Annotated in this window: 37 protein-coding genes and 1 pseudogene (1 of these 38 running past the window's edge); 24 read left to right on the forward strand and 14 right to left on the reverse strand. The window is 68.1% G+C overall.

The window, feature by feature from the left end:
* Positions 1 to 470: 470 nt before the first annotated feature.
* From AC3ET4_RS15335 to AC3ET4_RS15380, 10 genes are all read right to left on the reverse strand, one after another.
* Entirely contained in the window at positions 471 to 1,724 is a 1,254-nt protein-coding gene (locus AC3ET4_RS15335) for a tyrosine-type recombinase/integrase (protein WP_431949463.1), read from the reverse strand.
* A 127-nt stretch (positions 1,725 to 1,851) separates the two neighbouring features.
* Complete coding sequence (locus AC3ET4_RS15340) at positions 1,852 to 2,091, reverse strand: helix-turn-helix domain-containing protein (protein ID WP_431949465.1); 240 nt, start codon at positions 2,089 to 2,091, stop codon at positions 1,852 to 1,854.
* Positions 2,092 to 2,695: 604 nt separating this feature from the next.
* Positions 2,696 to 5,362: an RNaseH domain-containing protein gene (locus AC3ET4_RS15345; protein ID WP_431949467.1), complete on the reverse strand. Its 2,667-nt coding sequence runs from the start codon at positions 5,360 to 5,362 to the stop codon at positions 2,696 to 2,698.
* The gene (locus AC3ET4_RS15350; protein ID WP_431949469.1) at positions 5,356 to 8,706 is read right to left on the reverse strand and encodes a hypothetical protein; all 3,351 of its coding nucleotides are present in this window, start codon (positions 8,704 to 8,706) and stop codon (positions 5,356 to 5,358) included. The genes AC3ET4_RS15345 and AC3ET4_RS15350 overlap by 7 nt, the downstream gene beginning before the upstream one ends.
* Positions 8,703 to 9,860, reverse strand: coding sequence for a restriction endonuclease-related protein (locus AC3ET4_RS15355; RefSeq protein ID WP_431949471.1), 1,158 nt, complete (start codon positions 9,858 to 9,860; stop codon positions 8,703 to 8,705). Before AC3ET4_RS15355 ends, AC3ET4_RS15350 begins: the two co-directional genes overlap by 4 nt.
* Before the next feature lie 316 nt (positions 9,861 to 10,176).
* Positions 10,177 to 12,327 (reverse strand): UvrD-helicase domain-containing protein, encoded by a 2,151-nt coding sequence (locus AC3ET4_RS15360; RefSeq protein ID WP_431949473.1) that lies wholly within the window; start codon positions 12,325 to 12,327, stop codon positions 10,177 to 10,179.
* On the reverse strand, positions 12,327 to 18,932 hold the full coding sequence (locus AC3ET4_RS15365; RefSeq protein ID WP_431949475.1) for a DEAD/DEAH box helicase: 6,606 nt from the start codon (positions 18,930 to 18,932) through the stop codon (positions 12,327 to 12,329). Before AC3ET4_RS15365 ends, AC3ET4_RS15360 begins: the two co-directional genes overlap by 1 nt.
* Before the next feature lie 9 nt (positions 18,933 to 18,941).
* On the reverse strand, positions 18,942 to 23,861 hold the full coding sequence (locus AC3ET4_RS15370) for an Eco57I restriction-modification methylase domain-containing protein (RefSeq protein ID WP_431949477.1): 4,920 nt from the start codon (positions 23,859 to 23,861) through the stop codon (positions 18,942 to 18,944).
* Positions 23,862 to 23,866: 5 nt separating this feature from the next.
* Positions 23,867 to 26,806 carry a DEAD/DEAH box helicase gene (locus tag AC3ET4_RS15375; RefSeq protein WP_431949479.1) on the reverse strand — a complete coding sequence of 980 codons (2,940 nt, stop codon included), beginning with the start codon at positions 26,804 to 26,806 and terminating at the stop codon, positions 23,867 to 23,869.
* Positions 26,807 to 26,869: 63 nt separating this feature from the next.
* Complete coding sequence (locus AC3ET4_RS15380; protein WP_431949481.1) at positions 26,870 to 27,937, reverse strand: serine/threonine-protein kinase; 1,068 nt, start codon at positions 27,935 to 27,937, stop codon at positions 26,870 to 26,872.
* 214 nt (positions 27,938 to 28,151) lie between these two features.
* Here AC3ET4_RS15380 and AC3ET4_RS15385 point away from each other — a divergent pair, with 214 nt between their 5' ends.
* Entirely contained in the window at positions 28,152 to 29,066 is a 915-nt protein-coding gene (locus AC3ET4_RS15385; protein ID WP_431949483.1) for a DUF5655 domain-containing protein, read from the forward strand.
* Between the two features lie 92 nt (positions 29,067 to 29,158).
* On the opposite strand, the gene AC3ET4_RS15390 is transcribed toward AC3ET4_RS15385, so the two are convergent.
* A complete protein-coding gene (locus AC3ET4_RS15390) occupies positions 29,159 to 29,908 on the reverse strand; it encodes a DNA-methyltransferase (RefSeq protein ID WP_431949484.1) in 750 nt (249 codons plus the stop codon).
* A gap of 641 nt (positions 29,909 to 30,549) precedes the next feature.
* Between AC3ET4_RS15390 and AC3ET4_RS15395 the strand changes: the two genes are divergently transcribed.
* The 23 genes and pseudogenes from AC3ET4_RS15395 (at position 30,550) to AC3ET4_RS15505 (ending at position 49,856) form a co-directional block, all read left to right on the forward strand.
* Positions 30,550 to 31,677: a C40 family peptidase gene (locus AC3ET4_RS15395; protein WP_431949486.1), complete on the forward strand. Its 1,128-nt coding sequence runs from the start codon at positions 30,550 to 30,552 to the stop codon at positions 31,675 to 31,677.
* A 73-nt stretch (positions 31,678 to 31,750) separates the two neighbouring features.
* Positions 31,751 to 32,059, forward strand: coding sequence for a DUF6112 family protein (locus tag AC3ET4_RS15400; RefSeq protein WP_132850668.1), 309 nt, complete (start codon positions 31,751 to 31,753; stop codon positions 32,057 to 32,059).
* Positions 32,059 to 32,745 carry a hypothetical protein gene (locus AC3ET4_RS15405; protein ID WP_431949489.1) on the forward strand — a complete coding sequence of 229 codons (687 nt, stop codon included), beginning with the start codon at positions 32,059 to 32,061 and terminating at the stop codon, positions 32,743 to 32,745. The genes AC3ET4_RS15400 and AC3ET4_RS15405 overlap by 1 nt, the downstream gene beginning before the upstream one ends.
* Before the next feature lie 31 nt (positions 32,746 to 32,776).
* Positions 32,777 to 34,147 carry an SCO6881 family protein gene (locus AC3ET4_RS15410; RefSeq protein WP_431949491.1) on the forward strand — a complete coding sequence of 457 codons (1,371 nt, stop codon included), beginning with the start codon at positions 32,777 to 32,779 and terminating at the stop codon, positions 34,145 to 34,147.
* A gap of 90 nt (positions 34,148 to 34,237) precedes the next feature.
* Positions 34,238 to 35,707 carry an SCO6880 family protein gene (locus AC3ET4_RS15415; RefSeq protein ID WP_431949493.1) on the forward strand — a complete coding sequence of 490 codons (1,470 nt, stop codon included), beginning with the start codon at positions 34,238 to 34,240 and terminating at the stop codon, positions 35,705 to 35,707.
* A gap of 44 nt (positions 35,708 to 35,751) precedes the next feature.
* Positions 35,752 to 36,207: a DUF6238 family protein gene (locus AC3ET4_RS15420; protein ID WP_431949495.1), complete on the forward strand. Its 456-nt coding sequence runs from the start codon at positions 35,752 to 35,754 to the stop codon at positions 36,205 to 36,207.
* A gap of 19 nt (positions 36,208 to 36,226) precedes the next feature.
* Entirely contained in the window at positions 36,227 to 37,732 is a 1,506-nt protein-coding gene (locus AC3ET4_RS15425) for an ATP-binding protein (RefSeq protein WP_431949497.1), read from the forward strand.
* 100 nt (positions 37,733 to 37,832) lie between these two features.
* Entirely contained in the window at positions 37,833 to 38,024 is a 192-nt protein-coding gene (locus AC3ET4_RS15430) for a hypothetical protein (RefSeq protein ID WP_431949499.1), read from the forward strand.
* A complete protein-coding gene (locus AC3ET4_RS15435; protein ID WP_431949501.1) occupies positions 38,017 to 39,372 on the forward strand; it encodes a hypothetical protein in 1,356 nt (451 codons plus the stop codon). Before AC3ET4_RS15430 ends, AC3ET4_RS15435 begins: the two co-directional genes overlap by 8 nt.
* Before the next feature lie 88 nt (positions 39,373 to 39,460).
* Positions 39,461 to 40,177 (forward strand): hypothetical protein, encoded by a 717-nt coding sequence (locus AC3ET4_RS15440; protein ID WP_431949503.1) that lies wholly within the window; start codon positions 39,461 to 39,463, stop codon positions 40,175 to 40,177.
* A 79-nt stretch (positions 40,178 to 40,256) separates the two neighbouring features.
* Positions 40,257 to 40,976 (forward strand): hypothetical protein, encoded by a 720-nt coding sequence (locus AC3ET4_RS15445; RefSeq protein ID WP_431949505.1) that lies wholly within the window; start codon positions 40,257 to 40,259, stop codon positions 40,974 to 40,976.
* Positions 40,977 to 41,016: 40 nt separating this feature from the next.
* Positions 41,017 to 41,514 (forward strand): annotated as a pseudogene (locus AC3ET4_RS15450) (hypothetical protein).
* Between the two features lie 14 nt (positions 41,515 to 41,528).
* The gene (locus tag AC3ET4_RS15455; RefSeq protein WP_431949507.1) at positions 41,529 to 42,236 is read left to right on the forward strand and encodes a hypothetical protein; all 708 of its coding nucleotides are present in this window, start codon (positions 41,529 to 41,531) and stop codon (positions 42,234 to 42,236) included.
* Positions 42,237 to 42,401: 165 nt separating this feature from the next.
* A complete protein-coding gene (locus AC3ET4_RS15460) occupies positions 42,402 to 44,195 on the forward strand; it encodes a type IV secretory system conjugative DNA transfer family protein (RefSeq protein WP_431949509.1) in 1,794 nt (597 codons plus the stop codon).
* A gap of 100 nt (positions 44,196 to 44,295) precedes the next feature.
* Positions 44,296 to 44,532, forward strand: a complete 237-nt coding sequence (locus tag AC3ET4_RS15465) for a hypothetical protein (RefSeq protein WP_431949511.1) — start codon at positions 44,296 to 44,298, stop codon at positions 44,530 to 44,532.
* On the forward strand, positions 44,529 to 45,707 hold the full coding sequence (locus AC3ET4_RS15470) for a DnaB-like helicase N-terminal domain-containing protein (RefSeq protein WP_431949513.1): 1,179 nt from the start codon (positions 44,529 to 44,531) through the stop codon (positions 45,705 to 45,707). Before AC3ET4_RS15465 ends, AC3ET4_RS15470 begins: the two co-directional genes overlap by 4 nt.
* Complete coding sequence (locus tag AC3ET4_RS15475; RefSeq protein ID WP_431949515.1) at positions 45,704 to 46,306, forward strand: hypothetical protein; 603 nt, start codon at positions 45,704 to 45,706, stop codon at positions 46,304 to 46,306. The genes AC3ET4_RS15470 and AC3ET4_RS15475 overlap by 4 nt, the downstream gene beginning before the upstream one ends.
* 37 nt (positions 46,307 to 46,343) lie before the next feature.
* Entirely contained in the window at positions 46,344 to 46,586 is a 243-nt protein-coding gene (locus AC3ET4_RS15480; protein ID WP_431949531.1) for a DNA cytosine methyltransferase, read from the forward strand.
* Positions 46,579 to 47,334: a DNA cytosine methyltransferase gene (locus tag AC3ET4_RS15485; RefSeq protein ID WP_431949533.1), complete on the forward strand. Its 756-nt coding sequence runs from the start codon at positions 46,579 to 46,581 to the stop codon at positions 47,332 to 47,334. The genes AC3ET4_RS15480 and AC3ET4_RS15485 overlap by 8 nt, the downstream gene beginning before the upstream one ends.
* Positions 47,335 to 47,591: 257 nt before the next feature.
* On the forward strand, positions 47,592 to 48,197 hold the full coding sequence (locus AC3ET4_RS15490) for a DUF4913 domain-containing protein (protein ID WP_431949517.1): 606 nt from the start codon (positions 47,592 to 47,594) through the stop codon (positions 48,195 to 48,197).
* Between the two features lies 1 nt (position 48,198).
* Complete coding sequence (locus AC3ET4_RS15495; protein WP_431949519.1) at positions 48,199 to 49,008, forward strand: hypothetical protein; 810 nt, start codon at positions 48,199 to 48,201, stop codon at positions 49,006 to 49,008.
* A complete protein-coding gene (locus tag AC3ET4_RS15500) occupies positions 49,005 to 49,478 on the forward strand; it encodes a hypothetical protein (RefSeq protein WP_431949521.1) in 474 nt (157 codons plus the stop codon). The genes AC3ET4_RS15495 and AC3ET4_RS15500 overlap by 4 nt, the downstream gene beginning before the upstream one ends.
* Positions 49,479 to 49,703: 225 nt before the next feature.
* Positions 49,704 to 49,856 (forward strand): integrase core domain-containing protein, encoded by a 153-nt coding sequence (locus AC3ET4_RS15505; protein ID WP_431949523.1) that lies wholly within the window; start codon positions 49,704 to 49,706, stop codon positions 49,854 to 49,856.
* Positions 49,857 to 50,105: 249 nt separating this feature from the next.
* On the opposite strand, the gene AC3ET4_RS15510 is transcribed toward AC3ET4_RS15505, so the two are convergent.
* The 3 genes from AC3ET4_RS15510 to AC3ET4_RS15520 all read right to left on the reverse strand — a co-directional run.
* The gene (locus AC3ET4_RS15510; protein WP_431949525.1) at positions 50,106 to 51,482 is read right to left on the reverse strand and encodes an IS1380 family transposase; all 1,377 of its coding nucleotides are present in this window, start codon (positions 51,480 to 51,482) and stop codon (positions 50,106 to 50,108) included.
* A 436-nt stretch (positions 51,483 to 51,918) separates the two neighbouring features.
* Positions 51,919 to 52,440 carry an SMI1/KNR4 family protein gene (locus AC3ET4_RS15515; RefSeq protein WP_431949527.1) on the reverse strand — a complete coding sequence of 174 codons (522 nt, stop codon included), beginning with the start codon at positions 52,438 to 52,440 and terminating at the stop codon, positions 51,919 to 51,921.
* 11 nt (positions 52,441 to 52,451) lie between these two features.
* Positions 52,452 to 57,671, reverse strand: partial view of a LamG-like jellyroll fold domain-containing protein gene (locus tag AC3ET4_RS15520; RefSeq protein WP_431949529.1) — the end only. 5,283 nt of this gene lie beyond the right edge of the window; 5,220 of the gene's 10,503 nt are visible here — the last part of the coding sequence; its start codon lies beyond the right edge, outside the window; the stop codon is at positions 52,452 to 52,454.

The raw sequence follows: 57,671 nt of genomic DNA on the forward strand, positions 1-57,671 counted from the left end.
GTTGCACAGCGTCCCGGATCCGAGCGGCAACGGGCCGGTCCGTGGCGTGTTGCACCCGGAGTATCGAAGCCCGAGTCCCCACGAGGGCCGTGTTTCCCCTGGCGCCGCGTGTCACATACTGAGGCGGCTGGCAGGTGAACGCACGTCATAGAAGCGTCAGTAGGAAGTTGCGCCGCATCAACGCGCCGACAAATAAATGGTTTCCGTGCCATGAGACATGCCAGTCTGCAAGGCCGCACATCGCGTGCACAATGGCGCAGGAAGTGCCGGGAAACCGCGGGTAGGAGCGGGCACACCGGCTGAACGCCTTGTGGCCCCGACCGAGGCGACTGCCCTGGTCAGGGCCCCGGTGGCAGACGAGTCGAGCTGTACGCCGGGTTCTGTTCCGCTCGGGGAGCGATCACGCTCTGACCTGCATGTTTATGGGAGTCCGGCGGCTGTTCCGGCCCTCTGGGACTTCTCAGGGACTTTCAGTCGAGATCCGTGAGCCACGCCTCGATCGCGGACAGTCCCCGCGCGCCGGCCTGCGGCATGAAGTGAGTGTACGTCCGGAGCGTGAACGCCGGATCGGAGTGCCCCAGCCACTTCGCGAGCGAGACGATCGACTCACCGGCTTCGAGCATCACCGAGGCGTACGTGTGACGCAAGACGTGGAAGCCGTGCTCGCGACTCGGCTCCCAAACCCGCGACGGCTTCTCGCCCGGCTGCCGCTCGGGCAGCGGCGGGATGACTCCCACTGCGGCGAGCGCGGGCTTCCATGCCTTGGTGTTCCAGGTGGTGCGGTTGATCGCGCCGCGCCGCCCGGTGTAGACGAGCAGCGGGACAGTCACCTTGCGTCGGTCCTCGCGTGTGAGGTCGGGTTCCTCGGGGTCCAGCCACGGCAGGGTGACGTCGATCGGTTCGAAGCGTTCCTGGTGGGTGAGGAGCCGCTTCGCGAGCACCTTCGGCAAAGGCACGTCGCGCTCCTTGCCGCCTTTGGGCGGGCCGAAGTACAGCTGCGACTTATACATGAGGATCTGCCGCTCTATGTGCACGAAGTCGCCATGGATGTCACCCGGGCTGAAGCCGAACACCTCACCCTGCCGAAGGCCGCATCCGACGCCGAGGTCGAGCATGATCCGGTAGCGGTCGGCCAGTGCCCCCCGTACGGCGTCGACGCGATCCTGTTCCCAGGCGCGAGCCTTGCGCTCCGGCTTCTTCGGCGGCTTGATCGAGCTGTTGCCCTTGCACGGGTTGCGGTACAACCGCTTGTCCTCGACCGCGGCCTGCATGATCGCCTTGAGGTACACCCAGGCGACATAGGCCGTGCTCGACGCGACCGCCCTCTGTACGTCGGCCGACCACTTGCGCAGCTCCGCGACGCCGATGTCCCTGAGCGCCAGGTCTCCGAGCTGCGGCAGCACCTGCCCCCAGATCCGGTGCCTCATGCTTTCCAGCGTCTGAGCAGGGTGCACCTGGGAGGGCCACCAGTGCTTCTCAACGTACTCACGAAGGCTGATCGCACCGTCCCGCGCGTCGACGAAATCCCCTCGACGTGTGTCGGTCTGTGCCTCGGCCAGCCACGCCTTGGCGTCCGCGACCGTGTCGAATGAACGGTCACGGACGCCCGGTATCCCCTTCACGCGGTAGCGCGTGCACTTGCCCCATAGGGCGGTGCGCTCGCGCTTGCCCGTCTCCTTGTTCGGCCGCTTCTTGAGCCACCGGTCTTCGATGTAACCCGCCATACTCGTCTTACCCTCGGCCTCGCCTTGCTTCTCTCGGCGCGATCTGCGTCGCGATCAGACACACAGACGATCTCCGCGTGCATGAAATTCCGAGTGCTGCTGAACTCCTCAGACCCGTTTTCCCAGGTCAGGCAGCCCGGCGACGCTCACGCTGCCGCGGGGCCTTGTTCAGCGGGTTGAGGGCTGGGTTCGAACGCGAGTCCGCCTGCTGCTGTTCACTGAGCCACGCATCGAGCAGATCCCTGCGGTACATGACCCTCCCGCCGGGCCCCATCCGGAAGCTGGGCGGCCCTTGCCGGCGGTGGCGCCAGACGTAGAGGGTGTTCACCGAGATGCCCATGTACTTTGCGGCGTTCTGAACGTTCAAGAAGGCAGCCTCGATGGCGGGCTTTGGCTGGTTACGCATCGCGTCTCTCCGGGTAGGGCCGCCGAAGCAGCAGACGTTCCGTGCTCACGCCCATCTGCAGGCGAAGTTGAACGGATCGCCGCTGACGAGCAGCATCAGAATCCGGAGAACCAGCGGTTTGGTGTGGCTGCCCCAGTCGTGATAATGCAAAGCCCTGCGGTGTTGTCAGCTTTGGGCAGCACCAACAAGGGCGTGGCCACTGCGAACGACGGCGATATTCCCCGGCTGCGGCGCCGGAAAATTCCCCATGGGGATCCCGGCGCTGCGCCTGCGCGACCAAGGGGGCGTCGCTCGTCCCCGGCTCGCATGACAGCTGCCGGATCTTGCGGGTCGTGGTGGACTATCAAGGATGAGCGCAGCTCACCGCGGCAGCGGCTCCGAAGGCGTTCTTGACGGACCGCCGGACACGAGACACTGCCCAGGCAGGCGGGCCGCCCTCAGCCTCGCCACGCGTTCGACCACTTGCCTGGGGACAGTGGCGCCGCAGCTGGGGAATTACTCGGTCGTCGACAGCATCACCTACAACGCCCTGCTGGAAGCGTCTGAGCAGCGCACTCCTGAAGCATCAGGAGACGTCATCACCAGGCTGGTCGGTCTCGGTCTCGAAGCTGGGGCCGCGGTACTCCGGATGGTTTCGATCAACGGCACCGGCCACATGGAGCGGTACGGGATGGCGAGTGCGCGCGTCCCAAGCGAGCGACTGATGACACAGCGCCGCAGCCAGGGCAGCGAGATCCTTTGCCCTGTGCTCGCCCGGCTGGGGCACGGTGATCTGAGTCGCGGTAAAGCTGTGCCAATCCTTGCGCAGCAGCTTGTCCCTCAGGTCTTCAGGGATCGTGAAGCGGGTGTAAGTGCTGCCGTTGATGCCGGTCTGTCCGAAGCCGTCGTAGCTACGCGACTTCTGGGCGAAGTACCAGCTGGTCAGCCCTGTGGCTGTTGTCCGTTCGTGCAGCCAGTCGTCGGGGGCCTGTGGCCGCGCCGGGTCCCGCCGCCCCCGGGCGTCGGCGCGGTCGACCGGGGTCGGGACTTCGCCATACGACGTGTTGATGCTGACGACGGCTACCGAGCGGCCGTTGTCGTCAAGACCTTCACTGGGGAGTGTCGCTTCGCCGAACCGCGCATGCTGCAGTCCCGGCCAGATGGTTCGGCATGCTTCCGTGTCCACGAAGATGACGAGCGGTGTCTGTCCGGGCAGGATCCGCAGTGCGGCCTTGATGTGCTCACGGACCAACGCAGCGCCTTCCTTGTGACGGGCGTGCTGATCCACTCCGATCGGGCCTGTCCCGAAGGCAGCCTCCCCTTGGGGAAGGGGCAGCCAGGCGTGGTCGCGGCGGCTGTACATCTCCAGGCGCCAGGGCCAGCGCGGATCCGGATCGGTGTGAAGGGCCGTGAGGACTTCCACCATCTGTGTCCTGTCGGCAGAACCGATCTTCGAGCTGATCCGCTGCTGACGCAGGTGCAGACCGACGAGGATCGTGGGACGGTCCAGTGCGACCCCCTCGGCGAGGCGTCCGTCGACCGCCCCCATGCGAAACATCAGATCCCGCAACCCGTTGATGGCCGGGTAGTCCAGACGCGGCCGGCTCCGCTTCGGCTTCTTCGGCGTCTCGTCTTCCGAAGGCTCCGGGGCACCGTCAGCCCCAAGGATCTCAAGATCAGCGTCGGTCCCCGGCTCCGGTGGCAGACCTTCCTCGTCTTCAGGCTTGGGGGGCCTCGGCCGGGGGCGCTGGGCGATGAACTGGGAAACCGTTCCACGTCGGTGGAAGTGCCTGCGGAGATCGCGCTTCGGGTCGTAGACGTCGGCCTGCTGTCCCCTTCGGGTGGTGCGCTTCTTGGGGTTCCAGATCGTCTCTACCCACACACCAGTGAGCGCGGTACTCACAAGTGGGGCAAGAAAGGCAAGTTCACGGTCCCAGTCGATTGGCGTCGGGGAGACCAGAGCAGGCACCCGCCTCAGCTGAACACACAACCTCTCTGTGAGCTGGTGATCGCGGTTGTCGTTCCAGTCCGCGGCCTGTTCCGGGTCCTCAAGGTACGGAGTAAGCGCCGTGATCATCCGCTCGCGCGTGTATTCATCGTCGTACAAAGCGAGGACCCGCACCCGGTCCTGTCCCGTGCCGCTGAGCGCGTGGTCGACGTCCTCCCGTACGACCGGTCCCGTCGTGTGACGGATTACCTCGACGTCGGTTCGCCCGTACGTGACCTGCTCGATCTTCAGCTTCGCCGCAGCCGTCTTCACATGGTTGGCGAGGTAGAGGTTGAAGCGAGTGCCTGTGCCTTTTCCCAGCGGATGCTCGGTGGGCCCGGGCACCAAGGCGCGCACCGAGCCGCTCATGTCAGCCAGGGTCTCGTTGGTGCCCAGCTTGATTGCCTCCAGGTTGCAGGCCGAGACGACTTGGGCGGCGAAGTTTCGTGCGTACGGCTCCCATCCCTCGTCCGTGCGGCGGTGGCCGACGGGGAGACGAAGTACGGTGTTGTTCTTGCCACGTTCGACGAATGCGGTGCGGGTGCCGGCCCAGTGCGTGGCCAGCCTGCTGAAGGTCGGCAGAACGTGGATGCCGATCCTCGGTTCGCCGGGCAGGGTGATGACACGGAAGTCGAGTTTGTGCATCCCGTAGCCGATCCTCGCCGGTCGTTCTGTCTGCCCTTTCAGAACGTGGTCCCAGGCGAGCAGACTGCCTCTTGTGTCCATGAGCCATTCGAGGCGCTTGCCTGCGTCAGCCGTGCCTGCGGGCAGGTGGAGCGGCGTGCGAGCGAGTGTGGCGGCGAAGTTCCATGCGGCGACTCGGTAGAACCACTGTGGCGCGCGCGGTCGACCGGAGGCCGCGTTCTCGATGAAGAATCCGAGTTTGGGCTTGACCATCTCGCTCTGTGCTAGGAGCGGGGCGAGGGTGTTGTCGTCCGCACCGCCTCGAATGAGCTGCTCCCAGCTGCGGACTGCCCGTGTCAGCAAGCGGGGTGCGATGGGCTTGGTGGTGGCGAGGACTGCGGGGACTGCGAAGTCATCCTCGGGTGGAGTGATGGCGTCCGGCATGATCACGATGGGCTGGCTGGTCACGGCGGACAGTGCTGTGGCGAGTCCGGCGTAAGCGGGCCGTACCGGCTTAGAGGTGTCGTTGTCGCGGTAGCGAGGCAGCTGGCGCCATGCCTCGGAAAAGTCCTTGGTCAGTCGGTAAAGCACCACTCTGCCCAGACGCTCAGGTTCGAGGAGGTAGGCGAGGGACGTCAGCATGCGGTATCCAATGAGTCAGCGGTGACGTGGTGGTTCTCTGCGAAGGTGAAGAAGGCCTTGAGTGCCTCGCCGTTGGTGGTAAGCAGGGTGTCGAGTTCACCGGTGCGAGCCCAGTCAGCTCGGAGCTGCCGGATGAGGCTGGGCAGGTCGGAGTTGCCCTTGGGGTCCAGGAAGGCGTAGTCGACGAGGCGGATCCGGCCTGGTGTGCCGCCGCGGCGTGCACGGCCGACCAGCTGGATGATGGAGGCGATGAGCTCAGCGGCGATGGCCTTCTTGGCCCGGCGCGGCAGGGCGCTGAAGTAGCGCTCCCTGCTCAGCAGTTCGTCGAAGTACTGGCCGGCGGTCTTCTTGGATCGCGCGAGTTCGAGCCATGGCTTGTCGTGGACGCGGTGATCGTCTAGGGCTCTGGCGCCCACGTGAGCGAGCAGTTCGTCGGGGTCATCGACGATCGACATGGGGCGTACCGCGAGCCAGATGGAGCCGATCCGGGATCGGCGCTCGCCGGGCGTGAGGATGTTGAGGCTGCGTTCGGCGCGCTTGAGGGGGGCGATGAGGATACGGGCGTGGGCCAGTGCGCCGAAGTCCTCCAGTTGGTCCCCCGGAATCTCGATCCAGGGCCGGTCTTCGACGCCCAGCTCGGCTGCGGTTTCGGCATCCGCGTCAGGCCTCACTGCGGCAGCGATGAGGCCGGGTGGTGCGCCGGCGAGACGCATGCCTTCGGCCAGGTCTCGGCAGCTCTGGTAGGAGGTGGTGGCGAGGAGAATCGCGTCCTGAATACCCGGGAGGTCTGGTGCAGCGAGCGTTTCGAGTTCGCGCGAGAGCTCACTCCACAGCCTCATGCCCAGCTGTCTCGTGGCCTCCCGCCTCTTCTTGCCGGAGAGACCAGAGATCCGGATCAGCTCTCCCTCCAGGTCTGGGATGGGACGGGCGTCGATGACCACTGACGATCCTTCGTCCGGCACGACGAACTGGGGGCGGATGTGGATGTGGTGCCGATGTGCCCCAGGCATGTAAGCCGTTGCCGACAGTCCGAGGACGGCTCGGGGGTGCCCCGAATGCGCGAGCGCCGTGATCTGTCCCAGTGAAGTGATGTAGCGGTGCGGGTCGCCGCCGAACGCGGCGGCGCTGAGCTTGGTCTCGTGGGGTGACTTGGGGTTGTGGTCCTCGGTGAAGGCGAACACCAGTCGTCCGAGTGGCCCGTGCGGGATCGCCCTCCACTTCTCGTAGCCGCCCAGGGCTTGGGCGATTTCCTCTGCCGCCGGGACACCGGCAAGTTTGAGCTGTGGGGCGTCGTGAACGAAGCTGTACAGCATCTCCCTCAGCGGAACCAGGAACATCCTGCGAGCCAGGCGGTCGATCACCGCCGCTCGGGTCTTCCCCGAGGGAATCCAGGAGGCCAGCAGCTCGAACAGCTCACCGCGGGCGTGCTCCAGAACTCCTGCGGCGTCCATGGGAGCGGTGATCGAGCGCACCAGCCGTGCGAACTCTCGGACGTGCGGAGGTAGAACGTACGTCGCGATCTTTCTGTCATACACGGCTTCCAGCAGCACGGCCGCTGTCGAAGCCTCCCGCGTTTCGGGGGCGGTGGGCACGATGGCCAGGTCGTCCGAGAGGAAGGCTGCCAGGTGTCTGGACAGCCATCCATCCCAGCGTTGGGGGACGATCCACCGACGGCCGCCCCGCCTCCTGCCCGGCTTCTGCTGGTGCTTGTCGGAGAGTTGATCTCTAAGGGCTAGGTCACCTCGCGCCAGATGCATGGTGTAGGTCTCAGCCAGACGTCTGCATTCCGACACATTGGAGCGTGTCCGCTCTTCCAAGGCACCTGGCAACCGATAGAAGGCACTGACGAGCTGAGTGTCCACCTCCAGCAGCGGACGATCGTGCCCCCGGTCACCCCATGCCAGCGCGAGCCCACGCCCGGAACGGTCCATCACCGTCGACTGGAAAGCATCGAGCTCATCGATGAGGATGACCTGGGCGCGAGTCATGAGGAACTTCTCCACGCTGACCTTTTCGTCCACCGTCCCGTCATCCGCTTCGAGCGGGATGTGCATGCGCCCCTCATAGAGGTTGGCGTGCGTGGTCACGATGATGCGTGCCGAGGTCGCTTGGCGGGCCAGCCGGAACTTGCCGCAGCCCTGTCGGAAGGGGCAGACCTTCGGCGCCGGCATACTCCGGTAAGGCTCCCCGCGCGCTGGGCGTACGGGGGTCAGCTTCGTACAGGGCTCGCCGCCAGGCACCCATGTGTCCACCGCTTCGTCCACAGAGGCGCATGAGGGCAACTGGCAGGAGTAACCGATCCGGGCGAAGACCCAGTCGACGTATTCCGGGTCATGCGAGCCGTGAACCGCTCGGTCCAGTTCCCGCATCAGGCTGTTGGGGGACATCAGCGGGACGACCACGGTCGAGGCATCCGCACCCAGCCGTTCTCGGACGCCCCATTCCTCAAGATCTTGCTCGATCGAGTGGGCGAGCTTCAGGGCGTTCGCGTTGGTGCCCACGACCAGGGCGACGGTGTGCCCCTCCTGTACCGCCCAGGTCGCATAGCTTCGGAGCAAGACGCTCTTTCCGGAGCCTGTGGGTGCGCTCAGCACATTCGTCGGGCCCGCTTGCAGTCTCAGGACGTCTTTGACCGCCTCCCCCCGTGCGGTCCGCATCTTCCTGAAGAACGGGGCGAGGGTCTCCGCCCGGAACGCTTTCCCCGTCCCTTGGTCGAGCTCTGCGTTCAGTTGCAGAAAGTCCCGGATCTTGAGTGCTGGCTCCAGAAGCTCTGGAGCCGTGTGCATCCGTGCCGGCTGCGGCTGGTGCGGCGGTGCGTGGTGCTCTTCGAAAGTGTAGTAGGCGAGTACGGGTGCGCTCTGGCGGCCTGCCATAGGCACACGCAGCGTGTGGGTGTACTCGCCCGGCTTCGCGATCGCGCTGGCCACCAGCTGCGAGGCCCGGATGCCGTCCATCTCCGCCAACAGCTGGTCAGCGCAGGTACGAGGGTCCAGGCCATGGTGCGCGCCTACTCGCTCTCGGTCGTCGTGCAACCGGAAGCCTGGAACGCGACGCTCGAAGAAGTTGGTGTTGGCATAATCGCGGAACGCTGTGTCGTTCGCCAGCGGGTTCGCTCTGTGGGCGAGCAGTCGGCTGAGACGACGTTGATCATCCTGCGGGAGCGAGGCGAAGGACGCCCAGGCGTCGTACTTCCCCGTCAGAAGGTACTGAGCGGCCGTAAGCGTGGTGCCCGTCCTGCCGTCGGGGAAGTACGCCTGCGCGCAAGCACAGGCACAGGCAATGAGGCGGGACACGAGCTGGGACTGACGCCGCCCGAGGTCACCGTGATCGCGTGCGTCGATCACCGGTCTTTCCTCGCCTCGCCGAGCTTCTTCTTCAGGATCCGGTTCACGTCCTCGACCATGAGGACGGTGTAGTCCGGCAACAGATCCTGCAGCTCCTCGCGCTGCGCGGTGCCGCGGTGGTCCGGAAGGACGATGGTCTTCGCGACCAGCGGCTTCTTGGCGACCTCGTCGGCCAGTGCGGAGGCACTGGCCACGTCCTTGAGATCGATCGCCCATGCCCAGTCCAGCTCGTTGATGGCGAACCTCAAGTCGTAGGCGTCCTGATGAGGCCAAAGATCGACAGACATGGGCAGCTTGCCGTCCCACCTCTTGTAGAGCTTGATCTCCTCGACGCCGGGAACAACGATGTAGCGCCACACGGGGAACTCAACGCACACTGTCTGGCGATCACCGTCGTGGTGCACGATCTTTGCCGCAGGCTGCCGGCGCACCGTGTCGTCGCGTGGGCGGAGCTTGGGAGGCTGGCCTTCTGGCAGGCTGCGGATGGCGTATGCAGCGTTGTGGGGTTGGTAGCTGCAGCGCACCGATGCCCCGTTGACCCGCATGGGCCAGTGGCACACGGGGCACGGCCACCAGTAACGTCCTTCATGGGAACGATCCGGCGGCAGGGGAACGTAGCGGACTGGGGGCAGAATCCCGGCGTCGCTGCACAGGTCAGCGATGGTCCCTCGTTCACCGGCCGGGTGCTCGATCGAGAAGCGTCGGCGAATCACGTAATCCGCGTCGCTCGCACCCGCCTTGAGCCCCAGGAACGCGTCTTGCTCGACAAGCTCGTGCTGCATCCACGTCCACGTGGGCATCCAGCCGCGTCCGCGATCCCCTCGCTCCAGCAGCTCGACGATCGCCGAGCATCCGTCGGAGTAGACGTCGTCGCTGATCTCGCCCCACTCCAAAACCGTGACCCGCCCAAGGGGGTCATCCTCAAAGACTTCGGGAGCGAGCTGACGAAGCGGATGCCGCGAAAGCTGGTCGACGAGTTCAGCCGGCGTCAGGGCCTCACGGCCAGCACCGAGGATCGAGTTGACCACTCCAGTCATACTCATGACTTCGCGCCACGCCCGCGGTTCTTCGCGCCGGATCGTCCAGGCGTAACCGAGGCGGACGGTGGCGCTGACCATCATCGTCCGGCGCCGACTCATTACGGCATCAAGCACCGTCACTCCTCCATCCCACTTTACTGAGTGTTCTTGACAGAGAGCACTGCGTGACGGAAGTGATGATGCCGAACCCCTGAAGGTTCGGTGGCAAGCATCCGAGCGCGCGTGTCGCGCGCCCAGGGGCTTCCACCCGGCTGACCAGGGCGTTTCCATTCAGCCAGGGGTGGGTGGGTGAATCAGGGATTCACTCGCTCGGGTGACCTCGGTCCATACGGGACGCCCTGGCCGCATCAGTGATGGGCGCAGGACAAGGGGCGAGCAGCGTGATCGCCTGGGTCGACGTGAGCCAGGTGATGGCGCTGCTCACTGTCATCTACTGCGTACCGGCTGGCTCCAAGAACCGACTGGGTCGGCCCGACCATGTAATCGACAGCTGCTCCCGGGCACGCGTCGCGGAGACGAACAACAGCGACTGCTCGCGCCGCAGGTCAGCAGCGTGCTGCAGGTTGTCTTCGGTCTCCGGGGTGAGGGCGGTGGGCAGCGGCATGTTCTGTGCACCGGCCCCGACAACCGCGACGGCTCGGTACTCAAGGCCCTTGATGCGGTGCATGGTCATGATCTGGACGCCCTGGTCAGGTTCGGGGACGCGGGAGTCCTCGACCTTCACGGCCGCGAGTCCGGCGTCACGCAGGGCTTGAAGGACGGCGTCAGCAATCGCGTGGGTTCGGGCCACGACCGCGATCTCATGCGGCTTGATGCCTTCCCGCTGCCATCCGTCGACGCGCTTCGCCAGCGCCTTCATCTCCGCGGCGGGGGTCCGGTACTCCTGTGTCTCGGGGGTGGCTCCGGAGAGGACGGAGCGGTATCCGCGCAGCTGCTCGGGGTTCCCGTCGAGGTCGTCGAAGTCCGTGTTTCCGAGCAGGTTCAGAGAGGCGGCGAGGATCTGCCGGGTGGTCCGGTAGTTGAGGGTGAGCCGCCGGGATCGGCCACGGATGTTGATCCCGTGAGCGCTGAGGGATGTCCGGTTGTCGTAGATCCTCTGGTGTGCGTCACCCACGATGAAGAGGTCGTCGTCGCCTTCGGGGACCAGGGCGCGCAGCAGCTTCCAGTGCGCCGCGTGCAGGTCCTGCGCCTCATCCACGACGATGTGCCGGTATGGCCGCTCCTCGTCGGACCAGCCGGAGGCGATCCGGGCCGCCTGGGCGGCGAGCTGGGTGACGCCAGCGGCCTTCTCGCGGTCGAGCCTGCGCTCGAATTCCTCAATGAGGGACCAGACTTGGGCGCGCTCGGGCCGGTTCAGCCGTCTGCCGCGGCCGGCCCGTCGAGCGGCGAAGTACTCGTCTCGGCTGCGGATGTCCTGGGCAAGGACGACCTGCTTCCATTCGGCGTCGAGGAAGCGGCCGTCAAAGTGCGGTTCGGCCTGTTCCTGAGCGAGTTCGATCCAGCGGTTGAGGACGTCGCTGTCCTTGAGTCGGCTGGGGGCCTCCGGGCCGAAGGTCTCCTTCACCGTGCCGTAGGCGACCTTGTCGATGTTCCGGACATCGACCTTGGCCAGCAGTTGGGCTCCGCCAAGGTCCTTGAGCTGGGACTTGAGGAGGTTGGCGAGGTTGGTGGTGAAGGTGGTCAGAAGGATGGCTTGGCCAGGCGGCAGGCGCTCGGCGAGGGCCTTGACCCTGTGCAGTGCCACTACGGTCTTGCCGGTGCCGGGGCCTCCGGTGACGCGTGCAGGGCCCTTGTACGGGGTCTTCCGTTCGGCCAGGCTCCGCTGCGCAGGGTGAAGGAAGATCCGCCAGGCCGAGAGCGGCTCGGTCAGGATGCGCCCGAACTCGGCGATGTCGCCGGTGATCACAAACGCTTCCTTGGTGGCTGGACGCTCGATGGCGGCCTCGTAGTCCTGGGGGTCGACCTCGTCCTCGGTCGCGGCAACGGAGCTGACCTGTTCCCAGACTTCCTCGACGGACATGCCGTCAGCGAGGCACAGGATCACGTCGCGGGCCAGTTTCGGCAGGGTCTCGACGATGCCGAGGACGGCGTCCTCACTGTGGATCTCGCGGAGTGCCGGAACAATGGAGGAGTGGACGCCGAGGCGTTCGAAGTCGGCGTCGGAGACACCCTCGAAGAGCGCCGGCTTCTTGTCCGCCGTGCTGTCCGCATTCTTCGACTGCCCACTGAGGGTGCCATACAGGCTGCCTAGATTGATCAGCTCGATACCGCCTGTGACCTTGTTGATGTCGAAGAGGATGTTCGCGGCGAAGTCGTACGCGTCGTCGTGCGGCAGGACGGCGACCAGGTAGTAGATGCGGTCGGCGTAGTGCATGAGCACGGCGCGGTAGTTGTCGGTGACGCGCGCGGTGCGGACTCTCTTGTCCTTGGCGCCCTTCGGGGGCTTGAGGTTGAGGCCGTTGGAGTCGGGGTCACGCTGCATCTTCATGATGAACTGCAGCACAAGCGGTTGGACAGAGCCGTCCAGCGCGTCGTAGGACTTCCCGAAGACGTCCGCCATGATCACCTTGGCGCCGGACATCAGTTCCCCTCCAACTTCTTGATGAGCTCGGATACGTCCACGGCGCCGGCCTGGGCCACGTACCAGCCAGCGTTCTCGAACGCGGCGTCCCGTGCCTCGTCCACATCGATGAAGATCGCGACCTTCTCATCCTCCCAGGCAAGCTCAGCCAGCAGCGCCTGGTCTCCGTACTCGTAGCCGACTTCGGGCACATCGATGCATCCCTCGCGGGCTTCCTCGACCAGGGCGAGCAGGACGTGTTCGACCTTGCTCGATGCCCATTCGAGTGCCTCGGCCCACTGGGGCGGCAGTGCCGGAGGGGCCCCGCCTTCCGTGGGCAACGCGCTGGTCAGCAACGCCACGGTGTGCGGGTCCACCTGGTCGCTGGTGGAGACTGCTACATGGTGGAAGGAGCGCGGCAATTCGTCGCTGGCTGCAGGCTGGAGAAACTGCAGCAGGTTCGACCAGCGCAGCCAGTCCGTCCAACGGTTCTTGTGGTCGTCGTCGGCGACGGCCTCCGACCGGTCGTCGAGCACCGTCAGCGCGGACCATGCGCGCATGTCCGGCCGTCCAGTCCGCGGCTCTGGCCGACGGTCCAGCAGGCCCATGATCCGTACCTGGCCGGTGGTGCGGGCCTCGATCCCGAACGCCTCCGCGGTCCCAGGTGCGGCAGGCAGATCCGCGCCGCGCAGGATGTCATGAAGCGCTCGCCCGATCTCCTCGCGGTCCACAGGCTGCGGCTGTGCCACCGCTCCGAAGCCGCCCAGCAGGCCGGCTGCTCGCCTCGCCCACTTGGCCCGATCGGGATCCGTGAGGAACTCCAGCAGCGTCTCCACCGGATTGCGCAGCACCGGGTCGAGGGTGTCGTCAGGTCGGGCCTCGCCGACCAGGCCCTGGTGGATCTGGCGGGCTCGCCCGAGCGCTTGTTCTGCGTGCAGGGGCGAAGTCGGGGTGCGCACCTTCTGCCCCTGAACCGCGCCGCCGACTGCCGTCGCCCACGCCATCACGTCGCCCCAGGTCAGTTGCCAGACCAGGATTCCCTCGGCTCGGAGAGCCGCCCGCTTGGCCGCGTCGTCGGCGATGCTGTTGACGCGCTCGCTGGCGTGGAAGGCAAATCCGTCAAGGAAAACAGCGACACGTTCGCTAGGGCCATCAGTGCGTTCCAGGAGGAAGTCGGGTTCGGACGGCACGGCCGTGTCCATCCGCACGTGATCCCGCATGCGCCAGCGCGTGGCCGTACCCCCTCTCGTGAAACGCAGCTCGTGCTCGATGCCGCGCTGGCCGGCCTTGGCGGTGACCGAGCCGTCCTCCTCCTCGCGGCGTCCCCAGGTGATGAGCGTGCGGACGAACCGGTCCTCCAGCTCGCTGTCGACCAGCTGGTCGATGCGGACGCCGGAGAGCGTGTCCACGCGCTCGACGTCCCAGTCCTTGAGGATCTCGTCCAGGAGTTCCCTCGCGATGCGAAGGGAGACGTGCGGGTGCTCGCTGCTGGAGACAAAGGGCAGCAGGCAGCGGTGGCAGGGAGTGCGCTGCCCCTCCTTGTGGCAGGGGCAGTCTCGGAGAGCTGTCTGGGCAAGGCTCAGGACGCGGTGCAGCACCTTGGGATCCGCGAGGTGCTCAAGGTAGCCGGTGCCGCCGGGCATGGAGTCGTGCAGGACGAGGAAGCGCCTACGTAGCTCCCGGCTGTCCCCGGGCATGCTGTCGGTAGCCACGCGGATGTGGTCGGGGGCTCCGCCGAAGTGCTTCGTGATACCGAGGAGCAGTGCCGCCTTGAAGGAGACCAAGCGCTCTGTGAGATCCATCGTGGAGACGGGCAGCAGGATACGCAGAGCCTGTGTGGTCAGCTCATGGGCCAGGAGCAGCTTCTCGGTCGGCTCGTGGTTCACGCCGTCATCGCGGTGGGAGCACCAGTACGCATGCCGGGTGCCGACGCGCTGAGCGGAGGGGTCCCATGCCTGCGGATGCACGCCTCTCACCGCCCCGCACTCCAGGCAGGTCTCGAATCCAGGAGCCTGAAGCTCGTCGCCGCGGATCACGTGTGTCGAGCCCGGCGCAGCGGACGGTCCCAGATTGATGGTGCGGATGGTCGCCACCCGGGCGAACTCGACGCCGAAAGGCGGGGCCTTCTCCCCGGTCTTGCTGATGCGACGCCACGCCCTGAGCCCCTGGGCCTGGTCCTTGTCGATGTCGACCAAGGTGATCACGTCGAACTGTCGGCGTTCGCGCTCGTCGCGCTCGTCGGTGAGGCGGGCGTCCTCGCGACGTTCACGCGCGAGGACCCGCTCGGGCACCAGTACCTTGTGCACGGTGCCGGGGTCGGCGATCTGTGGGGCCGTGCAGCGCGGGCAGGCGGTGACGTCGAGTCCGGTCTCCTCTGTCGCGACGAATCCGCACTCAGGGCAGAACCGCCACAGTGCGTAGGCATCCTCGCCGCCTCCGGTTCCGGTGCCAAGGTCCACGCCGTTGACGATGAACTTGAAACCGTCGGTGTGGAAGATGTTGCCGGGGGCGAGTTCGGTGAGCGCGAGGCGTGAGCCTCGCCCGTAGTCGGTGGAGCTCTCGTCGAACTCGCCGTCGCTGTCGCGCCACCACAAGGTGGCGTCGAGGACGGTCGCGTCATCGTGGAGGGTGTAGTTGGGCAGGAGGCCCAGCCGCACGAGGGCGTTGATCGAGTTCTCCGCGACGAGCTCATCTCGGCGTCTACGCACGGTCCGCTGCTCGGCGAACAGCTGGCGCCGCTGCTTGTCACGTTCCGGATCCCCCGACGCTGATGCGAGGGCGTCGAAGGCCCGGCCGATCTGCCGCATCCTCGCGCGTAGGGCGGCCACCCGCTTGTTCCACGCGCTCGCGGCGGCCCCGACGGCCACCTCCAATTCCTGTGCAGCAAAGGACTCCACGCCCTGGCGTGCGGCCGGGCTCATCGCCGGGAAGAGCTTGATGAATGCCTGAAACAGCTCGGCGTGGCGGGCGCTGGCGACATCGAGGAAGCGGCGGAACCATCCATCTTCGGCCAGCCCCTGCCCGAACAGCTCACCGATGCGCGGGGGCATGGGACGCTCGGGGATCACCGTGCCTTCCCACAGGCTCCGGTCGGCGGCGCGGTCGAAGAGGAAGGCCAGGTACTGGCGTCGAAGGATCTCGGAGGCGTCCAGGTAGCAGTCCGGCGGAATGATCCTGCCCGCCAGCATCTGCTCCGGGGTGTGCAGGTAGTAGTGGCTGCGGGCACCCCGCGGGACGAACGTGACCGCCAGGGAGTTGCCAGTGCTGCGTCCCGCCCGGCCGATTCGCTGTGCGTAGTTGGCCGGCCCGGGCGGCATCGAGGCGAGCAACACTGCCGAGAGGTCGCCGATGTCGATGCCGAGTTCAAGTGTGGGTGTGCAGGTGAGCACGTTCGGGTCGAAGGCCGATGCCCGGTTCTTGAACGCGGCCTCGACTCGCTCGCGCCGCTCCCGGCTCAGCGCCCCCGTGTGCTCAGCAGTCAGCACGTCGCCGGGCCGGTCGAAGGTGTAGAGCCGTCGGTAGTAGTCGGATGTGTAGTCGCGGTCGTCCTCGACGAAGTGCCCCGAGCAGCGGAACCGCAGGCACGCGGTGCCCAGCCACTGCGCGCGCCGCCCCGGCGGTACGGTCTGCCGCCAGGTGCAGGTGTCGCAGCGTACGCCGCACGCGTTGACACCGTCCTCGTCGGAGGAAGCGCTGTCGTCGATGCGGTACACGAGCACATTGCGCGGCTTGAGTGCGTAGACGAGCGCCCCGCCTTCGGCGTGGTAGGTGGCCAGGATCTCTCGCTGTGCGAGCAGCTTCATGGCCAGCTCAGTGACCGCGCGGGCCTCACGCCGGTCACAGCCAAGTGTGCGGTGCCCCCAGTCCGCGAACCACGTGTTGTCCCGGGTAAGTGAGTCGAAGCCGGTGGTACGTGCGCCGCCGGCTACCGGGAAGGCGGGTGCAGCGAGCCCACGTGGGAAGGCCGGCATGCCGGTGGGCCTTCCGCCCCAGATCGGCCAGCGCCTCGCACCGGCCTGGCGGATGTACTCCTGCAGCCAGGGGTGAAACAGCGCGCCGCGCAGCCGCAGCCGCTCGACCAGGCCGCGCAGGAAGACCTCGTACGCCGCGTCATCCGTTGGCAGGGAGATCTGCCCGGGAAGACGCTGATGCCGCTCCCGCAACTCCGCGCACAGATACGGGAGTCCCTTGAGGTCGACCTCGGCGGCGGCCGTGCGAGTCAGTTCCAGGGTGCGGCCTAGGCGCGAGCGCAGGCCGAACTCCAGAAGGGTCTGGAAGACCAGGCGGCTGTGGAGCATCGCCGCGCCGGCGTCGCTGAAGTCGTCCGACTCATCGAGGAGGGTCCGGATGTCCGGGTTCTCTCGCAGGTCGGGTGGGACGATCGAGGCGAGTTCCTCACGCTCCCCCCCACCAGCGGCCATGACAACGGCCTCAGCGGCATCGGCCGCGAGATCGTGCACGGCGATCGACTGTCCCGGGACAAGGTGCTTGGTCAGCAGGCCACGAAGGGTAAACCCGAAGCTGCGGTTCGCGATGAACGCAGCCCGGTGTGTGGCGTCCTGCACCGCGTCGGTGAACACCAGCAGCTTCCGCTCGCTCTTGGCGAGCCCCCGCTCCGAAAACAACTGCGTCGTGGTGACCGACGCGAGAGTGGCCGTGCCCGCGCCGAGGAACCGCATACCGTCGTCGAGACCGCACGAGGGGCACTCCTCATCGGCGCCGACGGGCAACGGCCCCTGGGGGGTGATTACCGCGACGGTGTCCTCAGCTGGGTTGGTCAACAGCCGTTCGTTCTCCGCGTGCAGGTGCAGCACCGGGTATTCGTCCGGGCGAGCCCGCAGCATCCAGCGCACGGGCCGCTTCTTCTGCGCGGAAGCCTTGTAGATGTCCAGCGTGTTCGTCTTGAGCTGCTGCCACTCCAGTTCGGTGGACAAGGCAGCCCAGCCCGACCGGCCGCAGTGACGGCAGTAGACCGCCGGAAGGTGACGCCTGTACGGCGGGCCCACAGGACGGCGCGACACGTCCTCCCGGTCGCCGATCTCACCCGCGCTGTCGACCTCCATCGGCTGGTAGATGGCCAGATTGGCCGGGTTCGGCCGAGAGTCGCCCGTAGGGCCGTCGTCGTCGTACCAGCGGAAGTGCGGCTCAGCGGTCGCCGCCCGGATGACGCGCCGGACCTCGCGCACCCAAAGCTGCGCCTCAACGCGCAGGAAAGGGACGGGCCTTCCCGTTTCGGGGTGCGGAGTGCGAGCGTGAGAGATCAGTGCGAGGATCCGCGCGAACGCGAGTTCCACAAGGCGTGAGTCGCTTCGCGCGGCCTCGTCCCACGCGGGGCCGCCGCCGCGCTGCGCGAACTCACGCGCGATGTCCGGGACAGTCACCGGGATGCTGCCGGCAACGTCGAGGATGGCCTTGACCAGGATGTGTTGCTTCAACTTGGCGCCGACCTGCAGCGGGTCGGTGATCGGCTCGCCGAGCATGACCCGCGCCAGGTCCACGAGAGCCGCCTCGTCGTCGAGCGGATCGGGAAGCGCTGCCAGATCAGCGGGCGTCGGTGTGGGAAGGAGGAAGTCCGGTACGTCCACGACCTCGCCAGGCAGCAGCCGGTCCTCGCCGATGAGCGCGGCGTCCGGGAAGGGCGTGCCGAAAACCTTCTCCGCGAACTCCAGCAGAAGTTCGCGGTCCGACCGCTCGGGCCCCGCCGCGACGGGGCCGTCGGGCACTCCACCACCCAGCGTCGCCGACGTCGCCACTGGCGTGATGTCGCCGAGCGGAAGCCCCTCACGCGCGGCTCCGGTCGCCGCGCCGAGGCGGCGCAGCAGCATGGCCACATCGGTGCCCTGCGCGCCGTCGTAGGTGTGGAACTCGTCGAGGACGACGTACGCCAAGGTGCCGGACTGCCATAGCGGAACATCCGGGATCCGCTGCAGCAGGAGGTCCAGCATCTTGTAGTTCGTGAGCAGGATGTCCGGCGGATCCGCTCGGATCGCGTCCCGATCGGTGATCAGCTTCGTGACGGTCGGGTCTCCGGCGAGAGAGGTCGATCCGGTGTCGCGACCGTACGAGCAGGGCTCGTTTTCATCTTCGTCAGAGCCCGACCGGGGCCCGGACGCCCCACCGATGTAGATACCTGCTGTGACGTCCTTCAGCGCCTCTTCGGAGGCGAGGTACTCATCGATGCGACGGGCCTGGTCATCGGCCAGAGCATTCATCGGGTACAGCAGCAGAGCCTTCACGCCCCGCTGGCCGGCCGCCCGGGCTCGTGCACAGTGGTCCAGGATCGGCACGAGGAACGACTCGGTCTTACCCGACCCGGTGCCCGTGGTGACGATGGTGGGCTCGGGCTGGCGCCCGTCCTTCGAGGACAACCGCTGCCAGGCAGCAGCCTGGTGGGTGTACGGCGTGAGGCCTGTCGGGCTCCAGTCGAGCGCCTTCTCCCACCCCTTCGCAGCCTCCCGGAAGGGCGTACGGACCCGCAGATACGGCCCGCGGAACAGTCGACTCTCCGGCCTTTCCAGGAACGCGTCCAGTTCCTCGCGCACGTCGTCATCGGCAAGCGCGAAGCTCGTCGTCAGGTAGGTGGCCAGGGCTCGACGCAGGTCCTCGGCGACCAGAGAGGGCAGCATGACGGCGACTTACCTGCTTTCTACCGGAACATCGGAGGGAGCCTGCTCGGCTTCGGCGCCGCCGAGGAGGTTCCCGTGGTCCCCGTGCTCGGCGGCGTACGCGGCGTAGTCCCCGTACTCGCCGGCAAGCAACCGTGCCTTGAAGTCCGCGTGGGCGCGAGTCATCTCGGCCTCACGGTCGGGCTTCACCCAGCCTTCAGGCATCTCGGGTGTCGGATCGCCGGCGCGGGCGGCCTTCACCCACGCCTTGACGAAAGCAGCCTCCTCCGGGGTCTGGCGGATCCCGACGTTGTGGGTCGCCGCACCAATCTTGTGCCCGTCCGCGGCAAAGAACATCTCCCACTCGTACTTACGGAGCACCGCGAACTGCGACCGGTACATGGCACAAAGCTGCTCGGCGGTCAGACCGAGCATCACCGCGACGATCGCGTCGATCTCGACCAGCGCCATGCGCCGGTCGTATTCCGTGCGCAGCGGCGTCGCCATAGACCACGACGGCTCGACGCCTTGGATCTTCAGATGAGACGGCCCAGGGGCCGTCCATCGGTCCGAGAGCCAGGCGGGCTCGAACAGCTCTTTCCACAAGGGCGCGTAATCGCGGGTCAGGCAATTGAGACGGAGCGTACGAAGGAGAAGCGGGACGGTGAGGGGATGCTCGAAAGGAGCCGGGAAACTTCGCGCCATTTCCATGCTGACCTTTGATGCTCCCGAAACCTTCACGAGGTAATCCATCGGAAGGGAGGCCCATAGTCCAGCCAGAACACCCGTTCCTCTATTAGACTCGAAGGCGAGAGTGTGAACGGTGTGAACATGCGTAGGGCCGGGGGGGATCAGAGCAGCATGCAGAGATCGTTCCGTATTGGATGTCACCATGTTCCGCCAGGCAAGACGGAAGAACTCACGTGAGGGAGTCCCCTCCCAGGAACGCAGCGCCGCTAGAAACTCATCGCGAGTGCACGATCGCGCATAGTTCACCCGCGGCAGGACTGTTTCCGGAATCGACTCCAGGTCCCACACCGAGTAGTCCTTATTGGACTTACACTCCCGATTTGGCTGTTTGGCAAATGGAGTCGCGACAGAGAAGTGCGGCCCCTGCAACACCGCCTCTTCCCAAGAATCTGGCCTGCGAGTCCTCCACTCAATCACGCGATCCTTTTTGGATTTCCCTTCATCGAGCTCCAGCGACCACCAGAACTTCCTCCCCTGCACCCTCGCCGGAAATCGCGAGAGCGCGCGGAGAACCTCGTTTTCGGCAACCGTTACAGGACGGAGCGTCCGCGCCTGCTCTGCAGGCGTGCCGGGCGGGCCCACCAGTGCCGCCCAGTCAGCAAGAGTTTCACGCGTCACTCGCACGATGCGCTTTACATGCGGTCGCATATCCCAGCCACCTTCTGGGAACTGGATCGCCGGCAGCTCGCCTTGCCCCTTGTGGTCAAACGACTGATCGACGATCGACGGGTGAACCGCTCGCGCAATCTGCAGGAACTTGATATCTCTCGGCAGACCGTAGACACTAACGCCAAAGTTCTTATTGTTATCTACATCCTCGAACAAGAGGATGTTGTTTCCGAATTGGAAATGGCGCCGGAGCCTAGCGTATGTAGCCGCCCGGAACGCCCCTCCACTCGGCACGGTGAAGTGATTCTCTTCGTGGATCAGCGCGATAGACCCATGCTGGCGAATGTTGCGCCACGCCCGCTCCATGAAGCTAATGTACAGGTTCGTTTTCATCCCGGACAAAAGTGCGTGGTCCACTGAGGATCCCAGATGTTCGCTGACCCCGGCCCATGAGGCCAGATCAAGCAAGTAGGCACCCAGAGCAGACGACTCGGATAGCGCTTTCTCTTTGCGCTCAGCCTTTGCCTGAACAGGCGCATTATCGGCGAGCCCAAACCAGGCATCATGCTCAGCGACCGCAAGGTCGTCATCCCACTCGAACTTGACCCAAGGTGGGTTCCCTACCTGGAGATCAAACCCACCCTGCTCAAAGATATGTGCGAACTCCAGCTCCCAGTGGAAGAATCCTTCCCGCCGAGCAATCGCGTCGACCTCGCCGAGCCAAGGGAAACGAAGCGCCACCGTCGGCATGTCCGCACACTGGCTCATGACGCGGTCGAAGTCGTCATCTAGTGCAAGCTGTTCGAAGTCTCCAATGTCGGCGAACAGGCCAAGATTGTCCTCCAGACCAGCAGCGACCCCTCGCTTACGTGCTGCGTTGCTTGACACCTCTTTCGCTTTCGCCTTCGCTGGAGGTACCCCAAGAACAGCTTCACAGAACTCTAGCCACTCCTCGAAGGTCGGCGGTTCCGGGGTATTCAGCTGTCCCACGGGCCAGAACCAGAGAGCGCACCACGCGTCCATCACCAGTTTCAGCCGTCCGCGCGGGGCGCCCGGCTGCTGAAGTGCCTGCTCGACCTGCTCACGCGAGACAGCCCCCGAGGACTGCGGCAGAGGCCGCTCTTGGTCGACCTCCCACACGTCGACCTCCCGGCGGACCTCAGCTTCCGACACGACAAGTCGGCGCTTGGTCAGTTCCCACAGCCGCTCAACACGCCCCGCGAGCGCCAGCAGCCGCTTGGTCTGCGTCACGGACGGAGTGGTCGCCACTCTCTTGCGCCACTCCGCAAGCCTGTCCCGCTCCTCCCGTACAAGCTCCTTGGCCTGCTTGGCGTCCGCGACCGCACCCCAGCCCTTGGCTGGAAGCAGGAAATGGTGGATTTCCTCGCCAGCGCGATAGGCACTGTCTTCGGCGTCCTCCCGGAGAGGTCGGTCGATCGGCACTGTGGTCAGCCATGCCTTCCGCTTCAGCGCCCCCTTCTCGTACAGCGCCCGTCGGGCTCCGATGAGGGAGTTGCCGCGTCGCAAATGCAGGCCGAACCACGGAGCCTTCAGGCCCTCGTGCATCGCGTTCAGCCACAGCGAGACCTCAGCCAGTTCTACGGCGGTCTGGTTGAGGTCCACGCCGTACGAATTGTGCAGAGCCAGGTACGCTTTGACCTTCTGCAGCTCCGCCTCATAGCGGTCCGGCGGGAGTTGCACTTCCTGGCCCCGCTCGACGGTCAGTTCGTCCATGCGACGCTTGAGGTACTCAGCCGCGAGCTGGTTGATCGCCTCGTTGAGGAAGGCCCCCGAGCCGAGAGCCGGCTCGCACACGGTCAGGTCGAGGATGTCCCTGGCGGCGGTAGTCTCGCCATTCTGGTCGAGGAGTTCGGCCAGGGCGTGCTTGACCGTGCTGCGGGTGAGAACTTCGGGGGTGTAGTAGGAGGCGGAGCGCTGGCGCTCACGGCCCGAGAGACGGTAGACGAACGAGCCCTTCTTGTGTTCGACGCGCTTCAACGCGCCCGTGATCGGGTCGCGGCGCTTGACGAAGACGTCGTCGTCATAGTTTTCGGCTTCGCTCTGCGGGACGACCCAGGTGCCGGCCAGGCCGTCGGAGTCCGGCTTGGCGACCTCGTACAGGTCCTCATCCGCGAAGAAACCGGTGTACGACATGAGCCCCTCGTACACCGCTCCCAGCTGGTTGATGCCGAGCTGGGCGTACGAGATGAAGCCTTTGCCGTTCTTGCCCCGGCTGAGCATCAGCAGGTTCAGTACCTGCCAAAGGACCTTGTTGCGCAGCCGGGTGTCCACCTTCTCGTCATCGATGCGCACGGTGCCGATCAGCGGGGTGGCGTCGGCCTTGAACAGGTCACTGCGCAGCGACTCGAAGCGGATGCCGTCGGCGTCCAGCGTCTCGCGGTCGACCAGTTCACGGTCTTCCAGAGCACGGTGGCCCTGGTCGACGAGACGGAAAAGCAGGTCCAGGGATTCGTAAAAGTGGAACCTGTCCTGGGACTCCTCGGGCAGGTCGTAGGAGACCAGCTCGCCGAGTCGCCCCAATCCGTATCCGTCCTGGTAGGCATCGTCCTTGCTGGGCAGGATCCCCAGTTCCGGGCGGGCTTCGGCATACAGCAGGAACAGGATGCGATAGAGGTAACGCAGTGACTCACGGGTGAGTCGGGTGGCCAGTTCGTCGCGGTCACCGAGCTCGGCCGGGTCCGCAGGGTGGTCATGGATCCTATTCAGGATTTCCTGGGCGATCAGTTCGACGGACTCACGCAGGCCCTCTCGCAGCTCCTTGGAGACGCCGACCGCATGCTTGCGGCCGTTATCGACCAAGTTATCGAGGAATCCGGCGGCGCCGCCCTCAGTCAACAGAGACTCGGCGCCGAACAGCGCGGAGACGGCTTCCAGTTCGCCGCCGTCGCCGGCCAGGTTTCGGTCGAGCGCGGCATCCACGCTGACACCGAGGAACCGACCCTCGTGCCATGCCGTGCGGTCAGCGAGCAGCACGGCCCCGCCGGCGAGGAGCAGTACAAACCGCGGCGCGTAGGCGTCGTCGCAGCCGAAGAGGAAGGTGACGGCGTCCGCTGCGCTGGTGATCTCCTGCTTGCCGTCCAGCGCAATGGGGGTCAGGAGTTCGGCGCCTCCGTCTTCGACGTCGGAGACGACGAGCTCGGCGTCCGTGCTCCACGTGACATCCAGGGCGACGAGTTCGACACCGCCCGGTCCCTTCACGGCGAAGGCGACGGGTACTTCCCTGGCCTTGTCGGCGTGGAGGACCTCGAAGGCACCACGCGAGATCCTGACGTGGGTGTCGTCGCGTCGCGGCTGCTCACTGTTAAGGGAGATGTAGGCGAGAGCAGCGAGCAGTGTGTCGTTGAGGCTACGCAGCTCGGATCCGTCGGAGTCGCCCTTCTCAGTGATCCGGACCTTGGCCTTGAAGTAGCTGCGCCCTAGGTTTCGCATGCCCGAACGGGAGGTGGGCAACCCTGCCCGGTCGGCCGCCGTCCAGCGCTTACGCAGGTCCACGAGGTCCTTGGAGAAGACCTCGGCGAGATAGTGGGCGGAGATGTACTCACCGCGGTTGACGATCGCTTCGAATGCCATGGCGGTTACGCCTCCTTCTTCTCGCCGGTCCCAGTGGCCGGGACGAGGACCCCGATCACGCGGACCATCGCCTCGCCCTGCGTGGCCAGGTCCTCGATGAGCTGCTCGACCTCTATGGCCGTCTTCTCGACGCGCTGCTCTGCATCGTCACGGCGGAAACCGAAGGTAAGCTGCTCGAAGGCCGTCTCGCTCGCCTTGCGCCATGCCTGCAGGCGCTTCTCGTACTCCACCAACCGCTCGATGAGTGGTTCTTCCTGGATGGCACGCAGCTTGGTCAGATGCCGGCGGGTGGCCGCGACAGCGTCCGGCACCAAGGCCCGCAGCATGTCCAGGTCTCCCGCGAAGGGGCGGTTGAGCATCTTCGGCGCCACCCCTGCCTCATTCAGCACCTTGACCAGGTCGTCGTCGAACTCGGGGGCTCCGTGCTCCAGGCCGCTCACGCACGACCAGGCGAGGACCGTCGGGTGGCCCTTGGCATTGGAGTACATGCCCTGCATCAGGAACTTGGGGCCGTCGACGTTGGCCGTGATGACGGGGGCGGTGTTGCGGGTGAGGCGGACCAGGACCTTGTCGGTGAGCCACTCCACCAGCGGGTGCTGGTCGGTCACGAAACTGACGTCCGGCCATCCGGACGTCTCGCGCCGCGTCTGCTTGGTGATCGTGCCCTTGGGCCGTTCACCGCTCAGTTCCCGGGCGCGCTCCAGCCGCTGCTGGGCGAATGTCTGGTCGAATGTGACCCGAAGCTCCTCAAGAACGCCGCGCTCGTCAAGGTAGGTCTGGGGCAGCACGAGGAGCCGCCGCTGCAGCTCACGATCAGGACTGAACGAGAGCATCTCGGGGTGGTCCTCAGCCCACTGCATGCCGATCTTCGCCTGGGGGCTCTCGTCGTACACCTCGTCGAGCGCCTCTTCCACGAAGGCCCGCGTGGAGGCGAACAACTGGGGCACGCGGTAATGCGATCCCGTCCCGTCGACCGTGTGCTGGGCCATGAAGAGGTCGAAGGGGTCGTCCGGCTGCGCCGGGACGATCTCGTCGAACGTCTTGCCGTCCGCGAGGCCCGTCTTGATCGCGTCCTCCTCCGCGTCCTCATCTCGCAGGCCAAGAATGGAGGCGGCCTCGCCCAGAGTGCGGTGAACCTCGTACTCGCGCTCAAGCAGTCGGCGCGACACTAGTCGGTCCGCAGACGGGACGGCCGGATCCTCGTCCTGGCGGACCAGCAGCAGGGCGCGGATCTCCGGGTGCTCTTCCTGCCCATACCTGTCGATGCGGCCGTTGCGCTGCTCAATGGTGATCAGCGACCAAGGCAGGTCGTAGTGGATCATCTGGTGGCACTGACGGTGCAGGTTGACGCCCTCGGATGCGATATCGCCAGTGAGGAGGATCCGAAGGTCGGTGTCCGCCAGGCCGAAGTCCTTGACGGTCCTCTGCTGCTCATCGTCGGACAGCCCTCCGTGCAGCTGTCGGATCGCGCCGCCGGTCCTCTCCGTGCTCGCCTCGAAGCCCAGTTCTGCAGGCAGGGCCTCGTGGAGCATCTTCAGCGTGGCACGGCGTTCGGAGAAGACGACGACGCGAGTGCCGGACCCTGGGCCGACCCCCAGGCCCTTCAGCTCGGCCACCAGACGGCGGAACTTGGCAGCCTCCTGAACCGTGGGCTCGGCAGCGAGCTCGCCCAGGTTTACGAGCGCCGACCGTTCAGCGGCACGCTGCTCCCGCTTGTCCGGGTTCTCCTTGATGTCCTTGTCGATGGCCTCGATCCGGTTCTTCACCGTCTCGGCCAGCGCCTTATGTGACGAGAGGAACGCCTTCAGAAGGGTGTAGGGGAAGAGGCGGGCACCCTTGCCGCTCACCGGAGCCGACCGGCCCTGCCCAGGGTTGATCCAGACGTCGTAGAGCTCCTCGAAGATCCTCTGCTCTGCGTCGCTCGCTGGGCAGTCGAAAGCCTCGGGCTTCTTGCGACTCTTCCACTTGTGGCCGATCTCCGCCGACACATCCGGCGACATCTTGTGCCGACGCACGTAGAGGTGACCGAGTTGCGACTCGTCGTAGTCGCTGGTGTCGGGGATGGCGGTCGGGTCCAGCAGGCTCAGCAACTCCCCGAACGACTCACGCTCACCGTTGTGCGGCGTGGCGCTGGCCAGGATCAGAGCATCGGTCCTCGGTGCGAGCAGTCCCGCGAGCCGGTTGTTCTTCGTGCCCTTGTTGATCAGCTTGTGGGACTCGTCGATGACGACGGCGTCCCAGGTGACCTGCATGAGGTGGCTGCGCCACCGGTCGGAGCGCAGCGTGTCGATGGAGATGATCGCACGCTTGTAGTACGAGAAGGGATTGCGACCGGCTGGAATGTTCCGCCGGATGCGCTCGATACCGCTGGAGTCCAGGCGTACGAGAGGGATGGCGAAGCGCGTCCACAGTTCGTGCTGGAACTGCTCCAAGATCGCCTTGGGTGTCACGACGAGAATGCGCTCGCCCCGCCCCCGTCGGATGAGCTCCGAGAGGAGCAGCCCGACCTCCAGCGTCTTGCCCAGCCCGACCGCATCGGCGATGAGCAACCTGGGCCGCAGCCCCTTCAGCGCGGCTCTGGCGGGCTCCCTCTGGTAGGCGAGGTCGTCGACCAGGTGCGTGCCGACTGTCGCGAGCCGCTGCTCCGCCAGCGGCAGCGGGGTCTTACGGATCAGAGCGTCGATGAACAGTCGGGAGCGCCGGCACTCCGGGGAGGTGTCGACCACGAGGTCGGTGTCCTCGGGACGCAGGGGCGTGACCTTGTCCAGGGACTCGTGGGCGAAGAAAACAGCCCGCTGGTCGCGTACGAGCGGGGAGATCCCTCGGACGTCCAGCCTTGTCCCGTCCTGTGCCGTCTCAGACACCTCGACGACCAGCCAGTCCTCGTCCCTCGCGCGCACCTGCATGCCCGGGGCGAACTTGGCGGTGCCTACGACGCTGGTCACCGGGCTCTCTCCTTCACTCACTCTTACACTGCCTCGTTACGCGCTGTTGCGCGGCCGGCGGCCTCAGCCGCCAAAGTCGGAACGTCGGTCGCGGATCTTCCCGCGCCAGCGGTCGGCCCACGGCTCTCCCCCGCCGCTGGACGCGCCCGCGGCGGCCGGTTCGGCGGGCAAGGCCGCAACACCCGGTTCCTCCGCAACCGCCCCGGGATTCCCTGGAGCCTGCACCGCCGCTGGCGGCGGCACGGGAGGAGTCCCCTCCACCTGCAACACATCCATGAGGAACGTGTCGGGCAGCGGCGGATGCGTTGGACCGCTCACTGTCACGGCATGCTCCAGCAACCGATCCATGGCCGCCTCAAGCACAGTCTGGGCCGTGGGCCGGTCCTCTGGAGCGTAGGACAGTGCACTGACAACCACGTCTCGCAGGCTCTCCGGCAGACCGGAAAGGTCAGGATCCGTATCGAGCATCCGCTGCACCGGCATATCAGCGTAAAACGGTGGATGCCCTGTCGCGGCATGCACGATCGTCGCGCCCAGGCTGTACACGTCGGCCGGCTCACTCGCCTTACGGGAGTCCTTCGCCTGCTCCGGGGCCATGTACGCGAGCGTTCCGACGGGAGAGTCTCCGGACGTGAGCCCGGTCGCCCCACCCACGTGGGAGACGCCGAAGTCGATCACGCGCGTGCCATGGGTCGTCACCAGTACGTTGCTGGGTTTCAGATCTCGGTGGAGAAGGTGGACGGAGTGGATGTGGATCAGCGCCTCGGACAGGCTCGCGGCCAGCCACCAGCCTCCAAGCTCACTGACCGGCCCATGCTGGTCGAGCAGCCTCGCGAGCGAGGGCGCATGGATGTACTCGGTCGCGATCCAAGGCTGCTCGGCGTCGGGGTCGGCGTCCACGAGCGCGGCCGTATGGAATCCGCCGACGCGCCGGATGGCCTCCAACTCCTGGGCGAAGCGCTGGCGGAAGTACGGCTGGTCCGCCAGCGCGGGCTTCACGACCTTGATCGCCACAGGACGAGGGCTGCGGTAACCGAGATAGACGACGCCCATCGCGCCCTGGCCGAGACGCCCGGTCAAACGGAAACCCGCGATCTCTCGGGGGTCCTTGTCCCGCAGCGGCTCGAACACCCTCGCCCCCGTTCCGTGTCCGAGCGCACACACGTGACGCACAACACACGAAGAACCACAAGTCAACAACGAGAGGTTATCAGCGGCGCGGGCTTCCGCTCGTGCCCTCTCGAGATCTCGACCAAGGCGTATTTGAGCATCGCCCCATGCCGGAATAAACACCCCCCGACCTCGATTGTTCCTTCCCGTCGATCAAGGTGGGGCGGGGAGGCTCATGAGCAACCTGAAGGTCTTCAGGGTGAGAGGCCGACAGGCGACGGAGGTGCCGGGGGCCTCCGTGGGGGTGGAGGTCGATCTGCAGCGGCTGATCGAGGCCAACATGGAGGCGATGCTCGGCATCCGCTTCCTGGCGACCGAGTATCGCACCGGCCATCACGGCGGCCGGATCGACTCCCTCGGGCTGGACGAGAACGGCACGCCCGTCATCGTGGAGTACAAGCGCAACCGCGACCAGAACGTCATCAGCCAGGGGCTTTCATACCTGTGGTGGCTCCACGACCACCACCACGAGTTCGAGAGCCTGACCCGGGAGAAGCTCGGCGACGAGGCTGCCGCGGAGATCGGCTGGAGCGCTCCGCGGATCGTCTGCGTCGCCGGCGCCTTCACCCACCACGACACGGTGGCTGTGGAGATGATCGGCCACCGGATCGACCTGGTGACGTACCGGGTCTTCGAGGACGTGCTGACGCTGCAGCTCATTGCGTCAGCCGGCGGGAGCCGCACCTCTGCGCGGGGCAGAGCGTCGGGATCGGCCCGCGCAACGTCTGCGGCACCGAAGTCGGTCCAGCAGTATCTCGACGAGTCGCCCGAGGATCTCAAGGAGCTGTACGCGGACCTCGACGAGCTGCTGCTGTCCCACCGAGATGTACTCAAGGAGCCCCAGCTCCACTACGTCGCATACCGGCGGATCATGAACGTGGCCACGGTGCGCGTGCAGCCGCGCAACCGGCTGCTCGTGGTCAATCTGAGGCTCGATCCGGACACAGTCGAGCTGCAGGAGGGCTTCTCCCGCGACATGCGCGGTGTGGGTGTCCTTGGAATCCGAGACGGAGTCGAGGTGCGGATCGGCTCACGTGAGGACCTCGCACGAGCGACCGATCTGATACAGCGGAGCATCGAGGCCGGGTAACTCTCCCTACAGCAAAGGGCGGTTGTTCCACCAGCATGGTGGAACAACCGCCCCTTCTGCGTTCGGGCTCTGCCGCCCGGGGCTTCTCGGTCTCACTCTTCGGGCCCGGCGAGTTCGAAGTCGTCCTGGGTCAGCGCACCTCGCAGCCGCTGTTCGGCGATGTCGGCGTAGTGCTCGGAGAGCTCGGCTCCGATGAATTTGCGACCCTCGCGCAGGGCGGCGACGCCGGTCGTACCGGAGCCGGTGAAGGGGTCGAGGACCGTTCCGCCCGGCGGACAGATCTTCACCAGCTCCTGCATCACTTCCACGGGCTTCTGTGTGATGTGCACGCGGTCCTTCCTGGGCTGACTCGCGGTGTAGAGGCCCGGCAGGTAGACGGGGTTCCGGTCGGGGTCGACCGCGCCCTTGGTGCCCCAGACGATGTACTCGCAGGACTGCTTGAGCCGCCCCTTCTGCGGTCGGGAGACCGGCTTGTGCCACGAGGCGATGCCGCGCCAGGTCCAGCCGGCCGCCTGGAGGGCGTCGGTGGTGGTGGGCAGCTGCCTCCAGTCGGTGAAGACGAGTGCGGCGCCGGACTCGACGGTGGCCCGGTAGGACTCGGTGAGCAGGAGGGTGAGCCAGAAGCCGTACGAACGCTGGTCGCGGTTCTCGCCGGGGAAGTTGGCGAGGTCGTGCTCAGCGTCGCCCGAGGTGTACTTCGCGCGGGCACTACGGCCGGTTCGCTCGCTGCTGGTTCGGCCGCCGCTGTTGTAGGGCGGGTCCATGATGACGGCATCGACGCTGTTGTCGGGGATGCCGGCGAGGGCGGTCAGCGCGTCGCCTCGGTGCAGGGTGTACGGCATTGCGCGGTTCTCTCTTTCCGAAGGGAGGGTCGTGCGCCTGATTCCGCGTTCCCGGAATTCTGCACACGCCAGCGTGGGTCGCTCCCGGCCGCCGCATAGACAGCCGCCCGGGGCGAGCAATGGGCTGGAGAGTAACCGTCATTCCCGGCCGCGCCTAACGATGCTCTGCTACCGGATGACGGGTCCCGGCCGCCGGACGAGGCGTCGTTTGGTGCGGCCGGAATCCGTCTCTACAGTCTCGCCGTGTTCGACGGACGGGGCCTGGCTTCGCCTCCTTTGAGCTGTGTTGCTCCGTGTTGTCCCGTCCAGATGACGACGTGGGCAGCGCTCATGAAGCGGCGCGAAATTTCGACGGGAGAGATTCTCCATGTGGCGTGTGAGATTACGAGCGCGGCTGGCTGCCGCATCTCAGCAAAGGGGTTTCCGGAGTTCGGGAGTTAGCCGCTCCCGACCTCCGGACTCTCCATTCCCTGATCCCAGGTGATGTGAATTCCTGACCGGCGCGGTGCCGGTGACCTTTTCGACGAGAACGCTGGTGCCGCGCTGCCTTCGAGTAAGGAGCTGCTGATGCAGCATGCCCAGGCACGCCCATCTCCGGAGCACGGCTCCCACACCCACCCCTTGGCGGACGGCTCGCGATCGTGAAGGCGGGCGCGGCGATAGTCGGGGCCGTCGCGCTCGGTCCGCTGCTGCTGGTCGCCCCGCTCGCCATGGCTCTGGCCGGTGCCAGCAGTGCCCAGGCCGCCTGCGCGGGCGGCAATACACAGGCTGTGGATTCTGCTGCGGTCGCCAAGCAGGTGGAGTCGATCCTCAAGGGCGGCGGCAAGGCCGCGGTGTCGGTCCCGGGCTTGGACGATCCTGCGGAGCAGATCCCGAACGCCAGGACGATCCAGGCCACCGGCGTCGCCATGAAGGTGCCGGCCCGGGGGCAGATCGTGGCCCTGGCCACGGCCCTGCAGGAGTCGGGGCTGCGGAATCTGGACTACGGCGACCGGGATTCGCTCGGCCTCTTCCAGCAGCGTCCCAGCCAGGGCTGGGGAACGGCCCAGCAGGTCCGCGATCCGGTGCACGCCTCGACGAAGTTCTACGAGGCGCTGCTCAAGGTCTCGGGCTGGCAGTCCATGACCGTCACGCAGGCCGCGCAGGCGGTCCAGAAGAGCGGCTTCCCCGACGCCTACGCCAAGTGGGAGCCGCTGGCCACGGCTCTGCAGAGGGCCATCGCCAAGTCGCTGTCAACCGAGTCGAGTTCTGGCAAGGGCGACGAGAACGAGCAGACGTATTCGGTGCCTGGCGGGTGCGGCACCGGTGAGGACGGGGCCAAGTTCGGTCCGATCCCCGCCGGCTCCGTCCCCAAGAGCTACAAGATCCCGGCTGATGCGCCCAAGTCGATCCGCACCGCCATCCGCTGGGGCCTGGGCCAGCTCGGCACTCCGTATCAGTGGGGTGGCGCGTGCACCAATCCGCACGGCCAGGACCCGATGGGCCGCTGCGACTGCTCGTCCCTGATGCAGGCGTCGTACAAGGCCGGCGGCATCTCGCTCTCCCGGACCACGTACACGCAGGTAAAGGACGGCAAGGCGGTCGGTGTCGACGCCCTCAAGCCGGGCGATCTCCTCTTCACCCGCGGTACGGCCCAAGTCCCAGAGCACGTCGGGATGTTCATCGGTGACGGCCTGATCCTGCACGCTCCGCGCACCGGTGACGTGGTCAAGATCTCGACCCTCGCCGACTGGCGGCCGGACGTCCTCGCCGCCCGCCGGATCGTCTGACCACCCCTTCCTCTCCCCTCTCGCACCTCCCTCTCCGGGCCTTCGCACGCCCTAAAATCGCACTGGAGTTCCAATGAAGCTCATTCAGCACGCCCAGATCCTGGCGTACAACCCCGGCGTCACGCCGAGCGAGGGCGGCCTGCCCGGTCTCGACGTCCTGAAGAAGGTCATGGGCAGCATCAACCTGTTCGGCATCATCGCCGTGGTCGGCGCCCTCGCCATCTCCGCCCTCGTCTGGGCCTGGGGCCACCACAGCGGCGGCCACCAGGCGGAGGCCAACGGCAAGAAGGGCACTGTCGTCGCCGCCGGCTGCGCGCTGCTGCTCGGCGCGGCCAACGGCATCGTGGCGTTCTTCTCGGCGATGGGGACGCAGGTTCACTGATGTCGAAGGAACGTTTCCCCTCCGCCAGCCAGCGAAGGCATGGCGCCCCGTCCTCGGTTCTGCGCCGCGCCTCGATCGGCGGCATCGTCCTCGCTGTTCTGCTGGCCATCGCCGGTCTGGTCGCGTACGCCACCCGTACGGAGAGCCCAGCCCCGTCGAAGGCCACCCCTACGCCGGCATCCTCCTCGGCATCCCCCTCCCCGGCCGCCACCACGCGCACCGGGGCGGCGGTGGCCGCCCCGCCCAGGACGACCGATCCGATCGCGTTCGCCAAGGCCGCCACCAAGGTCCTGTGGACGTACGACACCCGCTCCTTCTCGCAGGCCGAGCACCTTGCCGGCCTCAAGCAGTGGATGACCGACGAGAAGAAGTACGCCGACTGGAAGTCGGTCTCGAACCAGGTGCCCAGTCCGGTGCTGTGGTCGCGGATGCACGACAACGGTCAGCACGCCAGCGCCACGGTCGGCGAGGGCCACTTCCCGCAGGCGTTCAAGACCGCCCTGGCCCAGGACCCCGGCGCGATCACCGAGGCGTACGTCTACGCCATCACGGTCACCGGCAAGCAGTCCATCGCCTGGAAGGGCTCCGGCGCCGGAGCCGAGTCCCGCTCGACGACCCTCGCCGTCCAGTGCCGACCGCACCAGGACTGCGCCCTCGTCGGGGTCCTGCCGAACGTCGCGCCGTGATCGCCCTCAACCCGCGAAAGGAGGTGCCCTCATGGGGGCTTGTGACCTTCCTCTGATGAGCACCGTCTGCAACACCGTCGGCGGTGTCGTCGGTTCGACCGGCGAGGCGATCACGGTCGGCATCGGCGCCTGGATCGCCAAGTCGATGGGCGAGATGGCCCAGGCCGCCGCGGACCTGGCTTCGAAGGCCGTCGACAGGACCACAGCCATCGATCTCAACGCCGAGTGGTTCAGGAGCAACTACGAGCTGATCCTGCCTATCGGCCTCATCCTCACCGTCGGCACGTTCTGCCTGCAGCTCACCCGCGCCGCCTGGCGTCGGGACGAACGCGCCCTTGTTCAGGCGGTCTACGGAACGGTGGCCGGAGTGCTGTTCGCCTTCGCCGCCATCGCCTGCACCACCGTCGCGATCACTGTGGTCGACGCGCTCAGCGCCGGCCTCTTCAAGGCGGCCAACACCTCCGTGGACGACGCCGTCCGCCGCATCATCGCGGTCAACAACCTGGGGCCCATGTACGCCCTGGGCTGGACTCTCCCAGCCATCGCCGCGCTCGGTTGCGCGGTGGGGGCCTTCCTGTACTGGGCGGTGATGGTCGCCCGCAAGGTCGGCATCCTGGTCCTGGTCACCCTGGCCGTATTCGCCGGGGCCGGCGGCGGCTGGGAGGTCGCACGGCGCTGGCGACGCGGCTGGATCGAGGCGACCAGCACCCTGATCGTCTCCAAGCTCCTGATGACCATCGTGTTCCTGCTGGGCGTCTCGGCCATGGGCAAGACCGACGCGAGCGACGGACTCAGCGCCCTGTCGGACGCGATCGCGGGCATCGTCGTGATGGTCCTGGTACTGCTCTGCCCCTACGCCACGTACAAGTTCGTCCACTGGGCGGCCGACGGCGGCGGCCACGACGACCTGCACCGCACCGGTGTCGCAGGCATGGCGGTCGCCGCAGGGGCGGCGAAGACCGCGGGGCAGCTCGCGGTCCAGGCCGGCACCGGGATGCGGGCTCCGCAGGGGCCAGCGAAGGTGCCGGGCCAGGGCTCCGGTGGCGTCGCCTCCGGGATCGACCCGACGGGCGGATCCGGTGGTGAGGCCAAGCCGAAGCAGACCCACTTCCGCTTCGGTGAGGATCCGAACGCGACCGGCGACAAGGGTCAGGCGCTGATCCGCCGTCCTCCCACGGACGGCGACCGCGGAGTCCCGCTCATCCAGCGCCCCGGTGGCAGCGAGGCGTCCGACTCGGCGCCGGTGGTCTCCGGACCGACGCCACAGGGCGCCTCGGTCGCGCCGCCGCAGGTCACGCACCTGGACCCGCCGGCACCACGGCGCGGCGGTCCTCCGCCACAGGGTGGCGCCACCCCGCAGCGGTGGATCTATCCCGGACCAGCGGATCGATCGGGCTCGTAGCCCGCAGCTGACGGGGCGGGCCGAGGCCCGCCCGGCCCGCCCCGTCCTCCTCTTCTTCCTTCTCTTCGACGTTCCAAGGACGGCTTCGCCATGCTCTCTGACGCTCCACACCCCGATGGTCCGGCCACCGTCAAGTTCCCTCATCGCTCGCGCCGGGGCGTGTTGCTCGGTCTCTCGGCTCCTCAGCTGATCGTCGTCGCGGCCTGCGGTCTGCTCCTGCTCGGGGTGCTGCTGACCTCCGGTGTGACCGGAGCGCTCAAGCTCGTACCGCTGTTGGCCGTCGTCCTCGCGGGGGTCTTCATCCGCCACCGCGGGCGCTCGCTCGCCGACTGGGCGCCGATCGCGACCCGGTACGCGCTCCGCCGCTTCCGCGGTCAGCTGATCTGGCTCACCCGCCCGTCGACCCGACCGCAGCGGGAGGGCCTTCTCCACCTGCCCGGCACGGCCGCGTCGCTGCGGGTGGTCACCTCGCCGGACGGCCGCCTCGGCGCGGTGCACGATCCGCACCAGGCCACCCTCGCCGCCGTGGTGAAGGTCTCCTCCCGCGCCTTCGCCCTGCTCGACCCCGCCACCCAGACCGGCAACGTCTCCGGCTGGGGCCACACCCTGGCCGCGCTCGCGCGCACCGGCCACATCGCCCGCGTCCAGGTGTTGGAGCGCACCGTCCCCGACTCCGGCGACGCGCTCAACCGCTACTGGCACGAGCACGGCAACGTCCAGACCCCGCTTGCCGGTCCGATCTACGGCGACCTGCTGGCCGCCGCTGGCCCCGCCGCCGCACCCCATGAGGCGTACGTCTCCCTCGCCCTCGATCTCAAGGCGGCCCGGCACCTGATCAACCAGGCCGGCGGCGGGCTCACCGGGGCCTTCGCCGTTCTGTCCCAGCTCGCCTCCACCTTCGATCAGGCCGCCCGGACCTCCGGGCTCATGCCCGGGGGCTGGCTGCCCGCGCGCGAGATCGCCGCCGTGATCCGCACCGCGTACGACCCCAAGGCGTCGGCCGCGCTCGACCGGTGGTCCGACTCGGGCCGTCCGCAGGCCGACCCCGCTGCCGCCGGGCCGGTCGTCCTGGTCGAGAAGGCCGACCGCATCCAGACCGACTCGGCCCACCACGCCACGTTCTGGATCGAGAACTGGCCTCGCATCGATACCAGCCCCGGCTTCCTTCACCAGCTGCTGTTCACCACCGGCGTGCGCCGCACCCTCTCGCTGACCTACGAGCCCAAGGGACTGGACGCCGCCCTCAAGGACGTTCAGCGCAAGAAGGCCACCGTGATCGCGGACGCCGCCGAGCGGGCCCGCAAGGGCCAGGTCGACTCCGAGGAGGACTCGGTCGAGTACGCCGACATCAAGCAGCGCGAGCGCCAGCTCATCGCGGGGCACGCCGATGTCGCGCTCACCGGGTTGCTCACCGTGAGCGCGGACACCAGCGAGGAACTCAACGCCGCCTGCGCCGCCATCGAGACCGCGGCCGTCGCCGCCCTCGTCGACCTGCGCCTGCTGACCTGGCAGCAGGCCGAAGCCTTCACCAACGCCGCTCTGCCGCTCGCCCGCCTGTAGCGCGGCCCAGCACCACCGACCGCGCTCTACCGAAGGGCACTCCCATGCCGACCGAGCCCCTGCCCGAACTGGCTCCGGACTTCGTCCCGTTCGCCACCGCCGCGCTCGACTTCCACCGGGCCATCAACATGCCCGTCGCCCCGGTCGCCGCCAGCCGCACCGAACTGGACTCCCTGCACGCCCATCTGGTCGCCCTGTACGGCCTGCTGGACGCGCACACCGCGCGGACTTCTCCAGTGGCCGCAGCCGAGGGTGATCACCTCAGGGCCTGCCGTATCCGGCTGTGGCAGGCAGCCGAGCACCTCCACGCCGCGTATCACGCGGCCCCGCAGCGACTCACCGGCCGCCTCCCCACGCGGGAGGCGTGCCGGGCCCGCCTTCCCGAGGGCGCCCCCGACCTCACCGTGTGCCAGCGCCACCTGGCCACCGCCGCCCGCGTCCGCCGTGACCACACCCCGGCCGACCTGCGCGACCCCTTCACCGGCCTCACCCGCCACTGACCACCGGAGCACCACCGCCATGCCCAACCGCACCACCCGCGCCAGCGCCAGCCCGCTGTTCGTCCCCCGCAAGACCGACCGCCGCACGGCCCGCGCCGCCCGCGACCAGTTCGCCGCCGCCCGCGACAAGGCCCGCCACGCGGCCCGGCCCGAAGCCCGCCGTACCGAGACCGGCATCGATCCCGAACTGCGCGCCACCTACTCGGCCGCCGGCCGACCGGGTCCCGCATCCGCCCGCGGCGGCCGTCTCAAGCTCCCCGCCCACCGGATGACCACCGCCACCGCGTCCGGCGCCTACCCCTTCCTCGCCGAGGGCGGCCTGGGCGCCCAGGGCATCTACGTCGGCCGCGACGTGCACGCAGAAGCCGCCTTCACCTACGACCCGTTCGCGCTGTACGGTCGGCTCGACGGCTTCACGAACCCGAACATCCTCCTGGCCGGGATCATCGGCATGGGCAAGTCCGCCCTGGCCAAGTCCCTCGCCGTGCGCGCCGTCGCCTTCGGCTACCGCATCTACGTGCCCTGCGACCCCAAGGGCGAATGGACAGTGGTCGCCCAGGCGCTGGGCGGACAGACCATCGCACTCGGCCCCGGCCTCCCCGGTCGGCTCAATCCGCTGGACGCCCCCGCCAGGCCGTTCGGCGTCAGCCCGGAGGACTGGGCGGGCGAGGTCCGCAAGCGGCGCCTGCTTCTCCTAGGCTCGCTCGCGAAGACGGTCCTACGGCGCGACCTGCACCCGATGGAACACACCGCCCTGGACGTGGCGCTCGACCACGCCGTCGTACGCGCCGAAGCAGCCGGGACCACCCCGCTGCTCGGTGACGTGGCATACGTACTCGGCTCGCCCGAGCGGCTCGACGCTGCGCTCGGTGACCTGTCCGGACGCCTGGGACGGGCGGCCGAGGACCTGGCCCACGCGCTGCGGCGCCTCGTGCACGGCGACCTGGCCGGCATGTTCGACGCGCCGAGCACCGTGGCCTTCGACCCGGCCGCGCCGATGCTCTCCATCGACCTGTCCCGGCTCGGCGGCGCCGGCGACGACACCGCGCTCGTCCTGGCGATGACCTGCGCCTCCGCGTGGATGGAGTCCGCGCTCTCCGACCCCACCGGCGGACGACGCTGGGTGATCTACGACGAGGCATGGCGCGTGATGCGACACGTCGCCCTGCTGGAACGCATGCAGAGCCAGTGGAAGCTCAGCCGAGGGCTCGGCATCGCCAACATGATGGTCATCCACCGCCTCAGCGACCTCCTCACCGCGGGCGACGCCGGCTCCCGGGGCCGCGCGCTCGCCGAGGGCCTGCTCACCGACTGCTCCACTCGCATCATCTACCGCCAGGAAGCCGACCAACTCGCCTCTGCGGCTTCCCTGCTGGGCCTCACCGGCGTCGAGACCCAGGCCGTCTCCGCTCTCACCAAGGGGCGCGGTCTGTGGAAGGTCGCAGGCCGGTCGTTCATCACTCAACATCTTCTCCACCCGCACGAGCGCGAGCTGTTCGACACCGACTCCCGGATGCACGCCTGAGCCGTCCGTTCGCGATCAAGGCCCTCCTGGGGAGCCGACGCATCGCCCGCTCCCCCTCTCCACACACCATCCGCACCCCTTCGTACAGGAAGCCGTCCCCATGCACCTGCAGCGCACGATCCGTCGCGACCTGCGCCGCCTCGCCCAGCTCTACTCCGACGCCGCCCAGGCCCACACCGCACACGGCCGAATCCCTGCGGCGACAAATGCGTCCGGCCCCCTGGACGAGGCCCGCCGGGTGAACGGCCGACGCTTCGCTGAGCCCGAGGGCGACGGTGCCCGTCATGGCTGAGCCGGTCTGGATCACTCTCGGCAAACACCCGGAGCTGGGGCTCACCGCCGCCACCGCCCAGGACGACCTCGGTGCAGCGCACCGGCTCTTGGTGGATGCCGGATTCTCGGCCGGGCACCCTGATTTCGCCTACATCCTCGGCGGCAACCACCCAGGCGATGTCCGAGCGGCGCTTCAGCAGCTCGACAACACCGCTGCCACCCACCACGTCGCGATCGACGACGCCTCTCTCTTCGAACCGGCTCCTCACGAGGACGTCCCGCCCACGAAGCACCTCCTCGTCCCCTCGTCCGGTCTACCGGACCCCCAGCGGGATCTCGCGGAGTTCGCCGGGGAACTGGCGGCACGGCTCCCCGGCACCTGGCATGCCGCCTCCCATGGGCCCAACGCGTACGCGGAAGATTTCCCGCTCGGCGAGCGGGTCTGGGATCGCGGGCACGTGAGCTGGGCCTTCTCCGAGTTCACGCCGCTCAGGAACGCGGTGCTCACCAGTGACTCGGGCGTCGAGCTGGTCGTCTTCGACCGGCCTCTGCGCAGGCACGAGTTCCTGGTCGCCGCGCTGGAGCCACGAGGCAGTGGCTTCGCCGCGACCGCCGAGGCGCCCACTGGCATCGTCGTGAGCGCCGACCCGGCGCGAGCGGCGTCCCGTGTGACCGAGCGCCTGTTGCCCCGGTACGAGAAGGCCGTCCACCAGGCCCGCATCGAGCAGCTCGCTCTCGCCGTGGCCGCCGGAGAGCGGGTACTCGACGAGTGGGACGCTGTCTCGGACAGCCTGTGCGATGCCGATCACTGGCCGCTCGACGAGCGGTACGACCTGCGCCAGCGGGTACGGGACGCGGAGATGTGGGCGCAGTTCGCCCCCTTCCTCGACCACGGCCCGGCCCTGGCCGCGCACGCCGAGGAGACGCTTCCCCTCCTTGACCCCGCCGAGCGTGTGGCCGGGCGCTGGTCGTACCGGCTCCGGGCCCTGCGTGAGACGCTGGACGGCGGCGCCCGCGTACAGACCGAGTTCCAGGTGGTCGCCGAGGCGCTGCTGCCCGACCACCCCCGCTCCGGGGAGGTCTTCGCGGACGCCGTGGCCCTGCGCAACGCGGAGGGCTGGCACTACTCCCTGACGTGGATGGACAACGCCGGCGTACTCGTCGACATGGCGCGAGCTGAGGAGGCACTACCCGCGCCACCTGCCCGACCAGTCCCGACGCAGCAGGCAGCCCAGTCTGCACGGGCAGAGGCAGCCCGTGCCTGGTCACCGCACGCCGCTCGCCAGATCACCGCGGCGATCGAGACGGCCGGCGGTCCGCTGGCCATCCGCTTCTTCAACGGCACCAGGCCGCCGCGCTCACGCTGACTAGCGCACTTTTCCGGCCACACCAAACCCGTCTTCCGGCCGCATCCTCGTCCTCCGCACGGCCCCGACCTCTGCGAGGTGCATCTTCATGGCGGAAACCCGCCCGCACATCACTGTCGGCCACAACGACCGGTACGGCGTCGTGGCGGCGACGTTGCACGACAACCACGTCGCCGAGCACATCCTGCGGCTCGTCGGCTTCGAGCGGCTGCCCGGCAGCACCCTGTACGGCCTGACCGATCCGCACCGTGACCCCGTCCGACGCGGGGCGCAAGCGGTCCAGTCCCTGCGGGCCGCGCAGTACAGCGTCACCTCCGATGCCGCGTACGACCTCCAGCCCCATACCCGGCTCGGCGCGGGACGAGGTCTCCTCGACCGACTGGAGAAACCTTCCGGCCCGTCGGTGTCCACCGTTGAGGAAGCCGCGTTCGCCTCGGCACGCACGCTCGACGCCGACATCCGGGCAGGCCGGATTGTCGTTCACGACCAGGTCCGCGATCCCGAGGGCACCCTGCGCGCGGTGGGCACGGACACGCGCACCCGCGAGGGTGTCCTGCTCCACGGCGTGGGTGACCTCCGCTATGTCGAGACCCGGCTCGCCAACACGGACCTCGCCTTCGACGCCTTCTCCTACATCCGCGGCAACGGGCGCCCCGATCCGACGCCCTCGACCCAGCAGCGCCGGGCGCAGGCCGCTACCGCGATCTCGCCGGCCCGGGCGGGTCTCCCGCCGGCGCGACATCCCACCGTCCCCGTCGAGTTCCGCCCTGCCCCCGCCGCCCCGCAGCCGGTCCGCACCCGATAGACCGCACACGCCAAGGAGCCCTCCCGGTGACTCTGCAACTCGAGCCGGACGTCGCCTTCGGAATGCACCCGACTTCGGGGTGGCCGCCGCCGTCGCGGACGACCGCCCGTTCCTGGACGAAGTCCTGCGCAAGCACCACTTCCGCCACAGCGAGTACCTCGACGTCTACCTGCTGCCGGACGACACTCCCCACAACACGGTGGTGCGGACCGTGGCCAGCGCGACCCGCGAGTTCCAGGATGCCGGTCTCTCCGTCGCAGCCGATCCCAGGATCATGGTTCCGCCACCGGTCCCGACTCCGGACGGAGTCCCGGCGCGGGCGACCCAACCTGGTCAGTCCCTGACCGCGTTGACCGGGCAACTGCACGAGCTGCGCCGCGCGGCGGACGTCTCCGAGGTCCTGGGCGAGATCCTCGACGAGCGCCACGGCGTCGTGCTCGACCTGGAGGAGTTCATCGACACGGCCGCCGCCTGGTGCGAGCGGCTCGGCACGCCCAATGGTCACGAGCTGGGCCTTCATCTGCGCAACATCGCTCATCACGTCGCCTTCCTCGGCGACCAACTCGTGGGAGCACAGCTCGAACTGGCCGTCATGCCCGACGCGACTCCCGCGAACGCCCCGCCCTTGGCCGAGGTGCCGTTGCCAGACCGGCAGGAGTGGCTGCGGGTCACGCACACCGCGCGAGCGCGCGCCGCCGTGGGGTCATCGCCCAACCGCCCCGCCAGTTCCCCGAAGCATCAGGACGAGGCAGTGCCTCGTCCCCAGAACGCCTCGGCCAGCCCGAGTCGCACCCGCTGATCCCCCATTACCTTCCCCCGACGTTCAAGGAGTCCGTCGCATGGCCGTGAAGAAGCTCTGGACCATCGACCACGCCTGCGGTCACACCAACGAGGCCGACCTCTCCGACCGTCCGGCCGACCGGCGTGCCGGGTACGCCCGCTGGCTCGCCGGCCGGGACTGCACCGACTGCTGGCGGGCCTCCCGCGCGGAGGACACCGAGGCCAAGTCCTAGTGGCTCGCAAAGCAGAGGGCAGCCGTGCGGGCCGAGGCCGAGGCGTGGGCCGAGCAGTACCGCATGCCCCCGCTGGACGGCACCGACCGCGCGGTCGCCTGGGCCACCCGCTGTCGCCACCAGCTCGTCTCCGCCGCGTTCACCGCACTCGTCGTCGAAGGAACGACGAGCGAGGCGGGGTGGGCGGCCATCGAGGACGCCACCCGGCCCCTGACCCGTGCCAGCTGGTGGATCGATCAGCGCGACGCCGACCCCGCGGACCTGCCCGAACTTCTGGAAGCCGCCTCCGCCGGCGATCGGCCGACCGAGAACCCCCACTTCTGAACGGAACCACCACGATGCCCACCCCGCCCGACGTCGTCATCACACGCCACCCGACCGGGAACGTCACCGCCGAAGGCGGAGACGAACTCGCCGTCGCCCTCCTCAAGCGCGCGGGCTTCGTCATCGAGACGACGCCTCTGTCCTTCTGGTACCGCCTGCCCTGGGACATGGGCGAGGCGCGCGAGAACGAGATGGCCAGCCACGCGGCCCGTATGCTCACCGCCGTCGGCTACCGCGTCGACCTCGGCCCCGACCTGCGCGTGGGTCGCCTCACCACTCCTTCCGACCCTCAGGGCAAACGCGTCCACGGCCAGCAGATCTTGCGGCTGACCGACGAAATCAACGGCGCCGGGACGTACGAAACCGCCGCCGACCTCACCGAGCACGTCCTCGACCCCAACGACGGTGTGCTTGTCCGCCTCAGCGAGTTCTTCGAGGCTGCCGCCGAGCAGGCCAAGGCATCCGAGACCGACACCGGCTGGGACCTTTCGTACGACTTCGCGGAAGCCGCCGCGACGCTCACCTCCCTCGGCGAGGACCTGTACAACGCCGCCGACCAGCTGAGGGCACTCGATCGTCCGGCGATGCCGAGCTGGAAGGCGCAGGTCGCCAACTACTACGCGACCGCCCCGGCCGCCGGGCGTACCGGAGCGCCCACCGCCACGCCTGAGGCGTCTGCCGCCGCCCCGCCGCCCGCGCCCAAGCCGAACCGGACGCGCTGACCACCACGCCACCGTCGTATCCGGACAACGCGACCGGGGCCGTCCCCCTCGGCCCTCTCCTCTTCCACCCGCCCGCACAGCCGCCAGGAGCCCACTCGTGATCGCCAGAAGAACCCGCCGGCCCCAGCCCACCGCCCATCTCGCACCACGTACCGGGACCGCACTTTGTCTCCTGCACACACCAGCACGCCCTCGACCACCACCGGCACCGACTTCCTGCTGTACCTGATGCTGTCCGTCGCCGCGCTCGGTGTGGGGGCCGGGACGTTGGCCTGGTTGTTCGGCAACGGCGCCAGCACCTTCACCAGGTCCGGCCCCTGGGCCCCCTACGAGCCGACTGCGGCGCTGCTGCACCCCCATGAGCTCTGGCCGCACCTCCCGCAGCCCGTCCTCGTCGGCGCCTGCTACGTCCTGCCCACGCTCGTCCTCCTGGCCGCCGCGCTGCTCGGTGTGAAGGTGTGGCTGCGACTGCGCGGCAATACCAAGGGGCTGGCCGACCAGCGCGATCTGGCTGATCTGATGCCGAAGAAGATCGCGGCCAAGGCGATCGACCTTCGTCCGAGCCTCAAGGGCACCAGGCCCAAGGACGTCGTCCCAGACGACCGCGGCGTTCTGCTCGGCACTCTCGCACCCGGCGCACGCGAGGTCCGCTCCTCGTGGGAGGACGTGATCCTGGCCATCATGGCGCCCCGGTCGGGAAAGACCTCCGGCCTGGCGATCCCGGCGATCCTGCGTGCGCCCGGACCGGTATTGCTGACCTCGAACAAGGCTGCCCGCGACGCCTACACCGCCACGCTCGCGGCCCGCGCCGAAGTCGGCACGGTGTGGACGCTCGATCCGCAGCAGATCGCCCATGCGCCACAGACGATGTGGTGGGACATCCTCGCCGACGCCCGCGATCTCGCCGGGGCCCGCCGCTTGGCGGGCCACTTCGTGACCGCCTCCGTGGACGAGTCGAGCGCGGGCGACTTCTGGTCCACCGCCGCCGCGAACACGCTCACCGCGCTGTTCCTCGCCGCAGCCCGCGACCGGCGGCCGATCACCGACGTCCTGGCATGGCTCGCCTCCCCGGCCGACCGCACCCCCATCGACCTGCTCCGGGACGCCGGACTCGACGCGGTCGCCGCCCAGCTCCAGGGCACCGTGGCCGGCGCCGTCGAGACCCGCGACGGCATCTTCGAGACCGCGCGGCAGTACGCCAGTTGCCTGCTCGACCCGGCCATCGCCGCCTGGGTCACGCCGCCCACCGGCCTCGGCAAGATCCGCGAGTTCAGGCCGGAGGCGTTCGCAACCAGCAAGGACACCCTGTTCCTGCTGTCGAAGGACGGCGGCGGCTCCGCCTCCGCGATCATCGCCGCCGCTGCCGACGCGGTGATGCGCGCGGCGGTCATCCAGGCCGAGCGCGACGGCGGGCGGCTCGATGCTCCGCTGCTCGCGATCCTCGACGAGGCCGCCAACGTGTGCAAGATCGCCGACCTGCCGGACCTGTACTCGCACCTCGGCTCCCGGGGCGTCATCCCGATCACGATCCTGCAGTCCTACCGCCAGGGCGTCCGTGTCTGGGGCGAGGCCGGGATGGACGCCCTGTGGTCCGCCGCGACGATCAAGCTCGTCGGCTCGGGCATCGACGACGCCGACTTCGCGGACAAGCTCAGCCGTCTGGTGGGCGATCACGACGTCCGTACGGTCTCGGTGTCCACCAGCGAGTCAGGCAAGTCCACGTCGGTCTCCATGCGCCAGGAGCGCGTGCTGCCAGCTGACGCGATCCGCGCCCTGCCCAAGGGTTCCGCCCTCCTGCTTGCCACCGGCATCCGCCCCGCGCTCCTCGACCTCAAGCCCTGGTACAGGGAGCCGGACGCCGACCAACTCGGTGCCGCGTCCGCCAAGGAGACAGCGGCGATCACCGAGCGAGCGCTGGCCAAGAACCTGCGTCGCGACGACTTCGGTCCGGCCGCATGACCCCGGTGCTGCCAGGCCCCCGGGTGACGAGACGCGATGGGGCACGCCCTCATCCGTCTCCATCCCCGGGCTTTCGTCCTCGTCCTCTTGAGGTACTCCCATGTCCCACCCCGTCCCGTCCTGGGCTTCGGTCCACCGGTCCGAGCGCCTGGCCGACACACCCGTCGTACGGCGTGGCGCCGACTGGTGGCTCGTGTCCGCGTCCGGGTCCGTGCTTGCCTCGGACCCCGTCCTCACGGGTGAACTGGACCGCTTCGCGGCCGACCTGACGGCGGCCAACCGCGCGGTCGCCGAGATCCGCGCCCTGGGCAACACCGCGCGCAAGGCACAGTCGTGACGCCACTCGTCCACGCCGAGCAGGCCGTGCTGGGCGCGATCTTCCTGAAGCCCGGCCAGCTCGACCAGCTCTCGCCCTGGCTGCGGCCGGAGCACTTCTCCCGCCCCGCCCACACGGCCATCTACGCCGCGATGCTCAAGCTCAAGGCCGACGGTCACCCAGCAACGGCCACGACGGCCGGCGCTCCCGTCCCGCTGGCCTGGCTGACCGACACGCTGCGGGAGGCAAGCATGCGCACGCGCGGCCTCACCGCCTCGCACCTGCACACCCTCGTGTCGGCGTGTCCGCGCCCCGACCACGCCCCGGTGTACGGGCGGATGGTCCTGGAGGGCGCCATCCACCGCAGTGTGGCCAAGCATGCCGCCCGTCTTCACCAGGCCGCGCTCGATGACGGCCGTGCCGGCACGGTGGAAGAGACGCTGCACCACGCCCAGGTCCTGGCCGACGTACTCGCTGACCTGGCTCGCGGCTGGGGTGCCGAGGCGCGGTCCGTGGAACCACCCGTGGCGTACGCGCCCCGGGCCGAGCGCCCCCAGCCGGTGGGCGAGCAGGTCCTCGCCGACGAGGAGTTCCTCCTCGGCTGTCTTGCCTCCCGCCCCGAGCAGTTGCTCGGCCTGGTGCGGTGGCTTCGCCCCGGTGACTTCTCCGACCCGGGACATCAGCAGATCTACCGCGCGCTGGGAGCCCTGCACCATCGCGGCGAGCCGATCGACCAGCTGACCGTGCTGTGGGAGGTCCAGCGTCGCGGCTCTCTGGCCGACGGGACGCTCGATGCCGAGCGTGTGCGGCGGGTCTGCGATCCGCTCGTGGGCTTGGCCGCCGAGCACTTCGGCGAGCAGGTCGTCCAAGCCTCTCTCGTCCGCACGGCCGCCCTGGCGGCCCAGCAGGTGGGAGCCCTGGCCAGCCGCGACGCCCTCGCGCCCGGACAGCTCATCGGGTACGCCCTGCACGCGCTCGGCCCGCTGGACGAAGTGCGTCACCGTCTGCGCCTCGCGCACGAAGCCGAACCAGAGCCGCAGCGGCCGGCCAGTCGGCCCGGTGCGCCGCCACCCGCCGCCCGCATCGACGCCGCCCGAGCCCGCAGCCGCCTCGCGGCCACCTCGGCTCCCTCGACAGCTGTCACGACCTCCTGCGCCGCGCTTCCCGACCGACACAACCACCGGAGTCCGTCATGACCGACCACACCGGCCGCGCGGGCCTGGAGAAGGACGAACTGTACGCAGTAGCTCAGGAGTTCGAGCAGGCCCGCCACGCGATCGTCGGGTCGTACACAACGACCTCCCTGCCCGACCTGGTCACCGCGTCCCGTCATCTCGCCGCACTGACGGGACTGGTGAAGGACCTGTCCGACGAGGTCCTCTTCCGCGCCACCGACAACGACCCGGGACTCGACTTCGGTCCGGTCATCGCGGCCTACACGAGCGCGTCCACCCCTGCGGGACGGGCCGTGAACAACTACACCGAAGCCTTCGAGCAGCTCGGATTCCTGCGCAGGTACGCGGAAGCCCCAGCGACGGCAAACCTTCGCGACGCCCGCCAGGCCGCGTTCAACGTCGTTCAGGACCGGCTGGACCTCACCGTGGACTCGCTCCAGGAAACCTTCGTCACACTGCGGCACGCCGCCGACCGGATCGACGGCACCCCGCCCCGCGTCCTCGCGGCACTGAGCCGCTCGGCATACCCAGCGAACTCGATCTACCGCGTCCCGGCGAAGCTCCCCGCGACCGAGCCGATCCGCCTCGCCTACATGCCGGTGTCCCGCCATGCGCGCTGACCTTCCAGCGGCACCGCTCCAGCCGTCGATCGGGAGTATGTGTTCCGGGTACGGCGGCCTGGATCTCGGCGTCCAGGCCGTCCTCGGCGGCACGGTCACCTGGCATGCCAAGGTCGATCCGGGCCCGGCCCGGATCCTGTCCCGCCACTGGCCTGGCGTGCCTAACCTCGGCGATATCACGGCCGTGAACTGGGCCGATGTCTCGGAGGTGTGCGTCCTGACGGCCGGGTTCCCCTGTCAAAGACGTCTCGGTCGCCGGCCGTCGCGCCGGACTGGCTGATGGCACCCGGTCCGGCCTGTGGTTGCACATCGCCCGTGCCATCGAAGCCCTCAACCCGTGCCTGGTGGTCATCGAGAATGTCCGAGGACTCCTCACCTCCCCCGCCGGTTCCCCTGGCGACGTGGAACCCTGCCCGTGGTGTCTGGGAGACACCGCAGGCCAGCCTGCTGTGCGCGCCCTCGGTGCCGTACTCGGCTCCCTGGCCGACCTCGGGTTCGATGCGCTCTGGTGCGTGCTTCGCGCCTCTGACGTCGGAGCCCCGCACAGCGAGCGGATCTTCCTCGCCGCTTGGCCCTCCATGCGGTCCGGCCCTGTTGAAGACGCCGACGAGCAACCTGGCCACGAACGGAGGGAGTCAGCATCCGACGAAGAGGAAGCAAGGGGGCCACGGCCCCAATCTGGCGGACGAGGTCGAGTGGCTGCTGCCGACGCCGAAGGCGTCGGACGGCACCAAAGGGTCGCCGAACCAGCGTCACGGGAACGGGGACCTGACGCTGCCCTCGGCAGCGGCCCGCCTGTTGCCGACTCCACGAGCCAGCGACACGGGCACTCCGGGACGCCGACCGGGCACCGGCTTTCGGCCTCCGCTCTCGGCAGTGGTGCTCCCCTTGTTCACCCAATCGACGCCGACGGACGACGGGCGTGGGGGCCGTACGCCGCCGCCATCGCTCGATGGGAGAGGGCGACACGACCGGCGCCCCGGCCCACCGACGAAGCGGGCCGCCTCAGCCCGCTGTTCGTCGAGTGAATGCAGGGGCTTGAAGTCGGCTGGGTGACAGCCACTCCGGGGCTGGGCCGTCCCGCCCAACTGGCTGCCCTGGGCAACGGAGTCGTGCCCCAGCAAGCGTCTCGCGCACTGGAGATCCTTGCTCCTCCGGTCCCGCTCTGCGGCCATCACGGCCTGCGGTGACCGGCGGCTCCTACACCAGTTTCCCCGGCCGGGCCAAACCCGGGTTTCTCCGGATCCTCGCCACCCCAACCACCCGATCTTGCGAAGGGGTAGCGATGGCTGAACCCGCTCAGGAGAGCGAGCCTATACGTGTGCCGGACCACGACCTGGACGACTTGGTCTCCATGGTCGCGAGGCTGGTCACGGAGAGCCGTAAGCAGGGCGAGACGCTCGCCCGACTCACCGACGACGCCCCGCTCTCGGACGACGAGGGCAGCGCGTATGAGCACGGTGGCGGCGAGGGCTCGGTCGCCGCGTCAGCGGCGGCCGAGCCGGGCGGCTCCCAGGAAGGCCCAGCGTCCATCTTCATCCTGGCGCTCGACGGCAACGCGTACGTCGAGGAACTCGCGGCGCTGACTAGTTGGGTGCACGACCTGCTGCTGCCGGTCTACGGACGGGAGATCACCACCAGCCGCCCGTGGTGCCACCAGTGGCAGGAGCATCCCGAGGCCGTGGCCCGACTGCATGCCCTGTGGCTGGCCTGGCAGCAGCTCACCGACGTCGAGGCCGGCCTCACCGGCCCCTCGACGTGGCACCGCGACCACCTCGAACCGACCCTGCTCCAACTCCGTGCACCCGACGGCCCGTTCGGCGCGTGCACCACCAACGCGGCCCGTCCCGACCACCGGCTCCTGGCCTCGCCCGAGCCCGCGGGAGCCTGATATGGCCGACACGTACGAGCCCTCGGTACCGGACTACCGGATCGACGGCTTCGAGGCCGTCTCCGAGCAGATCGAGGAGGACTTCTTCTCGGTCACGCTCTCGGACGACGTGTTCGTGGCCCTCGCCGAACACCACAGCGACGACGGGCGCGACACCTACCTGCTGTACCACGACCGGGCGGCCATCTGGGATACGCCCGGCACAGCCGAGTACGTCGCGTTCCACCTCACCCGTGACGTGGAGCGGCGGACCTTCGACTTCGCGTATGAGCGGGCTCCCGTCGTGCCGCTCGCCCAGAACTGGCTCATCCGCCGGGGCTGCCCGCCAGAGGCCACCATGCCGACCCGCAACCACGGGCCCCGCCCCGCCGACGCGCTCACCTCTCGGCTGGAGGACCTGCTCCGGACCAACCCCGACGGCCGGTACGAGGTCGTCGACCACTACACCGACAACCCGGGCTACTTCGACTTCGGCAGCGAGGTGCGCACCCTCGTCCGCGACAGCCACCCGGACTCCGCGCACGCCCCCTACCGCCTCTTCCTCGAAGAGACGGTCAAGGACTTCCGCTCCTACACGATGCGCGAAGGGGAATTCGCCGGCGCCGAGGCAGCGGACGCCTGGGCCATGGACCGCACCGCTCCCCTCCCGCTGGCCCCGGCCCCGGAGAGCGTCGTCGCCCACAGGGCTCAGGCTGCCCGCACCCGGTCGCCACTCGCCGGAGCCGCCGGCCTCGCGGTCCCCCCGGCGCCTGTCACGGCTCCTCGCCCCACGCTCTCTTCCGCGCAGCGCTCTCGCCGGGGTGCGCGGTGAGTCGGGCGCGGTACGCCTTCGCGGCACACCCCGCGGCCCTGGCCGACCTGCGCTCGGTCCCGGAGAACATCCGCGACCTGGCCCTGCTGGAGCTGCAGCACCTGGTCCACGGCAACGAACGCGGCGCGGCGCTGACCCGCGAACTCGCGGGCTGCCACAAGATCTATGTTGATCCGGAGACCCGCTGGCGCATGGTCATCCAGTACCGAGAGGCCACGGCGTCCTCGCAGCACTGCCGGGAGATCTACCTCCTGGCGGTCGGCGAGCGCCAGGACCAGGCCGCGTACCGCACCGCGGCTCGCCGGCTGGAGCTTGAACACGAGGCATCCGCCGCGACGACGCCGCTGCACGGCCGTCGTGCCCAGGCGGCACGGTCCCGGTCCCAGCACGGGAGCGCTGGTCCGGTGCACGCCGGTGCGGCTACCCCCGCCCCCTCCACGGCTTCGCCGCGAACGCGCCGCCGGTCATGACACCCACCCCTCATCCGCCACGCCCCGAGGTACTCCCCATTCCACCTATCGACCTCGGCAGCCTCGACCCGACGGCCAAGGCGTGTCCGAATCGCCAACCCCGTGGAAAGGCATTGTCAGTCGACGCTGTCGCTCAGGGCAGGACTCGGTCACGGACAGCTACGACAACACGATGGTCGACCTGAACGGCACCTTCAAGGCCGAACCGATCGAGATGCAAGGACCGTGGCGGGACGTCGACCAGGTCGAGCGGCGATCTTCCAATGGGTCACCTGGTACAACGAGGAACGGCTCCACTCCGCCATCGACTACGTACCGCCCGCCGAGTACGAACGCGACTGGTGGCGACAGCAGGAAGCCGTCCCGCAGTCCGCCTGAAACAAGACCACCGGACTCCACGAAACTCGGGACAGCTCAACCGGAAGCTGGAGTTCTACTGGCACAAGCGTCGCTGGCCTCGATCTTGCATGAGGGTCCGTCAGCTTGCTGGCGGGCCCTTTCGGCTCCTTCGGGGGCCGAGGTTCCTGCAGGTGGGCAGGCTGGTGGCCCGTCTGTCGCGTCGGGTGGGCGCCGGGTTCCACGGTTCCGGTCGGGGTGGTGCTGCTCGTAGGGACGGGAAGCTGCTGGTCAGCCTGGGTTCGGCAGGGCTGCGAGGCGCTGTAGGGCTTGGGTGATCACGCCTGTCCAGGGCCAGTGGGCCGCGAGGCGGAGGATGCGGCGCCGTCCGGTGGTGACGAGTTGGGCGGCGGCGGAGAACAGCCGGAGCCGCAGGCGGCGGGGCTCCCACCGACGGACCTCACCGGTCAGGGCGAGCATCGGCATCCAGGCGAGGAGATCGAGAGCGATCTGGACGATCTCCAGCCAGATCTGGTTCTGTGCGGCGTCGTGGAGGGGCAGGTTTCGCAGGCCGGTGGCCCGTGCGGCCCGGATGCGGTCGTCGGCCCTCGCGCGCTGGCGGTGCCGCAGTTCCAGCTCGGCGATCGGGGTGCCGGCAGTGTTGGTGGCGAAGGCCGTCAGGCGCATGCCGTCGGCGTCGGTGATCCGCAACTGGGCTCCGGGGTGTGGCCGTTCTTTCCGGACGATCAGCCGCATTCCCTTCGGCCAGCCCTTGAGGCAGTCGCCGTCGAGTTCGGTGATCCAGGCGCCGTCGCGGATGTCGCCGCCGGGTTCGACGGCCGGCGTCCAGGCCGATGCCGGGACCTTCAAGACGGCCTGGTGAATGGCGTCGGTGATGGTCATGCCCACCGAGTAGGACAGCCACCGGCCGCGGGCGGACAGCCAGTCGAGGAACTCGTGGGTGCCCCCGCCGGAGTCGGTGCGGATCAGCGTCTGCCGCCCGCGTCGGTACTTCTTCGGTAGCTGGGCCAGGGCCAGTTTGGCAGCGGTGATGTGGTCGGCAGCGGTGTTGCTGCCCGCGTTTCCGGGCCGCAGCAGCCCGGCCACCGGCTCTCCGGACCCACCGTGTCCGTGGTCGACGAACCCCATCAGCGGGTGATGGCCGAAGGTCTTCTTCCAGGTCGGCTTCGCGTCCTGCTTGTCGGAGTGCGCGATTACCAGCACTCCGTCCAGGTCCACGACCACCTGCCCGGCCGCGTCCGGCGCCGCGGGGCCTGCCACCTGCCAGACGTGCTCGCGTACGTGGGCGCGGGCCGCACGGATCGCGGTCAGCGCGCGTTTGCCGCCGGCGGCCGGGGTGTCGATCAGCCGGGACACCGTCGGGTCGGAGGCCACCGGCCCGAACACCGCGGGCTCGGCCCGCAGCATCCCGACGTCGGCCAGGCAGTCCCCGCCCAGCGCGACCGCGAGCGCCACATCCAGCAGGATCTTGCCCGGATCGTGCACCGCCCGCGGCTTGCGCCACGGCGTCAGCGCCGCCGATATCGCCTGATCCAGCCCGGTCTTGCGGATCGTCTCCACCAGCAGCACACCACCGGCCTGGGAGACCACCCCACGGCCGCCGCCTTCGGTACGGACACACGGGTAGGACCCGATACGCTTCTTCACCTGGCAAGTGTGCTTCTTTCCTCGCAACCGACAGGACCCTCGACAAGTCCCATCGTTGCAGGTCAGGAGCACTTTCCGCTTTTATGATCACGCCTCGGACAGCCCACCCCGTGAAAGCCCGAGGCTGGTGTCACCACCCGCCGAGCCCGCGGACATCTCCGCACCGCTCAACTTTGAAGACCCGCGTTACCCCACACCAGGGCTCCCCCGGGCGAAGACAGCACCAGGAGCGGAACGCCCGGCTGTCGACATGGAGAGGGACAATGAGCCCGCGCACTGAACCCCCCGCCCCTTCCTCGCCTCTCGAACTACCGGTCCGCTCGGGCGAGGAGGAGCTGATCGAAGCGGTAGCGATGGAGCGGGGTGTTGAGCTCCCATCCGACTTCATCTCTGCCGTGGGGGCGTACGGCGATGTGCTGATCTGCGATACCCCGGTTCAGCTTAGCGGTTCGAAGAACGGGCGGTCAGGTGCGAAGTGGCGAGAACACACCGTTACGTCCTCACCCCTGAGGTAAGCCACCAACCATTCGCCGAACGTCATCTCGTACAGAGTCCAGGCCGGACTGTCGAGCTCCGCCACCACGACGCGCCAGGGTGACGAGGAACCCTCCGGGACCCGGAGGAAAACCCATTCCCCCGTCTTGGCCAACGCGATCGGCATCAAATCACCAGGGTTCGCCCCTGCCGGACTGGGCAGATATTCCACCATGTCTTCCTCGCGCCAGAGCTCGAGATCCCCTCTGATGGATTCTCCCAGGCTGTGCAGAAGATGGCCGGCGGGGTGCTTCAGATACAGTTGATTGTTGATCTGGACCGACCCGTAGGCATCCACGATCTCGCGGAAGTCTGTCGGGAATTCGATTCCGAACTCCCGTTTCATTTCAATCCATGGCGCCGGATCCGTCCAGTTGAATCTGGGTTCGCCCAGCAGGGCTCGGATCTCTGCGAATGTTCCCACCACAGACCTCCTTAGCATTTCGAGCCTATGCCCGTCTTGGAGTTGATCGCAGTGCATGAATAACTGTCCACGATCCCTCCCCCGGGTCCATACACGGTCATTCCCACTTGGATAGTCGTAGGAACGGCCGAGCGAGTGTCTCCGTATAGGGGAACGACGGACATGAACAGGCTGTTGTTTTTATTCAGGGACTTCCAGCCGAAGGCTTCCACCTTGCTCGCCATCCGGGCGTTCGCCCTAGCATTCAAAGCCACCAGGTTTCGAATATCCTGACCGGTACCCTTACCCCAATAACCTATCAGGTGACCAGCCTGCGGATCTCCTCCCCCTGCCCGGATCTCTTCCATTCCGTCCGGAGCGACGGAGGGCTCGCATTCGGGGCACTTCGGCAGGCCACCCGCTCCCGTGCGCGACCTGCGATCGCTCTTGGTGAGGAATGCGATGGCGCCGGTCGCCCTGCATCCCTTGTTCCCGTGGTGGTCCGTGTATTCCTCAAGACCGCCGTAGATCCGCCCACCGTCGATCAGGGGCGTCGCATCGCACGAGCTCCTGCGCCCCTCGTCATCATCGTCTCCGGTGCAGCCGCCGGTGGACACGCAGACGGCGTTGTTCACCGGTGCCGGCATGGCCTCCGGTTCATTGTCGGGCGTGTAGCGGTCGTCTCCTACGAGGTCGAGCATCTTCAGCGCGCCGACGACCAGCGTGATTGCGTCGCCGGGCTTCCAGCCTCCGCTGCCCTTGCCTCCCCAGTCCGGCTTGGGCGCCGGGCGAGTGGGGGCGGGCCTGGGGTTCTTGCCCTTATTGGGGTTCTGAGGGATGGGCGGCTTTGGCGGGGTGGTCACCCGGGTTGCCGCGGCGGACCAGCTGCCGACGTAGGGGTGGGGGTAGTAGGTGCTGCTGGTGCCCGTGGAGACATGGGCGGCGCTATCCCTCGATGCACGCGCCCTCCAGGCACTCGCGGCCTGGGCCTGGGCCTCGGCCTGGGCCGCGATGGCGTCGGCCAGGCTCCTGGTGTTCGTCCACTGGGACAGCGCGTGACCGGCCGGGGCGCTGTGGTGTCCGACCGTGGTCCCGGAGTCGCCCCAGGAGCCGATGTTCACGTGTTGCAACTCGTAGGAGGCCCAGCCGGCCAAAACGGTGAGACCGCCGATGACCAACGTCCCCTCAATTACGCATGCATCCGGGCAGTGCCCTGTGGGGTCTGTGCCGCCGAGCGGGTCGCCATCGGCGTACACGTAGCGGTTGGCCCGGGCCGAGGGCGTCGGGTCGAGCTGGTAGGTGTCGCGGGACTCGAACGAGCCTGTGCCCGGCTGGTACCAGCGGGCGGCCATGTCTATGCCGCCGGAGGACGGGTCGGTCCAGGCGGACTGGTAGCCGACGGCGGGGGTGGTGCCGTTGGTGGCTGTCTCCGTGCCGAAGGGGTCATACGCCTTCGAGCCGCTGACCGACGCTCCGTCGGCGCTAAGGCCTGCGACCAGGTCGGTGTGCTGGTCTGTCAGCGCCCACTGCTTGGTGGTGCCGGTGGCTATGGACAGCAAGGCGCCCTCGGGTGTGCGGTTGTAGGCGCTGACGCCGTCGCTCGCGAGGTTGTTGGAGCCTCCGTCGTAGGTGAAGGCCGACGAGCCCCGGGTCTGGACACGGTCGAGGGAGTCGTAGGTGTAGGTCGTGCCGCCGTCAGTGATCTTGCGCTCGAAGGCGTCGAAGGTCAGCGAACGCGGGGTGTCCCTGCCAGCATCGACCGATGCCAGAGTACCGCGTGGCGTATAGGTGAACTTCGTCGCCCCGTCACTCAGTTGACGGTTGCGAGCATCGAAGGTCGCCTTGGTCGGGCCCGCCGTGGTCCGGTTGCCCGCCGCGTCCCACGCGAAAGGCGTCGTGGCTCCGTCCTTCGTCCAGGACGTCAGACGGCCCGCGTGGTCGTACGCGTAGGAGTTGTCGCCAGCTCCCGCCGTGCCCGTCGTCTTCTTCGACGTCAGGTTGTCGTCCAAGTCGTAGCCGTACGTGGTGGAGGCGACTGTGGTCGAGCCGTCGGGGTTGGTGATTCTGTCTGTGGTCAGGCGTCCCAGGTCGTCGTAGCCGTAGCTACGCCTGGCCGTGACCGTGTATTGGGTCGCCCCGGCCCGCTTGGTGGCGTACTGCTCCAGGCTCGGGCGTCCGGCGGCGTCGAAGTCGTACCAGACCTGGCTGCCGGTGAGGGAGTCCGAGGCCCAGTCGATGCGGCCCGCGCTGTCGTAGCCGTAGTCGGTGTCGCCGGCGGTGGTCTTGCGGTGGGTCATGTCGCCGACGGCGTTGTAGGTGTAACTGGCCTCTCCGGCAGGACCACTGGCTGTCAGGAGTTCGCCGCGGTCGTTGTAGGTGTACTTGTTCCGGCTGGTGCCGTCAGCCGTGGTGACCGAGGTCAGACGGCCCGCCAGGTCGTAGTCCAGGCCGCGGTCCACGGTCGCCGCCTCGGCGCCGGTGCCGGTCTCGTGGATGAGCCGGTCCAGACCGTCGTAGGTACGCTCGCGCTTCACCCCGCCCGGCAGCGACTCGGTGACAGGCCGACCCGCCTTGTCGTAGGCAGTCGTCCAGGTACGGTCGGCCTCGGACGGGGTGGCGTCGGTGGCCGGTTCGATCGTGGACTCGGCCAGGCCCCAGCTGTTGAACGTGTAGACGGTGGTGTTGCCGCGGCCGTCCGTCAGCCGGGTGCGGTTGCCCGCCGCGTCGTAGCCGAACGCCGTCGTGATCGACTTGGTGTCCGAGACCGGCTCGACCTGTTGGGTCAGTCGGCCCAGGGCGTCGTACGTGTACGTGGTACGGGCCTTGGTCTGCGGGTCGATCACGGCCGTGCGGTCGCCGTCGGCGTCGAACTCGGCCGTCAGCGTGCGCAGGGCCGTACCGCCGGTCCCGTAGTCCATCGTGGCGGTGACATCGCCGAGGGCGTCGTAGGTGGTCGTCGTCCTGCGGTTAGTCGCGTCCGTTACCCCGGTCCTGCGGCCCAGGCCGTCGTAGCCGAAGCGGGTCGTGCCGGCCGGGTCGGTCACGTACGTGACCTCGCCTGCCGGGTCGAAGCCGGCGGTCGTGGTGGCCCCTTCGGGCGTGGTTGACGAGATCTGGTTGCCCGCGTAGTCCCAGGTGTAACGGCTGGTCAGGTTCTGGAGGGTCGGGTAGCGCTCGACCGTCGTCGCCGTGATCTGCCGACCCAGTTCGTCGTAGGTGGCTTCCGTGCGGGCGCCGGTCGGGTCGGTGACCGACAGTCGCAGGCCGGTCGGTGTCCAGGAGTAGTGGGTGATGCCACCGCCGTCCGTGGACGTGACCGGGCCCGTGACGAGACCGGGGACGGACTTGGACGCCAGCGCGTCCGCCGGATCGGCGACCGGGTCGGTCTTGTCAGCCAACCGACCGAACTGGTCGTAGCCGTACCGGGTGACCCGGCCGAGCGGGTCGGTGACCGACGTGGGCAGGCCCAGCGCGTTGTAGCTGGTGCGGCTGGTCGCCGTCAGTGCGGTCGAGGAGCCCGGCGGGGTGTAGTCGGGCAGCGTCAGCGCCGTCGTCCGGCCGAGGCGGTCGACCTCCGCCCGGGTCACCTCGTCCCGGGGGTCCTTGGTGTCGGTGACGTCTCCGAAGGTGTTGTAGCCGGTCACCGTGGCGGGATTGATGGTGGAGGCCGGGTTGCCCTGCTCCTCAGCCTGCACACCAGGGGCAGTCTGCTGTACCAGGTGTCCCAGCTCGTCGTACCGGTAGGACGAGGTGAAGGCGGCCGGGTCCGCACCCGTTTCGTTGCCGCGCGGGCTGACAGCGGTCAGGAGCAGGCCGCGGTCATCATAGGTTCCCGTAGTGACGTGGGTGCTGCTGCCGTCCGTGACGGTCCGCTTCGTCACGTCACCAGCAGCATCGTACTCGGAGGAAACGGTCAGCGTCTGGCTGGCGGAGATGGAGTGCGTCTCCGTCTTCACGCGGTCGTCACCGTCGTAGGTATAGCCGGCGCTCTGGTTAAGACCGCCCGGGTCGAGGACGCTCGTGACGGTGCGGCCCAGGGTGTCGACCGTGAAGGTCCGGGTGGTCTTCCCACCGCCGGTGATCTGCTTGGTGAGGTGGCCCGCCGGGTCGTAAGCGTCGTTCTCCAGCACGATGTCGTGCCGGGTGCCGTCGGACTGGGTGACTCGCTTCGCCGTCGTGGTGGCTGGCAGACCGTCGTCGTAGTAGGTGTACGCGGTGGTCGCGCCCATGGCGTCCGTGGTGGAGGCCAGGCGTCCGGCCGGGTCGTAGGCGTTCGAGATCACGGTCAGGTCACGTGCGGTGCCCGACGGGTCGCCCGTCCAGTCCTTCAGGACGGTCGTGGCGTGCTGGCCGCGCGAGGTGTACGCGTACGTGAAGTACGTACCGGCCGCGTCGGTCATGCCGGTGACCTGGCCGAAGCTGTCGTGCTCGTAGCTGGTGGTGTTGTTCTCGGCGTCGGTGAAGGAGTCGTTGAGACCGTGTGCGTCGTAGTGGTACGTGGTCGTGCGCGAGGGGTCGCCGCCAGTGGTGTCCTTGGTCGTTTCGGACAGTAGGTTGCCGTCCTCGTCGTAGGACCGGGTGATCTGCGCGGTGTGGGTGGTGCCGGTGATTTCGTTCTTCACGCCCGCACCGGTCTGGGAGACCACGTGGGAGGCCGCGTCGTAGGCATAGGTGGTGGTGACGCCGTTCGGGAAGGTGTCTGAGATCTGGGTCTCGGAGGTCTTCCGGCCCAGTCCGTCATAGGTGTACGAGGTCACCAGGCCGGACGGGGAAGTCGCCTCGGCGACGTCGCCGTTGGCGAAGTACCGGTAGGAGGTCTTCGCCCCGGCGGGCGTGATACGGGTGAGGACCAGGCCCGGCGGCGCGGTGCCGCCGCCGACCGCTGCCTCTGTGCCGGCGGTGTAGGTGGTGGTGGCGGTGGAGCCGTCCGCGCGGACCGTGGTCAACGGCAGGCCCTGGGCGTTGTAGGTGTAGGTCGTGCGGTAGCGGGTGTCCTTGTAGTCGGTGGAGCGTTGGTCGCTCACCGACAGCACCTTGTCGTTGCGCGGGTCGAGCGGGTCGGACGCGTTCAGCTGGTACGAGGTGAAGCCGGTCCAGCAGGAGTCGGCGTCCCGGCATGTCGTGGTCGACACCACGTTTCCGCGTGCGTCGTGTCCGGTGACCGAGGTGTGGCCGTCGGGGTCGGTGATGGTGTGCAGGTTGCCAGCTGTGTCGTAGGCGTAGGAGGTGACAGCGCCGGTGGTGTCCCTCCG

Source organism: Actinacidiphila sp. bgisy167, assembly GCF_057707665.1.

What these genes read in the sequence shown, in the direction of transcription:
- AC3ET4_RS15335 (WP_431949463.1), bottom strand. Translation starts at nt 1,724, where the DNA reads ATGGCGGGTTACATCGAAGACCGGTGGCTCAAGAAGCGGCCGAACAAG.
- AC3ET4_RS15345 (WP_431949467.1), bottom strand. Translation starts at nt 5,362, where the DNA reads ATGCTGACGTCCCTCGCCTACCTCCTCGAACCTGAGCGTCTGGGCAGA.
- AC3ET4_RS15360 (WP_431949473.1), bottom strand. Translation starts at nt 12,327, where the DNA reads ATGTCCGGCGCCAAGGTGATCATGGCGGACGTCTTCGGGAAGTCCTAC.
- AC3ET4_RS15365 (WP_431949475.1), bottom strand. Translation starts at nt 18,932, where the DNA reads ATGCTGCCCTCTCTGGTCGCCGAGGACCTGCGTCGAGCCCTGGCCACC.
- AC3ET4_RS15370 (WP_431949477.1), bottom strand. Translation starts at nt 23,861, where the DNA reads ATGGCATTCGAAGCGATCGTCAACCGCGGTGAGTACATCTCCGCCCAC.
- AC3ET4_RS15385 (WP_431949483.1), top strand. Translation starts at nt 28,152, where the DNA reads ATGAGCAACCTGAAGGTCTTCAGGGTGAGAGGCCGACAGGCGACGGAG.
- AC3ET4_RS15390 (WP_431949484.1), bottom strand. Translation starts at nt 29,908, where the DNA reads ATGCCGTACACCCTGCACCGAGGCGACGCGCTGACCGCCCTCGCCGGC.
- AC3ET4_RS15400 (WP_132850668.1), top strand. Translation starts at nt 31,751, where the DNA reads ATGAAGCTCATTCAGCACGCCCAGATCCTGGCGTACAACCCCGGCGTC.
- AC3ET4_RS15405 (WP_431949489.1), top strand. Translation starts at nt 32,059, where the DNA reads ATGTCGAAGGAACGTTTCCCCTCCGCCAGCCAGCGAAGGCATGGCGCC.
- AC3ET4_RS15410 (WP_431949491.1), top strand. Translation starts at nt 32,777, where the DNA reads ATGGGGGCTTGTGACCTTCCTCTGATGAGCACCGTCTGCAACACCGTC.
- AC3ET4_RS15415 (WP_431949493.1), top strand. Translation starts at nt 34,238, where the DNA reads ATGCTCTCTGACGCTCCACACCCCGATGGTCCGGCCACCGTCAAGTTC.
- AC3ET4_RS15420 (WP_431949495.1), top strand. Translation starts at nt 35,752, where the DNA reads ATGCCGACCGAGCCCCTGCCCGAACTGGCTCCGGACTTCGTCCCGTTC.
- AC3ET4_RS15425 (WP_431949497.1), top strand. Translation starts at nt 36,227, where the DNA reads ATGCCCAACCGCACCACCCGCGCCAGCGCCAGCCCGCTGTTCGTCCCC.
- AC3ET4_RS15430 (WP_431949499.1), top strand. Translation starts at nt 37,833, where the DNA reads ATGCACCTGCAGCGCACGATCCGTCGCGACCTGCGCCGCCTCGCCCAG.
- AC3ET4_RS15435 (WP_431949501.1), top strand. Translation starts at nt 38,017, where the DNA reads ATGGCTGAGCCGGTCTGGATCACTCTCGGCAAACACCCGGAGCTGGGG.
- AC3ET4_RS15440 (WP_431949503.1), top strand. Translation starts at nt 39,461, where the DNA reads ATGGCGGAAACCCGCCCGCACATCACTGTCGGCCACAACGACCGGTAC.
- AC3ET4_RS15455 (WP_431949507.1), top strand. Translation starts at nt 41,529, where the DNA reads ATGCCCACCCCGCCCGACGTCGTCATCACACGCCACCCGACCGGGAAC.
- AC3ET4_RS15465 (WP_431949511.1), top strand. Translation starts at nt 44,296, where the DNA reads ATGTCCCACCCCGTCCCGTCCTGGGCTTCGGTCCACCGGTCCGAGCGC.
- AC3ET4_RS15475 (WP_431949515.1), top strand. Translation starts at nt 45,704, where the DNA reads ATGACCGACCACACCGGCCGCGCGGGCCTGGAGAAGGACGAACTGTAC.
- AC3ET4_RS15480 (WP_431949531.1), top strand. Translation starts at nt 46,344, where the DNA reads ATGTGTTCCGGGTACGGCGGCCTGGATCTCGGCGTCCAGGCCGTCCTC.
- AC3ET4_RS15490 (WP_431949517.1), top strand. Translation starts at nt 47,592, where the DNA reads ATGGCTGAACCCGCTCAGGAGAGCGAGCCTATACGTGTGCCGGACCAC.
- AC3ET4_RS15495 (WP_431949519.1), top strand. Translation starts at nt 48,199, where the DNA reads ATGGCCGACACGTACGAGCCCTCGGTACCGGACTACCGGATCGACGGC.